At 26.5% G+C, this 57671-nt stretch carries 50 protein-coding genes, 1 other RNA gene and 1 riboswitch (2 of these 52 cut by a window edge); of the genes, 11 read left to right on the top strand and 40 right to left on the bottom strand.

The features are described 5' to 3' along the window. Positions 1 to 433: the 3' end of an amino acid permease gene (locus ABFX13_RS09495; protein WP_346045320.1), read on the top strand. The gene continues 1040 nt to the left of window position 1, outside the view; 433 of the gene's 1473 nt are visible here — the last part of the coding sequence; the start codon falls outside the window, past its left edge; the stop codon is at positions 431 to 433. A 146-nt stretch (positions 434 to 579) separates the two neighbouring features. Here ABFX13_RS09495 and ABFX13_RS09490 read toward each other — a convergent pair whose 3' ends face one another. Beyond that, positions 580 to 1251, bottom strand: a complete 672-nt coding sequence (locus ABFX13_RS09490) for a manganese catalase family protein (RefSeq protein ID WP_346045318.1) — start codon at positions 1249 to 1251, stop codon at positions 580 to 582. A gap of 198 nt (positions 1252 to 1449) precedes the next feature. On the opposite strand from ABFX13_RS09490, the gene ABFX13_RS09485 reads away from it, so the two are divergent. Continuing rightward, the gene (locus ABFX13_RS09485; RefSeq protein ID WP_346045316.1) at positions 1450 to 1998 is read left to right on the top strand and encodes a spore coat protein; all 549 of its coding nucleotides are present in this window, start codon (positions 1450 to 1452) and stop codon (positions 1996 to 1998) included. A 221-nt stretch (positions 1999 to 2219) separates the two neighbouring features. On the opposite strand, the gene ABFX13_RS09480 is transcribed toward ABFX13_RS09485, so the two are convergent. The 4 genes from ABFX13_RS09480 to ABFX13_RS09465 all read right to left on the bottom strand — a co-directional run bounded on the left by ABFX13_RS09480 (position 2220) and on the right by ABFX13_RS09465 (position 8033). Then, a complete protein-coding gene (locus tag ABFX13_RS09480; protein WP_346045314.1) occupies positions 2220 to 3695 on the bottom strand; it encodes a basic amino acid/polyamine antiporter in 1476 nt (491 codons plus the stop codon). A gap of 94 nt (positions 3696 to 3789) precedes the next feature. Then, on the bottom strand, positions 3790 to 4752 hold the full coding sequence (gene hdcA, locus ABFX13_RS09475; protein WP_187527384.1) for a histidine decarboxylase, pyruvoyl type: 963 nt from the start codon (positions 4750 to 4752) through the stop codon (positions 3790 to 3792). Between the two features lie 592 nt (positions 4753 to 5344). Then, positions 5345 to 6466: a DUF975 family protein gene (locus ABFX13_RS09470; protein ID WP_346045311.1), complete on the bottom strand. Its 1122-nt coding sequence runs from the start codon at positions 6464 to 6466 to the stop codon at positions 5345 to 5347. Between the two features lie 658 nt (positions 6467 to 7124). Beyond that, positions 7125 to 8033, bottom strand: a complete 909-nt coding sequence (locus tag ABFX13_RS09465; RefSeq protein WP_346045306.1) for an SDR family oxidoreductase — start codon at positions 8031 to 8033, stop codon at positions 7125 to 7127. A 245-nt stretch (positions 8034 to 8278) separates the two neighbouring features. Here ABFX13_RS09465 and ABFX13_RS09460 point away from each other — a divergent pair, with 245 nt between their 5' ends. Next, positions 8279 to 9169 carry a TetR/AcrR family transcriptional regulator gene (locus ABFX13_RS09460; protein WP_346045304.1) on the top strand — a complete coding sequence of 297 codons (891 nt, stop codon included), beginning with the start codon at positions 8279 to 8281 and terminating at the stop codon, positions 9167 to 9169. Beyond that, positions 9159 to 10580: an MDR family MFS transporter gene (locus ABFX13_RS09455; protein ID WP_346045300.1), complete on the top strand. Its 1422-nt coding sequence runs from the start codon at positions 9159 to 9161 to the stop codon at positions 10578 to 10580. Before ABFX13_RS09460 ends, ABFX13_RS09455 begins: the two co-directional genes overlap by 11 nt. A gap of 62 nt (positions 10581 to 10642) precedes the next feature. Here ABFX13_RS09455 and ABFX13_RS09450 read toward each other — a convergent pair whose 3' ends face one another. Continuing rightward, positions 10643 to 11569, bottom strand: coding sequence for a chemotaxis protein (locus ABFX13_RS09450; protein ID WP_187006325.1), 927 nt, complete (start codon positions 11567 to 11569; stop codon positions 10643 to 10645). 179 nt (positions 11570 to 11748) lie between these two features. Then, positions 11749 to 12939: a hypothetical protein gene (locus ABFX13_RS09445; RefSeq protein WP_346045298.1), complete on the bottom strand. Its 1191-nt coding sequence runs from the start codon at positions 12937 to 12939 to the stop codon at positions 11749 to 11751. Positions 12940 to 13150: 211 nt separating this feature from the next. Between ABFX13_RS09445 and ABFX13_RS09440 the strand changes: the two genes are divergently transcribed. Then, positions 13151 to 14008: a patatin-like phospholipase family protein gene (locus ABFX13_RS09440; RefSeq protein ID WP_346045296.1), complete on the top strand. Its 858-nt coding sequence runs from the start codon at positions 13151 to 13153 to the stop codon at positions 14006 to 14008. A 108-nt stretch (positions 14009 to 14116) separates the two neighbouring features. On the opposite strand, the gene ABFX13_RS09435 is transcribed toward ABFX13_RS09440, so the two are convergent. After that, positions 14117 to 16183 carry a methyl-accepting chemotaxis protein gene (locus ABFX13_RS09435; protein ID WP_346045294.1) on the bottom strand — a complete coding sequence of 689 codons (2067 nt, stop codon included), beginning with the start codon at positions 16181 to 16183 and terminating at the stop codon, positions 14117 to 14119. A gap of 235 nt (positions 16184 to 16418) precedes the next feature. Then, positions 16419 to 16495, bottom strand: a riboswitch (cyclic di-GMP riboswitch). Positions 16496 to 16707: 212 nt separating this feature from the next. Further along, complete coding sequence (locus tag ABFX13_RS09430; RefSeq protein WP_346045292.1) at positions 16708 to 18180, bottom strand: protein adenylyltransferase SelO; 1473 nt, start codon at positions 18178 to 18180, stop codon at positions 16708 to 16710. A gap of 326 nt (positions 18181 to 18506) precedes the next feature. Between ABFX13_RS09430 and ABFX13_RS09425 the strand changes: the two genes are divergently transcribed. From ABFX13_RS09425 to ABFX13_RS09415, 3 genes are all read left to right on the top strand, one after another. After that, entirely contained in the window at positions 18507 to 20426 is a 1920-nt protein-coding gene (locus tag ABFX13_RS09425; protein ID WP_346045290.1) for an OPT family oligopeptide transporter, read from the top strand. Continuing rightward, positions 20419 to 20757, top strand: coding sequence for a PqqD family protein (locus ABFX13_RS09420; RefSeq protein WP_428833874.1), 339 nt, complete (start codon positions 20419 to 20421; stop codon positions 20755 to 20757). Before ABFX13_RS09425 ends, ABFX13_RS09420 begins: the two co-directional genes overlap by 8 nt. Positions 20758 to 20935: 178 nt before the next feature. Further along, entirely contained in the window at positions 20936 to 21697 is a 762-nt protein-coding gene (locus ABFX13_RS09415) for a SagB/ThcOx family dehydrogenase (protein WP_346045288.1), read from the top strand. Positions 21698 to 21897: 200 nt separating this feature from the next. Here ABFX13_RS09415 and ABFX13_RS09410 read toward each other — a convergent pair whose 3' ends face one another. The 22 genes from ABFX13_RS09410 to ABFX13_RS09305 form a co-directional block, all read right to left on the bottom strand. Beyond that, the gene (locus tag ABFX13_RS09410) at positions 21898 to 24408 is read right to left on the bottom strand and encodes an ABC transporter permease (protein ID WP_428833873.1); all 2511 of its coding nucleotides are present in this window, start codon (positions 24406 to 24408) and stop codon (positions 21898 to 21900) included. After that, positions 24408 to 25088 (bottom strand): ATP-binding cassette domain-containing protein, encoded by a 681-nt coding sequence (locus tag ABFX13_RS09405; RefSeq protein ID WP_195923783.1) that lies wholly within the window; start codon positions 25086 to 25088, stop codon positions 24408 to 24410. Before ABFX13_RS09405 ends, ABFX13_RS09410 begins: the two co-directional genes overlap by 1 nt. A gap of 110 nt (positions 25089 to 25198) precedes the next feature. Then, the gene (locus ABFX13_RS09400; protein ID WP_346045285.1) at positions 25199 to 26230 is read right to left on the bottom strand and encodes a sensor histidine kinase; all 1032 of its coding nucleotides are present in this window, start codon (positions 26228 to 26230) and stop codon (positions 25199 to 25201) included. Then, positions 26223 to 26927, bottom strand: coding sequence for a response regulator transcription factor (locus ABFX13_RS09395; protein WP_346045283.1), 705 nt, complete (start codon positions 26925 to 26927; stop codon positions 26223 to 26225). The genes ABFX13_RS09400 and ABFX13_RS09395 overlap by 8 nt, the downstream gene beginning before the upstream one ends. A 321-nt stretch (positions 26928 to 27248) precedes the next feature. Further along, on the bottom strand, positions 27249 to 28409 hold the full coding sequence (locus ABFX13_RS09390) for an iron-containing alcohol dehydrogenase (protein ID WP_346045281.1): 1161 nt from the start codon (positions 28407 to 28409) through the stop codon (positions 27249 to 27251). A 237-nt stretch (positions 28410 to 28646) separates the two neighbouring features. After that, positions 28647 to 29657, bottom strand: coding sequence for a PocR ligand-binding domain-containing protein (locus ABFX13_RS09385; RefSeq protein WP_346045279.1), 1011 nt, complete (start codon positions 29655 to 29657; stop codon positions 28647 to 28649). 160 nt (positions 29658 to 29817) lie between these two features. Beyond that, on the bottom strand, positions 29818 to 30468 hold the full coding sequence (locus ABFX13_RS09380) for a helix-turn-helix transcriptional regulator (protein WP_346045277.1): 651 nt from the start codon (positions 30466 to 30468) through the stop codon (positions 29818 to 29820). Positions 30469 to 30500: 32 nt separating this feature from the next. Further along, entirely contained in the window at positions 30501 to 31685 is a 1185-nt protein-coding gene (locus ABFX13_RS09375; protein ID WP_346045275.1) for a M20 metallopeptidase family protein, read from the bottom strand. Positions 31686 to 32083: 398 nt separating this feature from the next. Then, on the bottom strand, positions 32084 to 33769 hold the full coding sequence (locus ABFX13_RS09370; RefSeq protein ID WP_346045273.1) for an ABC transporter ATP-binding protein: 1686 nt from the start codon (positions 33767 to 33769) through the stop codon (positions 32084 to 32086). Continuing rightward, positions 33762 to 35531 (bottom strand): ABC transporter ATP-binding protein/permease, encoded by a 1770-nt coding sequence (locus ABFX13_RS09365; RefSeq protein ID WP_346045271.1) that lies wholly within the window; start codon positions 35529 to 35531, stop codon positions 33762 to 33764. The genes ABFX13_RS09370 and ABFX13_RS09365 overlap by 8 nt, the downstream gene beginning before the upstream one ends. Before the next feature lie 20 nt (positions 35532 to 35551). Continuing rightward, entirely contained in the window at positions 35552 to 35866 is a 315-nt protein-coding gene (locus tag ABFX13_RS09360) for a hypothetical protein (RefSeq protein WP_346045269.1), read from the bottom strand. A 105-nt stretch (positions 35867 to 35971) separates the two neighbouring features. Next, entirely contained in the window at positions 35972 to 36361 is a 390-nt protein-coding gene (locus ABFX13_RS09355) for a YbaN family protein (RefSeq protein ID WP_346045263.1), read from the bottom strand. 252 nt (positions 36362 to 36613) lie between these two features. Next, entirely contained in the window at positions 36614 to 37024 is a 411-nt protein-coding gene (locus tag ABFX13_RS09350; protein ID WP_346045261.1) for a peptide deformylase, read from the bottom strand. A 249-nt stretch (positions 37025 to 37273) separates the two neighbouring features. Further along, positions 37274 to 37714, bottom strand: a complete 441-nt coding sequence (locus ABFX13_RS09345) for a DUF3221 domain-containing protein (protein ID WP_346045259.1) — start codon at positions 37712 to 37714, stop codon at positions 37274 to 37276. 99 nt (positions 37715 to 37813) lie between these two features. Beyond that, complete coding sequence (locus ABFX13_RS09340; RefSeq protein WP_346045257.1) at positions 37814 to 38479, bottom strand: hypothetical protein; 666 nt, start codon at positions 38477 to 38479, stop codon at positions 37814 to 37816. After that, positions 38469 to 38942 (bottom strand): RNA polymerase sigma factor, encoded by a 474-nt coding sequence (locus tag ABFX13_RS09335; protein ID WP_346045255.1) that lies wholly within the window; start codon positions 38940 to 38942, stop codon positions 38469 to 38471. The genes ABFX13_RS09340 and ABFX13_RS09335 overlap by 11 nt, the downstream gene beginning before the upstream one ends. Positions 38943 to 39315: 373 nt before the next feature. Further along, positions 39316 to 40686: a hypothetical protein gene (locus ABFX13_RS09330; protein WP_346045253.1), complete on the bottom strand. Its 1371-nt coding sequence runs from the start codon at positions 40684 to 40686 to the stop codon at positions 39316 to 39318. 124 nt (positions 40687 to 40810) lie between these two features. Then, positions 40811 to 42652 (bottom strand): CDP-glycerol glycerophosphotransferase family protein, encoded by a 1842-nt coding sequence (locus ABFX13_RS09325; RefSeq protein WP_346045251.1) that lies wholly within the window; start codon positions 42650 to 42652, stop codon positions 40811 to 40813. Positions 42653 to 42888: 236 nt separating this feature from the next. After that, on the bottom strand, positions 42889 to 43479 hold the full coding sequence (locus ABFX13_RS09320; protein WP_346045249.1) for a hypothetical protein: 591 nt from the start codon (positions 43477 to 43479) through the stop codon (positions 42889 to 42891). Positions 43480 to 43671: 192 nt separating this feature from the next. Further along, positions 43672 to 45000, bottom strand: a complete 1329-nt coding sequence (gene glpT / locus ABFX13_RS09315) for a glycerol-3-phosphate transporter (RefSeq protein ID WP_346045246.1) — start codon at positions 44998 to 45000, stop codon at positions 43672 to 43674. Positions 45001 to 45635: 635 nt separating this feature from the next. Then, positions 45636 to 47240, bottom strand: coding sequence for a VapE domain-containing protein (locus ABFX13_RS09310; RefSeq protein WP_346045244.1), 1605 nt, complete (start codon positions 47238 to 47240; stop codon positions 45636 to 45638). Between the two features lie 19 nt (positions 47241 to 47259). After that, positions 47260 to 47460: a helix-turn-helix domain-containing protein gene (locus ABFX13_RS09305; protein ID WP_346045242.1), complete on the bottom strand. Its 201-nt coding sequence runs from the start codon at positions 47458 to 47460 to the stop codon at positions 47260 to 47262. Positions 47461 to 48347: 887 nt separating this feature from the next. Between ABFX13_RS09305 and ABFX13_RS09300 the strand changes: the two genes are divergently transcribed. Beyond that, entirely contained in the window at positions 48348 to 48794 is a 447-nt protein-coding gene (locus ABFX13_RS09300; protein WP_346045240.1) for a hypothetical protein, read from the top strand. A 124-nt stretch (positions 48795 to 48918) separates the two neighbouring features. On the opposite strand, the gene ABFX13_RS09295 is transcribed toward ABFX13_RS09300, so the two are convergent. Continuing rightward, entirely contained in the window at positions 48919 to 49107 is a 189-nt protein-coding gene (locus tag ABFX13_RS09295; protein ID WP_346045238.1) for a hypothetical protein, read from the bottom strand. Positions 49108 to 49605: 498 nt separating this feature from the next. On the opposite strand from ABFX13_RS09295, the gene ABFX13_RS09290 reads away from it, so the two are divergent. Further along, complete coding sequence (locus tag ABFX13_RS09290) at positions 49606 to 50016, top strand: tyrosine-type recombinase/integrase (protein WP_346045235.1); 411 nt, start codon at positions 49606 to 49608, stop codon at positions 50014 to 50016. 100 nt (positions 50017 to 50116) lie between these two features. After that, complete coding sequence (locus tag ABFX13_RS09285; protein ID WP_346045233.1) at positions 50117 to 50524, top strand: tyrosine-type recombinase/integrase; 408 nt, start codon at positions 50117 to 50119, stop codon at positions 50522 to 50524. A 62-nt stretch (positions 50525 to 50586) separates the two neighbouring features. On the opposite strand, the gene ABFX13_RS09280 is transcribed toward ABFX13_RS09285, so the two are convergent. The 8 genes from ABFX13_RS09280 to eno form a co-directional block, all read right to left on the bottom strand. Then, positions 50587 to 51177 (bottom strand): hypothetical protein, encoded by a 591-nt coding sequence (locus ABFX13_RS09280; protein WP_346045231.1) that lies wholly within the window; start codon positions 51175 to 51177, stop codon positions 50587 to 50589. A 5-nt stretch (positions 51178 to 51182) separates the two neighbouring features. Next, positions 51183 to 51572 (bottom strand): hypothetical protein, encoded by a 390-nt coding sequence (locus tag ABFX13_RS09275; protein ID WP_346045229.1) that lies wholly within the window; start codon positions 51570 to 51572, stop codon positions 51183 to 51185. Next, complete coding sequence (locus tag ABFX13_RS09270) at positions 51565 to 52302, bottom strand: hypothetical protein (protein ID WP_346045227.1); 738 nt, start codon at positions 52300 to 52302, stop codon at positions 51565 to 51567. The genes ABFX13_RS09275 and ABFX13_RS09270 overlap by 8 nt, the downstream gene beginning before the upstream one ends. Positions 52303 to 52667: 365 nt before the next feature. Continuing rightward, positions 52668 to 53017: a transfer-messenger RNA gene (gene ssrA / locus ABFX13_RS09265) on the bottom strand. Between the two features lie 123 nt (positions 53018 to 53140). Beyond that, complete coding sequence (smpB, locus tag ABFX13_RS09260) at positions 53141 to 53596, bottom strand: SsrA-binding protein SmpB (protein ID WP_147546722.1); 456 nt, start codon at positions 53594 to 53596, stop codon at positions 53141 to 53143. Between the two features lie 421 nt (positions 53597 to 54017). Then, complete coding sequence (gene rnr / locus ABFX13_RS09255; RefSeq protein WP_346045224.1) at positions 54018 to 56165, bottom strand: ribonuclease R; 2148 nt, start codon at positions 56163 to 56165, stop codon at positions 54018 to 54020. Positions 56166 to 56374: 209 nt separating this feature from the next. Next, positions 56375 to 56596, bottom strand: coding sequence for a preprotein translocase subunit SecG (gene secG / locus ABFX13_RS09250; protein ID WP_147546726.1), 222 nt, complete (start codon positions 56594 to 56596; stop codon positions 56375 to 56377). Positions 56597 to 56858: 262 nt separating this feature from the next. Beyond that, positions 56859 to 57671, bottom strand: the 3' portion of a protein-coding gene (eno, locus tag ABFX13_RS09245; RefSeq protein WP_346045221.1) for a phosphopyruvate hydratase. The gene runs 480 nt beyond the window's last position; the window shows 813 of its 1293 coding nt (coding positions 481-1293); its start codon lies beyond the right edge, outside the window; it ends in the stop codon at positions 56859 to 56861.

The raw sequence follows: 57671 nt of genomic DNA, 5'->3' as shown, positions 1-57671 counted from the left end.
AACAGGTATATTTGCAGAAAGTACTGTTTATGTTTGGCTAGTTGCTGCATCTGGTCTTGCAGGGTTTATCGCATGGGTAGGTATAGCAGTTTGTCATTATAGATTCAGAAAAGCTTATATTCATCAAGGTCATGATTTAAAAGAATTAAAATATAAAGCTAAATTGTACCCTTTTGGACCTATCTTAGCACTTTTAATGTGTCTTATAATAATAATTGGTCAAGGTTATTCCTGTATAAAGCCATCAGGTATCGATTGGAAAGGTTTAGTGGCTTCTTATATAGGTATTCCTTTATTCTTCGCTTTATATATATATTATAAGATTAAACACAAAACTAAAGTTATTCCTTTAGATCAAGTAGATTTAACCTATGTTGAATCTAGAGAAAAGGCTTCTGAAATCATTGAAAAAGACATTCAAGAATTAAACTAAATCTATTTAAGAATAAAAAAAGATATTTTCATACTATTTAATGAAAATATCTTTTTTCTCTAATATGTGAATAAAGCTTCCATTGAGTACTACTTAATCCTCAATAAAAGTTTTAATTAAATTTATATTTTGACTTTAATTATATTTTATCTTCTTGTATTGTCAAAAGAAGGTGGTGTAGGAGTAGGTGGTGTATGTTGTGGTCCTGGTGTAGATAAATCAAAGTATAATTTTGAATCTTCAGTTATTCCGAAATCTCTATTTGAACCAGTATCTTTAATTTTATTTAAAGCTTCTCTAAACAAAGCATTATGTGCTTCTTCTCTATTTAATAGAAAATCTATAGTTTCTCTTACGTATTTATCTTCAATTTGACGGTATAAATATTCATATACAACTTTAGCTCTTTGTTCAGAAGCTATATTAGAAAGTAAGTCTGCCACTAAATCACCTGTTACAGTAACATAATCTGCTGTCCAAGAATACCCAGAAGAATTTATTAAAAATGGTGATAACCCTGATAAAACATGGCTTTCAATTTCTCCTGATTTAACTTCATTATAATTAACATCATGTCCATTTAGTAAATTTATAGTTTGAGCTACCATTTCCATATGACTAAGTTCTTCAGCTGCTATATCAAGAAATAAATCTTTTATTTCAGGGTCTTTAATTCTAAAACTTTGAGATAAATACTGCATTGCAGCTTTTAATTCTCCATTTGCTCCTCCTAATTGTTCTTGCATTAAAACTGCATATTGAGGATTAGGTTTTTCTACTTTTACTTCTTTTAATAAAGCTTTGTCGTGTTTAAACAAAGTTAACACCTCCACAAATTTTCTTCAAAATTATAATTCCCATAATTTTTACTTATATTCTAGTTATTTAAATTAAATGTACATACTTCCATATATATATAATCAACTCAAATAATGAAATATTTTCCACGAATCTTTTTAATTTTATATTTAATAATAATAACGGAAATAAATTTTATATTATTTAGGAGGTCTCTTATGCAATTAACACCAGCAGAATTACATAATTTACATGAATTAATTTTAAGTTGTGTAAATAGTATAACTAATATGGCTATGTATAAAAATCAAGTTACAGACCAAGAACTTAAGTCTATGATAGAAACACATTTTCCAGTTCATATACAAGACTATAATATGAAAGTTAAATTTGTAAAAGAGTCAAGTGCTCCTAATGAAAATTTAAACGTACCTGAGTTAAAATCTACTTTACAAGATTTTACTAATGCTCCTGTTCCAACAATACCAGTTACTCCTAGAACAGATATTCAAAATTTAAATGATAGAGAAATAGCTACAGGATATTTACTAACTTTAAAAAGAGCAGGAAGAGAATATGCTTGGAGTTCAATGGAAGCAAGCAATCCTCAATTAAGAGAGTTTTTAAAAGATGCATTTACTATGAGTTGTAATCATGCTTATGAAGTAAGTCAATGGATGGTGAAAAATGGATTCTATCCTTTATGTCCAGCACCACAAACTGAAATAGATAAAGTAGCTTCTATATATAATGAAGTGAATCAATAAATTTAATTTTATTAAAATGTAATAAAAAAGACGTATTAGATATAAATTGAATACGTCTTTTTTTATTTAATAATATAACTATATTTAAAATTTTAATATCGATGATAGTTGTAATAGCTGATAAACTTATTAAAAAAATTTTTAAATACTTCTTCTCTAAAATAAAAAAATAGAGAGATTAACTTTAATTAACCTCCCTATATTAACATGATAATTTTAAATTACATAAATACAAATAAGTATATTAACCCGATCACTCCAAGCACTATTAGCCCTATAGCAACATATTCTTCTATCTTAGTAAATTCAGGTTTGTTAGGCTCTGTTTCTTTTCTTGCTTTTTTAAATACTGGGATACCTATTGCATAAATAACAAGTGATATTAATAAATATTCAAGTCCAGCTGCATAAAGTAACCATATTCCGTATATAGTCCCTAATATAGAAGTAACAAATGCATATTTACGACTTGCAAATATTTTTTTAGGATAAGTATCCTCTTTTGATGATATTTTATATAAATATAAAGTTGAAGCTATATAACAAGGTAGAGCCATGACACTTGTTATACTTAGCATCATATTCCAAGCATTTCCTGTAAAATGTACACATATTAATATTATTTGCATTACAATTGTAGATGCAAGTAAGGAAAATGCAGGTGCTTCATTTTTATTTTCTTTAGTAAATATTTTAGGGAATGTTCCATTTTTAGCTGCTGCAAATGGAAGTTCTGAAAGCATAACTGTCCATATAAGCCATGAACTTAATATGGCTATAATAACACCAACATTCATTATTATACTACCCCATTTACCAATTACAGTCATCAATACAGCTGCTGTTGATGGTGGAGCCATTTTTGATACAGTTCCTTGGGGAACTACACCAAGTGGTAATAATGAAAGTGCTGTGTATAATAAAAGACATATTAAAAATCCTAAAAATGTTGCTTTCCCAACATCTTTTTGAGATTTAGCCCTTCCTGATACAACAACTGCACCTTCTATACCCGTAAATACCCATAAAGTTACAAGCATAGTACTCTTAACCTGAGGTAATAATCCTCCTAAAGAACTATCATGAACTGATGCTACAGTTTTTAATCCCCAGAAATCAGTAAAAAATAGTGAAGCTTTAAATGATATAGCTATTACTAATAAGAATATAGCTAATGGAACTAATTTCCCAATTGTCCCTATAATGTTTAAAAATGAAGCTTGTTTAACTCCAGATAAAACTGCAAAATATATAATCCAAAGTACTATTGATCCACATATAATTGATAACCAGTTATTCCCACCTGTAAAATATGATGGAAAAAAGTAGTTAAGGGAGTCCATCAATAATACTGCATATCCTACATTGGCAAAAGAATTACAAATCCAATATCCCCATGCCATTAAAAAACCTGTAAATTTACCAAACCCTAGCTCTCCATATGCATAAATACCAGTTGTTACATCTGGTTTTGCAGCTGCAAGTACTCTAAATGTGTTTGCAATAAACCACATACCGATACCTGTTATAATCCATGCAATTAAAATTGCCCCTGCAGATGCATGTTGAGCCATATTTTGTGGTAGGTTGTAAACCCCACCACCTAGCATAGCACTTATTACTACGCCTGCTAAAGCAACTACACCAAGCTTTTTAGTGCTATTATCATCAGTTTTGCTACTGCTTTTATCACTCATAATAGCCCTCCTAAATTTCATTTAATTTTATGAAACATATTAGCTTTAAGTGCATTTTGCCATTTAAACATTTAACAAAATGTACTTAAAAATTTTATTTTTGAGTACACTCTGTTAATGGCTTAAAATTCATTTCATCTAACCATTCATTAAGTGTTAATGTATTTAAGCTAGGGAATCCACTTTCAGGTACTGCATCTCTTGCAAGAGTTACATAAGGTGCACAAGTTAATGCATTTCCTATTTCCCCTGGTTTCATTATTGTATAAGCAAATCCAACATAAGTTCTATCAAAAACTACATGTGAATCTCTACCGCACTCTTTAACCGACCAAGCTACTGCTTTTCTATGTTTTTCTAAGAATTTTCTTAAATCTTCTTCATTATCATTTTTTGTCCAAAGTCCAGCATCTTCTATAAATAAATCCGCACAATTATCTCTATCGTTTGATAATGAAATTGCTATAAATGACCAAACTCCGTAAGCTTCTCCATCTTTTAATGGTCTATCTTCTTTTGGTCTATAAGATGTAACACTTTTATTTGCACATATTACATGAGCTCCTGGAGCTGTTGTAAAACGTCTATTTTTTTCTGTACCAAATAATTCAATACCTGCTTCTAATAGAGGTTTTGCATCATATACTTTAAGTGGTGTTCCGTCATATTGTTCTACATAAAACAATGGTTCTTCTTTTTCATCTGCTATTGCTTCATGAGTCGCTAAATCATATCCCCATACTTGACCTGCTATACCACAGAAAGATGAAGCAGTAAGCATATTTATTTGTCCGACATAAGCATCATTTATCTCTGCTCTATCATATGAAACTATACCATCTAATAAAAAGTCATCTGTTTTTTTTACTGTACCAACAGAAACTGTAAGTACTGAAACATATCCGTTACCATAAGAACCTGGCATTCCGTATCCATCACAATAACGATTGTATGGACTTATAGCTGTCTTATCAACTTTTGGTGCCCTTACCTTTCTTACTTTCTTGGGACCTACACCTATAGTCCTATTCCTTTGTTCTTCAAGATTTTTATTCATCTCAAACACCTCCTTAAGTTTTTGTACATTTATTATATGTACATTTATCTTTATACCCTTAACTAAAAAAAGCTAACAGAAAACGTTTATTTCTATATATTTAGAAATATTGAAAATTTGCATTAGCTATTATGTTGATTAATTTTTTCAATTTATTAAGTTTTATTAATTTACTTAATAAATCTAAAATAAATAAAAATAAGGACTAAGTTATTAACTTAATCCTTCTAAATCAATTATATTGGCCTATTTTACCATTCAATTTCTTCTTTAGCTTTTTTTAATCGTATTAGCTCTTTATCAGAAAACCATCTTTTATCATTTTCATCAAATCCTCTTTTAGATACTCTACTCATATTATAATTCATCACCAATTATATACATATCTTAAGTTTTATATTCATTATATTCTTTTACAAAATTATATGATAAGTCTATTATTTAACTATTTATTTTTTATATACATTAAACTTATACCATTCATTCTGTATATTTTATTAAAATAAAAAGACTCTATATTCAAAATTAATCTTAATGCTTTGAATATAGAGTCTTTTTCTATATAAATATATATTCTTAAATTTTATCAATTCTATTTTAAAATATTTCCTTTTATATCATATCTTCCTAAAATTGTATTATGATTATCTGCTTTTTCTTTTGAATCATACGGCTCACAACTTATACCTAGAACTTTATCACCATCAGTTATTATATATAAAACTGTTGAATCTGTATTATTATATTTTTTTAAATTTAATGGATGATTTTTTACTATTACAGTATATTTAGTTAAATAATCCTCATTATTTATATTGAAAGTCTTACGTTCCTTATCTGTTATGTAATAATCAGTTTCTTCATCTGAACTTATAAGTTTTAAATTATTTTCATTTAATATATTTTTAATTAATTTTGGTGTTGCTAATTCACTTTTTATACTTTCTTCTAATACTGTATATCCACATAGTAATATACCGATTAAAATTCCTATAAATAAACTTTTATTTTTTGATTTTTTATAATTATTTAATTTATCTTTTTTTATGTATTTATAAAAATTAGCATATGACATTTGCATGTACGGACCAACCCAAATATATGCTATCCCAAATGTAAATGCTACTAAAAGTATCCATCCAATAAAACTTAATGTAAATATTAAGTAATCCAATATATGTCCTTTTATCATATCTATTGATTTTTTGATTGAATCTAAAATACTAATATCCTTTTTATCTGCAATTATAAATTCTGTTTGAGAAAATATAGCAAAGAAGAATATACTTGCTATTCCTGTTATGATAGACATAATGGATATAGCTACAAAGCTACTATCTAATAAAATTATTGGAACTAATGCAAGAGGTATTGTAAGTATAAAAGCTATAACATATTGAATTAGCATAGAACCATATGCTTGATATAATCTATCAAATCCTTTTAATATATCTTTAACTTTTATCTTCTCTCCTTTAATACAATCCAAAGATATAATATTTAATCCTATTACTAAAGGTGTTTCTATAAGAATTATAATACTATTTATTAAAATATTGATTTTATAAGATGTTACTATATATTCACTTAAGATTTGAGGGATTATAGCTATTAATCCAACTATTATAGTGGCGATAGTCATCTCCTTTTTATTTATATTTAGTTGTTTTCTCGCATCTTCTTTTATCTTTACCCTGGTTTCACTATCTATCATTTTATATCCTCCTGTTAAAACATTTTATTAATTGTCATTTTTATAACAATTCCATATAAAATATTATAATTTTACTTTTATCACTAAGTATTTATTCTTTAGTAAGATAATTTCACTTTATTTGTTTTAATGTAAGGTAAAATATCCCCACATTATATAGAAAATATTACCATATAACTTATACATTGACAATTGTATATCATTATATAAAATATGATTTTTAATCTAGATAAAGCTTTATAGAAATTTTCATTCTTTGCAATAAAAAATAAGCTCTGAATCTTCAGACCTTATCTTTTAAGTTCTAATACATTTCTTTCTTCTCTATCATAAAAGTATTTATTATTTACATATTTATTTACAATTTTAATTATGATTTCATTATTTTTATTATTTGTGATAAATTTATTATTATCTAAAAGTTATGATATCATCTTCTTTTACAACTATAAGACTTCCTGAATTTATAATTAAAATCCTGCTACCTGTTAAAATATAATAAAATTTATATCAAAAAACCAAGGTTATTTAAAATTGATATAAACATAAAATTTGATTTACAAATCTTACTCATTTATTCATCATTATTCCTAAAGTTTAATTTTGTTTTTTAATTTTTTCTAAGTTAATTTTTAGACCTAATTGTATATAATTTTATTTAAGAACCTACTATAGTTCCACCATTAGGGTGAAGAACTTGCCCCGACATATATCTAGAATCATCACTTGCTAAAAATACATAGCTAGTAGCAACTTCAAATGGTTGCCCGGCTCTATTCATAGGAACTTTACTCGTTCCACTACCAAAAGTTTCTACCTGCTCAGCAAAAAAAGAAGATGGAATTAATGGAGTCCAAATTGGCCCTGGCGCAACTCCATTCACTCTTATACCTTTATCTACTAATGATTGAGAAAGTGATCTAGTAAAAGCTAGTATTGCTCCTTTAGTTGCACTGTAATCTATAAGTAATGGCTCTCCTTGATATGCTGTAATAGAAGTTGTGTTAATTATAGATGACCCTTTTTTCAAATGTGGAAGAACTGCTTTTGTCATATAAAAGAAAGGATATACATTGGTTTTAAAAGTAGTATCTAATTGTTCTGATGTAATATCTAGTATACTATTTTGAACAAACTGTACAGCATGATTATTAACTAATATATCAATTTTTCCAAAACATTCTATAGTCTTTTCAACAACTAATTTAGACATTTCTTCATCTCTTAAATCTCCAGGTACTAATAGACATTTTCTTCCTAAGCATTCTATATAAGCTTTAGTTTCATTTGCATCTTTATCTTCACAAAGATATGAAATAACAACATCTGCACCTTCTTTAGCAAATGCATAAGCTACAGCCCTTCCTATTCCGCTATCTCCTCCAGTAATAATTGCAACTTTATCTTGTAATTTATTACTTCCTTTATAAGATGGATTATCTGATATAGGTCTTGGCATCATAATATACTCAAGTCCAGGTTGGCAATTTTGATGTTGAGGTGGAAATGATACTTTTACTTCTTCACACTTTTCCTTTTTAGTTATACTTTTATAAACTGGATACATAAAACACCATCCTTAATTATTAATTTATAAATTTAAACTTAACACAATATAAATTGTATTAATTAAGGATATTATTGGTGACATAAAAGATATATTTTTTAATATTAATATATTTTTATAAATATTTTATGTTTTTCAATACCTGTCTAAAAATTGACATAGATAAAAAAATAAAATATAATTTCATTATAATACTCAATAGTATCATATAGTACTTAATAGTACTTATAATAAAGAGGTGAATTATGAATAATAAAAAAGAAGTTATCATGCAAGTTGCACAAAAATATTTTAATGACCACGGTGTTAGGTACACATCAATAGATGATATTGTTAAAGAATGTAAAATATCTAAATCTACATTTTATAAATACTTTCCAACAAAAGAAGATTTGATTTTAGAAATTTTGAATTACTTAAATAAAAACTTTTCTAATTCATCTATCTTGATAGATACAGATGATACAAAATCCCCTAATGAAAAGTTAAAAGAAAAAATAAAACTTGTATTAGATTATTTAAAATATAATCAATCTTTTAATTCTAATATTTTAGGAGAATTTTCAGAGATTAAAGAAGTACCTGTATTAAAAATAAAAAGAAAAATAAAATCTAATATGATAAACTCCTACCAAACTCCTTTAATATTAGTTTATGGTGAAGATATAAAACCTTTTATATGGGAGTTAATATTTATTGTTGATAGTATAGTACATGAATTTAACCTTGTTATGAAAATAAATAAAAGAACTTTTAGTGTAGACTATATATTTGAATTTATAACTAAGCAAATAAATTTAAATATAGAAAATCTAAAACAAAACAAAAGTATTATAAATAAAAATATATTCTATTCTATAGATGAAATTGGTGAAAGTAATTATAAAGACTCTATAAAAGATGTATTTTTAAATGTAGTATATTCTATAAAAGATTGCATTAAATTAAACGAAAATGAAAAATTATCTAAAGCAATAATAAAAATAGAAGAAGAATTTAATTTAGGTAATTATAATTCATTAACTATGGATGCTATGATAGCATACTTAGAAAAACAAGAATCTTTAAAAGAATATACAAAAAAATTAAACAGATTAATAGCAAAATTAGGAGATGACATAAGAAGTGGAGAATAAAAAAGCAAGAAATTTAATAGTTTTAGTACTAATGTTGGGGTCTTTCTTAACAGGACTTGCCCAAACTGTACTAACTTCAGCACTACCAAGCATTATGCATGACTTTTCTGTAACTGCAGATACAGCTCAGTGGTTAACATCAGTTTATATGCTAGTTTTAGGTGTAATGATTCCTGCAACAGCATATTTAATAAGTAATTTTCCCACTAGAAAATTATATATTAGTGCTATGTCACTATTTTTTATAGGATGTGCAATATCTATATTTACTAAAAACTTTTCATTATTGATTTTATCTAGAATTTCTCAAGCTATGGGTGCAGGAATAATTATGCAATTAGTTCAAGTTTCAATGATAAGCCTATACCCTAAAGAGGAAAGAGGTACTGCTATGGGTATATATGGTTTTGTAATTGGAGTTGCTCCAGCAATTGGTCCAACAGCATCTGGATATGTGATTGATAACTTTGGATGGAGAATTTTATTTTATATATTAGGATTTATTGCAATATTAGATATTGTATTTGCATACTTTACCTTAAAAAATGTTACAGAAACTAAAAAATCTAAACTTGAATTCATATCATTAATATTATCAACGTTCGGATTTGGAGGATTGTTAATCGGAGTTTCAAATGTGGGAGCTTATAGCATATCAAATCCTATAACATATATACCAATAACAGTTGGAATTATATCACTTATATTATTTACAATAAGACAATTTAAGGCAAAATCACCTCTTTTAAATCTAAAGGTACTTAAAAGTAAGCAACTTGTAATATCAATTATAATACTAATGATTTTATATGCATCATTTACATCTGCAACTATGATTTTATCCTTATATATACAGTCAACACGAAAAATGTCAGCTATGATTCCAGGATTAGTTATGCTTCCAGGTTCAATACTTATGTCTTTATTAAGCCCAATATCAGGACGTATACTTGATAAACATGGAGTAAGAATCTTAGCTATTTCAGGGTTTGTATGCTTAGCAATAGGAACATTTTCATTTTCAAATCTAAGTGAAACAACATCGATATTAATGTTAACTATTATGTATTCATTTAGAATGCTAGGAATAACACTTTTATTAATGCCAATTACAACTTGGGGCCTTAATTCACTTAAGCCATCAGAAATTGCAGATGGTAGTGCTATTGGTTCAACACTTAGACAAGTTTCAGGAGCAATAGGTTCATCTATATTTATATCTATAATGACAAGTTTTACAAATCATAGTTTAAGTAATTCTAAAGTAATTTCAGATATAGCTGGTATGGATGCAGCCTTTAGATCTGCAACTATATTGGTATTAGTTGGATTAGTAATATCATTAATATATGTAAAAGATAAAAAAACAAAATCTAAAAAAATAGATAATGAAAATTTAATATTAGAGTAAAATAAAAAAGGATATACACTCACAATATATAAATGTGGATGTATATCTCTTTTTTATTATTTTTATTTTTCCGTTAATCTATCAATAATACTCACAAGATTTGCTATTTCAGGTTTAGTTATTTGTTCATCTGCACCAAGTGCTTTACCTTTAACATGTATTTCTTCACTTATTAAAGAAGAGAATAAAATTACTGGTATTTGCTTAAGAACACTATCTTCTTTAACAAGTTTTGTTAATCTATGTCCATCCATTAATGGCATTTCAATATCCGATACTATACAAGAAACATGTGCTTCAATTGGATCACCTGAAGTTTTTGCTTCTAATAAATAATCCCATGCCTCTTGTCCATTATCTGCTTTAACAGTATTTACATATCCTGCTTTATGTAGACACTCAGTGATTAATTTTGAAAGTAACATTGAGTCTTCTACTATTAAAATAGTTTTATCGCTATTTTTACGCTCACCTAATTTTTGTATAGATTCAAATTGAATGCTAGATTCAGGGCTGATTTCTGCAACAATTTTTTCAAAATCTAAAATAGTTATAAGCTTATCTTTATATTTCGCAATACCTGTTGCAACACCTTCATCTCCTCCATAAATAACTCTATCTGGTTTATTTATGGCTTCCCATGAAACTCTGTGAATACCAACTACTGCATCAACATGAAATGCAATGTTTAACTTATTAAAGTGAGTAACGATAAATATATCCTTACTTGAGTCATTACCTTTAGGAATATTTAAGTATTTTCCTAAATCTATTACAGTTATAATTTCATCTCTTGATTTAAATACTCCTTCTACATCATCATGTGCATTTGGCATTTTTTTAATCTCTTGTGCCATCATGATTTCACGAACTTTTGCTACATTTATACCAAATGATTCACCTGAAATTGTAAATTCCATAATTTCAAGTTCATTAGTTCCGGATTCCAAAAGTATTTTTGTTTGACTTGTATTTTCTGAAAATCCCATACTCAACCTCCTATATAAAAAATAATTCTCAAAATAGTATTACTCATGCTTATATACGGATTTTATTTGTAATTCTGGAGGTTTCTTTGTAATTAGTTATCTTTATACATATTTGTTTACTTGCTAATATTTGTAAATCATAATAAGTAAATTATATGTGTTAATTTAATATATATTATTTAAATTATATATAAAATAATAATTATTATTACTATAACCATTAATATTCCAGTTAAGTTATCCACTATTGCTCCTGGATTTAGATATACATATGGATTTATATTAAATAACTTGTTATTTTCTTTTTCATTTTCTTTTCTTATTGCTTCTATTGCTAGCATCTTAAATTTTAATTGCACTGGCGATATTATACCTTCTTGAAATATTTCTTCCAGATTATTAGTCTCTTTTGATATTACTTGTTGTTTTTCTTCATCTGTTTTACAGTTTTTTATTTGTTCTTTTAAAACTTTAACTTCTTCTTTTGATTGTTGTGCTATTTGTTTTATTTCAGGATACTTATCAGTTATAAGTTTTTGTTCCTTGTATGTTAATTTTTCTCCTTTTATTATTTTCGTAGCTATTACTTCTACTTTTTTATCTTCTAAATTAATTTTTTGAGAGAACTTTTCAACTTCTTTTACTGCTGCCATTTTTATTTTTACTTGTACTTTTGGTAATAATCCTTTTTTATCCATTACTTTTATATTAGTAATTTCTTTTGATATTACTTGTTGTCTTTCTTCTTCTGTTTTACAATTTTTTATTTGTTCTTTTAAAACTTTAACTTCTTCTTTTAATTGTTGTGCTAATTGTTTTACCTCAGGATATTTTTCAGTTATAAATTTTTGTTCATCAGAAGTTAATTTTTCTCCTTTGATTATTTTTGTAGCTATTATTTCTGATTTTTTGCTTTCTAAATTAATTTTTTGAGAGAACTTTTCAACTTCTTTTACTGCTACCATTTTTATTTTTACTTGTACTTCTGATAATAATCCTTTCTTATCAATTACTTTTATATTTTTTATTGCTTTTGATATTACTTGTTGTCTTTCTTCTTCTGTTTTGCAGTTTTTTATTTCTTCTTTTAAATCTTTAATTTCTTTTTTTGATTGTTGTGCTAATTGTTTTATATCTGGATATTTTTCAGTTATAAGACGTTGTTCTTTTGGAGTTAGAGGTTCTCCTTTAATCATTTTTATAGCTATTAATTCTACATTTTTTAACTCTTCTTTAATTTTTAGAAAAAAATCTTTAACATCTATGTCTTCAACCTTACTTTGTGTAGGTATTTCTTCATTGTTAGGTTTTGTAGGTAGTTTTATGTATGGATTCATATTATATGAATTTTTATTTATATTATTAATCATCTCTTATTTGCTCCTCAAGTGAAGTATATATTATTATTCACGCTACTATATATTATCCTTATAGTAATTATACGGTTTAGTAGGTTATCTTTTAAGCTTTTAGCCTAATCCTTAAAACTAGACAATATAAATACCTTGGACTATAATGGTTATAAAACCATAACTATTAATTTTAAATTATATGCATACTTAAAGTGAAGAGAGGATAATTATGAGTAAAATAGGATTAATATTAGAAGGTGGCGGTATGAGGGGAATATATACTGCTGGAGTGTTAGATTTTCTTATAGAAAAAAATATAGAGGTAGATATAACAATTGGAGTGTCAGCTGGAAGCTGTCATGCTTCTTCTTATATATCGAAACAATATAAAAGAGCTTTCAATGCTACTATCGACTATATAAATGATAAAAAATATTTAAGCTTTGGTAATTTAATTAAAACAGGCTCAATATTTGGTATGGATTTTATATTTAATACAATTCCTAATGAACTAAATATTTATGATTATGATGCTTTTAGCAAATCTAAAACTAAATTTGTAGTAGTTACTACAAATTGCGAAACAGGCAAACCTGAATATTTTGAACTTACAGATTTAAATAAAGAAATTATTTATATGCAAGCATCTTGTTCTATACCTGTGTTTGCAAATATAGTTGAAATTGATAATTATAAGTTAGTTGATGGTGGAGTTACTGATTCAATCCCTATAGAATATGCCTTAAATCAAGGTTACAAAAAAAATATAGTTGTTTTAACTAGAGATATAACTTATAGAAAGGGAAAACAAAAATTTATTTCTATTGTAAAAAGAAAATATAAAAAATATCCTAAACTTGTTAAAGCTATTGAATCTAGACATATTAACTATAATAAAAGTCTTGATTTAGTAAATAAATTATCTCAAAGTGGCGACGTTCTTGTAATTAGACCGAAAAAACCTGTTAAAGTTAGTCAAATAGAAAAAAATGTTGATAAGCTTACTGCATTATATAAAGATGGTTATAATGATGCAAAAGAACTATCTGATAAAATTCTAGATTTTATAAATAAAGCTGGAAACTAAAAAAGCCAGATAAAGATCTTATAGTGAATACAATATTTATATGTATTTCTTATAAGATTTTTATCTAGCAATATATTTTTTTATATTAAATTAATTAAAGATTTTTATCTAAAATTCTTCATTGTCAAATATCATCTTGCCATCAAAGTATTTAGCTCGTTCATCTTTTAAATTAAATTTCTCAAGAAGTTCTTTTAACATTTGTGCCTGACTTGATAACTCTTCACTTGCAGCAGCACTTTCTTCAGCAGTTGCTGAATTAGTTTGTACAACTACAGATATTTGTTCAACTCCAGTATTTATTTGGTTGATATTTTGTGCTTGTTCATTACTTGCATCTGCAATTTCTTGTATCACTTCTGCTGACTTTTTAGCCCCATCAACAACTTCTTCAAGAGATTTTGCTGTTTCTGAAACGATTACAGTTCCATTTTCTATTGCTTTAAGTGATTTTTCAATTAACTCAGCTGTATCTTTTGCACTTTGTGCAGATTTTGCAGCAAGATTTCTAACTTCATCAGCAACAACAGCAAATCCTTTACCAGCTTCTCCTGCACGTGCTGCTTCTACAGCTGCATTAAGTGCTAAAATATTTGTTTGGAATGCTATATCATCAATATTTTTTATTATATTTCCAATTTCATTTGATGTATTGCTAATTTCGTCCATTGCAGCAATCATTTCTTGCATTTGCTCTTTTCCTTTATCTGTTGCAATACTTGAATTTACAGATATTTCTTTTGCTCTCTCAGCATTTTGTGCAGTTTCTTTTATTTGCACTGAAATTTCATTTATAGTTGCTGAAAGTTCTTGAATTGAACTTGCTTGTTCTGTAGCACCTTGAGAAAGTACTTGAGCACCTTCTGCTAACTGATTTGAACCGATTGCAACTTGTTCTCCAGAAGTATTTATTTGTTCTAAAGTACTGTTTAAATCATCTACTATTTTATTTACAGCTATTAACATTGGTTCAAAATCATTTACAAATAGATCACTTAATTTATCATCGTCTACGTCAATATCTAAATTACCATTACTAATTTCAGTTAATATATTTGTAAGTGTATTTATCATTTCTCTAAAATCAGCAACTATTTTACCTGTAGCATCTGCTACTAAACCTATTTCATCATCTGCGTCTATAATTGGTGTTTCTGAATTTAAATCACCTTCAGCTAATTTTTTCAATCTTTCACTGCATTGTTTTAATGGATTTCCTATTTTATTAGCAAATCTTATCGCTGCAATAAATGCTGCAATTGTAAATAATATAGCTAATATAATTGTGATTATAATTGAAGTATACATTTGTCCAAGGAAATCATTTTTATTTACCATTATACCTATACCCCAATTATTACTATTTTTTACTGGAGCATAACTTAAAATCCAACTTTCTCCTTTTAACTCAACATCAGTATATCCTGTATTTCCTGAAATAAGTTTTTTATCAGCTTCTGCAAAAGGTTGTAAGTTTGAATTAGTTTGTGCAGCTTTTATAGTATTTTCCTTACCAATAAGACTAGTATCTCTATGAGCTATTGTTGTTCCTTCATTATCTAAAAGATAAGAATAACTATTTTTACTTATTTTTATGTTATTAACAATTTCATTTAAGAAATCTTTATCTGCATCAAAAGTTACAACCCCTACTATTTTACTACCTTGTACTCCATTTTCCCAAATAGGTGCTGAAACTACAAGTGTAAGATTTCCTGTTACTTTACTAACAACAGGGCTACCCATGTATGCTTTTCCTTGCATAGAAATTTTAAAATAATCTCTACTAGAATAATCATTTCCACTAAATAAATCTTTACCATTTGCATCTATAATTTGACCTAATGATAATCCATATAATTTTTCTTGTCTAGTTATTATGTTTTTCTTTTCCTCTACACTTATCTTAGGATCTGAAATTTCTTTTATAATACCTGTTTGAATTGCTGCATTTTTTAGGTTTGTAATTTTTTGAGCAACGGTTTCCGCTGCTTCTTTAGTTGTTTCTACTACTGTATTTGATAAAATAGTATTAGATGTTTTATAGTTTAAATAACTTGTAATTGCCCCTAAACATAAACAACAAATAACTGAAAAACATACAATTATTAAAGTAAGTTTAGTTTTTATACTTTTTATTCCGTCTTTACTTTTTTGTCTTAATTTAAATTTCATTTTTTTATCTCCCGTTATTTTATCTTTGTACGTTAATCTTTTATCATGAAACCCACTAAAATTAACACTTTAAGACTTAGTTATACTTAGACTAATTATAAAGCTACTTATGTTTTTGTGATTATCCATAATAAACCTCCTTCATAAAGTATTATAATTTTTTAATCCATTTACATAAGATAAAAATAAAAGAGCATCAACATGGACCCGTCAACACTCTTCTTTTCAATACAATTTATGCAACTGGCTGACTTAAAAAAAGTCCCTATAGCTTTGCGTCGCCGAATCACTCCGGGTTTGCTAATTAAATTAAGTTTTATTTTATATTTAAATCCACATTCATCTTAGCATAAATGGGGTTTTTTGTAAATATTTTAAAGTTTTTGTATGTTTTTCAGGAATTTTTAACGATAAATCATTATAAAATTATAAGAAAAGCTAAGTTTATAATAATATAAAAAGGTATTGATTGATTATCAATACCTTTTCTCTTATTTTAATAAATTAAATTATTTATATTAACTTTATGTTCCACAAAAAGTTCTATAAGGACAACTTGAAGGTTTTGGTAACTGTGAATACTCCTCTTGATCTTTTGAGTGATCATATGGTCTTGAAATTACATCAAGAAGCTTCATCATTACACTAAAGTCACCTTTATCACCAGCTGCTATTGCTTCCTCTACTCTATGATTTCTTGGAATTACTGCTGGATTAGAATTTTTCATCAATTGATGAACTTGTTCTTTTGATTGCGGTTGCCTTTTAAGTCTTTCTTGCCACATATTATACCAATTATCAAATTCTTTACTACTAAACATACCTTTATCTTTATTTTTATCAAAGGTTAAATTAATAAAAGTATTAGTGAAATCTTCATTATGTTTTTCCATCATACTAAGTAAATCTTCAATTATAGTTTTATCTTGTAGTTCTTCATTAAATAGTCCAAGTTTTTTTCTCATATTAGATAACCAATTTAAATAATATGATTCATAAAAATTAGAAATAGCATCTTGTGCTATTTTTATAGCTTCTTCTTGATTTTCATGTAATAAAGGCAATAATGTTTCAGCAAATCTACATAAATTCCATTCAGCCATAATAGGTTGATTTTTATAAGCATATCGACCTTTAGTGTCAATTGAACTAAATACGGTATTTGCATTATAATTATCCATAAAAGCACAAGGACCATAATCAATAGTTTCTCCACTAATCGTCATATTATCAGTATTCATAACCCCATGAATAAATCCAACAGTTTGCCATTTCGCAACAAGACTAGCATGAGCTTTTATTACTTCCTTGAGTAAATTTAGATATTTATTATCATCATCTTTTATGTGTGAATAATGTCTTTTTATTGTATAATCAGCTAATATTTTTACTTCATCTACTCCTTTAAATCTTGCTGCATATTCAAATGTCCCAAATCTAATATGGCTAGAAGCTACACGAGTTAAAATTGACCCTTCTTTTATGCTTTCACGAATTACAGATTCACCAGTTTTAACTACTGCTAAACTACGAGTAGTTGGTATACCAAGACCATACATAGCTTCACTTATTATATATTCACGAAGCATAGGTCCAAGAACTGCTCTTCCATCTCCTCCTCGGGAATATGGAGTTTTACCAGAACCTTTAAGTTGAATATCATATCTATCTTTTGACGGTGTTATTTGCTCACCTATTAATAATGATCTTCCATCTCCTAGCATTGTAAAGTGTCCAAATTGATGACCTGCATAAGCTTGAGCAATAAAAGCCCCTTCTTCTATAGTTTCATTACCTGCAAGTATTGACACTCCATCATGACTTTTTAGAGCATCACTATTTAATCCTAGAGATTTAGCTAAACTTTCATTTAAAATAACTAATTTTGGTGAGCTAACTTTATTTAAATTAATTTTGCTATAAAATGCTTTGGGCAAGGTAATATAGCTATTATCTAAGTTCCATCCCATCTTTATAATTTCTTTTTTATTAGTCATTTTTTCTCCTTATATATTCCATAATTTTAGTGTGATGTTTCTACTCTTATTTAATATACCCTTGTTAACAATATAAAATAAGTTTGTTTTTATTAAAAAACTTATTTATATTTAATTAAGTTGCCAATTTTTTTATATAAAATCTTGACCTTATTCTACTTATTAAATTTTAATTTTTTCTTTTAATTTTTACATTGCTGTAAAGCCTGTTATTTTCTTGTTTTTTATAATCATTTTTTATCTTTATTACTATTTAAATTTTAAAATAGGACATCCTGCTTCGGTGCTACAATATAAATATCTAAATAAAAAAGGGGGATATCTAGATGAATAAAAAATTGCCTAAAGGTGCATATGGGGGAGTATCTGGCAAAGATTATGTTCCTTATATAACCGATAAATCAAAAACAGGTGGCAATATAGCAGTACTTATTATAGGTCTTGTATTGGCATCAGTATTTGCAGCTTCTACTGCATATTCAGGTATGAAAGCAGGACTTACAGTTGCTGCCGGTATTCCTGGTGCAATAATAGGTTCAGCTTTTGTAAGTATGTTTGCAAAGCATAAAGGTATACTTGGTAAAAACTTAATTCAAGGTATGTCAAGTGGTGGAGAATCAGTTGCTAGTGGACTTATATTTGTATTACCTTCTGTTATTTTAATTGGTAGTCAAATTTCATTCATTGAAGGAGTTGCAGTTGGTGTTGGTGGTGTTTTATTTGGTATTGGTGTAGCATCACTTGTTCATAATTATTTAATAATTGAAGAACATGGTAAACTTGTTTATCCTGAATCAATGGCTATATCTGAAACATTGGTTGCTTCAGATAGTGGTGGAGATTCTATAAAGTATATGGGTATTGGCTTTGGTATTGGTGGAATCATAACTGTTTTAACTAGTTCATTTTTAAATTTAACAAATAATGTAATTAGCTTTATAGGTAGTAAAAGTTACAAATGGAAATTTGATATGGAGGTTAATCCTCTTTTATTAGGAATTGGATTTATTGTTGGTATTGAAATTGCTTTAACAATGTTTGCTGGTTCTGTGTTATCAGTATTTGGTATTACTCCTTTAATAGGATACTTTACTGATTTAGCTAAAGATGGTGTTATGGTATGGAATGACCCTTCAATGCCAATAAATGAAATGACTGTTCAAGCAATATCTAGTAGTTATGTTAAATACATAGGTGCTGGTATGATGCTTTGCGGTGGAATAATAGGTGCTATAAAACTTATCCCAACTATAATAGCTTCAGTAAAAGAAACAGCTAAAGCAAGAGCTACTGCTACTAAAGGTGATGGTTCTTCTGCTCAAATATTAATATTATTAGGTGGAATGGTTGTTGGATTTATAGCTTCATTTATAGTTTCTAATAGTTTTATGATGGCTATAGTAGGTGCTATATTATCATTAGTATTATCTTTATTATTTGTTATAGTTGCTGGACGTTTAACAGGAACTATAGGAACATCTAATTTACCTGTATCTGGTATGACTATCGCATCTTTAGTTATAGTTACATTAGTATTTGTTCTAATGGGATGGAAATCACCAACTGATAATAAATCTTTACTTTTACTTGGTTCATTCATAGTTGTTTCTATCGCAATAGCTGGTGGATACAGTCAATCTCAAAAAGTAACTTATATCATAGGTGGTAGCAAAAATGAAATGCAACGCTATTTTACATTAGCAAGTATTGTTGGTGTTGTAGTTGTTGTTGGAACTATGATATTATTATCAGACCAACTTAGAATAACTGGTGATAACCCACCATTTGCACTACCTCAAGCTAACTTAATGTCAACATTAACATCAGGTATAATGTCAGGTGAATTACCTTGGGTTATGATTATAGTTGGAGTATTTATGGCAGTTGTTTTATACTTATTAAATTTACCTATAATGACTATCGCTATAGGATTTTATTTACCAGTTGCGACAACTTCTATAATATTAGTTGGAGCATTAATTCGTGTATTAGTTGAAAAAACTGCTAAAAATGATAAAGAAAAAGAAGTTAAAATTTCTAATGGTATAAGTTTATCTTCTGGTTTAGTTGCTGGTGGATCTATACTAGGACTTATAGGAATAATATGTCAAGTTACAGGATTAGTTGGAGGAAATACACCTAGTGGCTTTGCCGCAGGTAATGAAATGGCAATAATCTTATTAGCTGTTTTAGTAATACTGACTACTATACCTATTGTTAAATCTAAGGTGAAAAATAATGAATAATAATGATATTTTAAATTTAGTTTTCAAAGTTTCTAGTAATGTTGATTATGAAGTTCATAATGATTTAGTTACTATAATTGAAAAGCAAGATCATTTTATACAAAAATTTTTTAGGAAGTTAAAGTTTAAAATTCCTATGTATAAAAAGATTGAACTTGATAAATACAGTAGTTTTGTGTTTTTACAAATAGATGGTAAAAAAACTGTTGAGGACATAGGTTGTAGTTTAGAAAATACTTACGGTGAGGATTCTCATCCTCTTTATGAAAGATTATTAGTTTTTTTAAATCATATCGAGGTTAATTGTAAGTATATTGAAAAGATAAGTTAATGAGTTATTAAATGAATATTAAAATTTAAGGGATTATAACTATAATGTTATAATCCCTTTTTTAGGTTTTTAATAATAAATACTTAAAATACTTTTATAACTATACCTTCTTATAGCCTATTTGTATAGTATGATATAATGAATATAAAAAATTATACATTTTAATAAGGAGACATCTATGGATAAAATTGCACAAAACAGAGAATTTTTTAAAGCTGATTTCGAAATATTAAAGCAGATAAAAACTGATAAACAAAAAGGAATACCTGCTCCAACTTTTCAAAAAGAGTATGATTCAAATTCTGATTTAATAGAATTACCGCCTTTAAGCAAAGACATTTTAGTTAAACCTAACGTATTAGATTGTATAAATGATAGAAGAAGTATAAGAAAGTATAGTGATGAAAAAATAAATTTATCTGAACTTTCATACTTGCTTTGGGCTACTCAAGGAATACAAACTGTAAAAGATAAATCAAGCGCATTAAGAACAGTACCTTCTGCTGGTTGTACTCATCCTTTTGAAACATATTTAATAATAAATAATGTTGAAGAATTAGAGTGTGGAGTTTATAGATATTTACCACTAGAGCATAAACTTATGTTTATGAAAACTTTAAATAATATAGATGATGAAATAGATAAAGCAACTCCTAACCAGCCTTTTGTTCAAAATTTTGTTTCTAAAAGTGCTGTTGTATTTGCTTGGAGCTGTATTCCATATAGAAGTGAACATAAATTTAGTATAACTGCTCATAAAAAAATACTTATAGATATTGGTCATGTTTGTCAAAATCTTTATATAGCATCAGAATCTCTTAACTACGGTACTTGTGCTATTGGAATTTATGATCAAGATATAATTGATAATATGCTAGATTTAGATGGAGAAAATGAATTTGTAATTTATATGGCTTGTGTAGGAAAAAAACTAAAATAAAGTTATTTAAAATTTAATATAAATACAATGATTTGTATTGTTTAAATAAAAATCTCAAAAACATCTTATAAGGCATTTTTGAGATTTTTTACTTTAATTTATTTCTAATCCCATTTTCATCTATAATGTAAGTAGTTTTAACAACTCCAAATCCTACTTTTACATATAATTTCTTTTCTTGACATACATCATAAGCTTATTTAGCTATTTCTAAGAGTTTCTATAATTACTTCATTGTTAACTTTTTCAAAACAAATACTTGGAACAAAAATAGATATTAATAGTAGTATAGGTAGTGATAATATTACAGGCATAATTCTAAAACTATAACTAAATATACTCATTCCACCTGTAATTGTATTAACCAATAAATAAGTAAGTGGCAATCCTATTATAACTACTGCACCTATTGTTATTACTACATAATATATTCCTTCAAGTATAAGCATCTTTTTAATTTGATTTCTTGTCATACCTATACTATTTAACATATCCAGTTCATTCTTTCTAGATATGATATTTGTTGATACTACATTAATAAAGTTTAGTATTCCTATAATACCTACTATGGCACTTAGTCCATAACCTACTATTTCATAAATTTTTATAGTTGATTTAAATTCATTTATATAAGTTTGTTTTGATCTATAATCAAGCAATGGATTAGCTTTTATTAAAGATTTAATATTATTTTCTACTTCTTGTTCTTTACCATCTTTAACATTAAACATAGCCGTAATTATTGAATTATTTTTTGTTGTAGTTTTAAATTCTTCTGATGGCAAATACCCTGTAAAACATGGAAATCCAATTCCTCTATTTAAGTATGCTGGTTCGTTAGTCATTATTGCCATTACTGTGTACTCTTTACTTTTACCATTTTCAAAAGGTATCGTTACCTTATCCCCAACCTTTACCAAATTTCCAAGCATAAAGTTTGTATTTGCTATTATATAATCGCCAGATGCAAATTTTTCTTCATCTAATTTACCTTCAGATATATAATTTTTTAAAAGCTTATATATACCTCTATCCACTCCATAGTATTCACTTGAAATCTTTTTTTCTTCTAATATTTCATCTATTGATTCATTTATCTCTTCATTTCCTTCTTTATGCTTAGCATCTAAAGCTTTTTTTATCTTGTCAGTTAAAGGTATCTTAGTTTGTTTATAATACATTTTATCAATAGAGTTAACTCCATTTAATTTTTCAAGGTCTTTAATTACATCTTCAGTAAGGGCATTTATAGCATTTGGGTCAAATTCCATTCTATAAAAACTCGTATCTCCTATTGTAAAATCTGTTCCTATAGATCTTCTCAAGAATTTATCTATATCAATACCTGATGCCATTGTATATACTGTATTTAAAAGTATTATACTTAATGATAAAGATGCTATTACTATAAATGTTTTTTTCTTATTTCTAAAAATATTAGATAAAGCCATGTTATTTAATTTTGCACCACTTGAAGTTTTCTTTATTTTGCGTTTTATGTTTTCATTTACTCCAGTGTATCTTATGGCTTCTACTGGCGATACTTTTGATGCTATTTTAGCTGGTTTATATACACTTATTAATACTGTTATTATTGAAAATACTGTTGCAAATATAAATATAATAGGATTTGATGATAGCTTAGTATGAGTTACATTTACTGTTTTCATTATAAGTGGAGTTATCATAGAACCTATAGCATATCCTAATATTAAACCTATTGGTATTGCTATTAAACATAGTCTTAATGCTTGTTTTATTATTATCTTTTTAATTTGTTTTTTAGTTGTTCCTATGGTTTTTAATTGACCGTAAAACTTTATATCCCTAACTATTGATATATAGAATATGTTATATATTATTAAATATCCTGTAAACATTATAAGAAGTATTAATCCAATTGCTCCAAATACTGTGCCTAAATCTAAAGTCTTACCTCCCATATACGCCCAATTTACTCCACAACCTATTTCATTTTCATTATATCCACTATCTTTTATTACTTTTTGTAGTTTCTTTTCTATGTTCATAGAATTAGAAAAATTCACATCTAATATTATAAGTCCTACAAAATCATTATCTTTTTTAGATTTTTCTTGATCTATATTGCCTAATACATCTTTTATGAAATTTTTTGAAACATATGCAGAACTTGCACTTACTACTTTGTCACCTTCAAATATACCACTTACTTTAAATTCATTAGTATATTCTTTATCATCTATTTTATAAGTTAATTTTATATTTTGATTAAGGTCATAAGGAAGACCTAATAAGTCTAAAGTTAAAGTATCTAATAATATTTCATTTTTCTTAGTTGGAATATCTCCCTTTATAGGTGTTGAAAAAGTTGTTTTTATATAATTTTTATCCCCATATTTTATTTCAACCTGTCTTTTTGCAAGTTCTTTATTTTCAGCTATTGCTAGAGGCACTGCTATTCCTTTATATTTTATAAGCTTATTGTCTTTTATTTTATTGTATTGTTCTACTGTTAAATCTTTAAATCTACCGTGAGTACTTCCTCCTACCATACGCATAGTACTGTATTCATTAGATTTTAACATTCCCATGCCTATTGTAAATAAACTAGTAAAAAGTAAGGTTGTAAGTACTATAGCTATTATAGCAATTTTGTTTCTACTTTTATTTGCTTTAAAACTTTTCCTTGAAAGATTGTTTATAACTAGTGTATTTGTATTTTTTATCATTACTTCTCCACCACCTTAGAAACAATCTTTCCATCTTCTATTCTTATAATTTTATCTCCCATTTGAGCTATTTCTTCATTGTGAGTTATCATAACTATTGTCTGACTAAATTTTTTACTCATTATTTTTAAAAGTCCCATTACATCTTGACTAGTTTTACTATCTAAATTTCCTGTTGGCTCATCTGCAAGTATTATAGATGGTTTACTAGCAAGTGCTCTTGCTATTGCTACTCTTTGTTGTTGTCCTCCCGAAAGATTATTTGGTAAATTATATATTTTATTTTCTAAACCTAAAGATTTTATAACTAAATCTACATGTTTATTATCTATTTTATTTCCATCAAGCTCTATTGGAAGTACTATATTTTCATATACATTTAGTATTGGTATTAAGTTAAATTGTTGAAATACAAATCCTATTTCTCTTCGTCTAAATATAGTTAATTCATCATCACTTAACTTTGATATGTCTTTATTAGCAATTTTAACTTCTCCATTAGTGGGTCTATCAAGACCTCCTATCATATTAAGCAATGTACTTTTACCACTTCCTGATGTACCTACTATACAAACAAATTCACCTTCATTTATTTCAAGATTTATACCATCTAGTGCTTTTACCAAGTTTTCATCTTTTCCATAATATTTTTTTAAATTTTTAACTTCAACTACTTTCATATCTTCCTCCCTAACTTTTTATTAAATGTAATTTATTTCCTATACCTTTAATATATAAATAAATTGTTACAAACTAGTGTCTCAAATATAACAGCTTTGACACATTTGATTTATGCTGGTAAGAATATTGAAAAAGTTGAGCCTTGATTTATTTTTGATGAAACTTTTATATAACCACCTTGATGTGATATTATTTGTCTTGTTAAATATAAACCTATACCTACCCCCTCATATTGATTTGTATTTTTACATCTATAAAATCTTTTAAATATATTGTTAATTTCTGATTCTTCTATTCCAATTCCATTATCTGTTATATCTATTCTTTTGAAAAGTTCATAAGAAGTTATATTTATGCTTATACTTCCATTTTCATTTGTGTATTTTATTGAATTTTCTAATATGTTTACAATTGCTTCTATTGTCCATTTATTATCATAATACCCCTGTGCACTTTTATCTCCATCTACACTTATACTTATTTGTTTTTTGTCTGCATTTTTGTAGACTTCTTTTATCGATGAGCTTATTGTATCTATTAATTTAGTTTTATTTTTAGTAGGTTTTATTATTCCATTTTCAAGCCGAGACATTTTTATTAGTGATTGTATCAAGAAGTTTAGTCTGTTTGATTGATTATTTATATCTAGAAGTATATCTTTTGTATACTCATCTAAATTTTCATTTTCAAGTATAAGTTCACTGTATAACATAATGTTTGCAATAGGTGTTTTAGTTTGATGAGATATATCAGCTACTAAGGATTTTATGCTATTTCTTTCTTTTTCTATAGCTTTTTTGTTGCTTTCATATATTTTTATGTATTTTAATAGTTTGTGCTCTAGTGAAGATAGTATTGTTTCATCATATCTATTTATTATTTCTTCTTTATCTATAGCTTTTGATATCATATTATCAAGTAAATTTACTGTAGATTGTACTTTAAGCTTTATTGTATAAATAAATGATAATCCTATAATGACTATAGATAATAAAAACATTATACTCACTAGTTTTAATATTTTTAAATCAATTATATCTATAAAGTATATGAATACTGAAAATAGTGTACATATACTTATGAATAAAGTTGAATATATAATATATATTGTGTTAAAGGAATGATTTTTTTGTTTACTCATTTTTATCACCTTCTGAGAAAATATATCCTATTCCGTATACTGTTTTTATATATTTAGGTTTTGATTTATTATCTTCTATTTTTTCTCTTAATCTTTTTATATTCACTGTAAGGGCATTTTCCTCTACAAACTCACTATCATTGTCCCATACATTATCTATTAATTGTTCACGAGTTAACACTCGTCCTTTATTTGTTATTAGCATTTTTAATAGCTTTTGTTCTGTTTTACTTAAATTTATTTTATTATTATCTTTAGTAAATTCCATTTTATCAAAGTCTAAAATTATATTATCTACAGTTATTTTATTATTTGTATTTGTATTTTTATTTTCTAATCGTCTTAAAGCTACCATAACTCTTGCACGTAAAACCATTAAGCTAAATGGTTTTGTTATATAATCATCTGCACCTAATTCTAATCCTGTTACTATGTCCAATTCCATATCACAAGCAGTTAGAAATATTATGGGTATTGTTGATTTTTCTCTTATTTCTTTACAAAAATCAAATCCATTTCCATCAGGAAGATTTACATCTAGTATTATTAAATCTACTTTTTCTTTTTTTAAGATGTTTCTTGAATCTTCTAATGTAAATGCCTGTTTTATGTTTATGTCATTTTGCCTAAGTGTTAACATTATGCCTTTGTTTAGAGTTATATCGTCTTCTATTATTAAAATAGTTTTATTCCCCATTAATTCCCTCCATTAATTCCCATACTCTTTTATGCTAAATACATTATTGTATATTTTTAAATTTATTCAATTAAATAGTAGCTATGTACTTATATAAAGTCAATAAATGTATTATTTTCACCTATCAAGTACTTAAAATATTAATTTGCTTAGTCCAATTCTTGAAGAAAATATTTTACAAACTTTAAAAATAAAAAAGTTGAGTCAAAGTATTATAAATAAATACTTAGACTCAACTCTTATATTGTTAACTAACACCCTCTCGTGTTTCACTACATCCTCTTTTTAAGTATTAAGTTTTTAAGAGATGGGATATTTTTATTAATATGCTGCTTTAAATATATTTATTATATCTTGTTTGTTACCTTTTCTTGGATTACTAAATGCATTTCCATCTTTAAGAGCCATTTCAGCCATATATTCGAAATCTTCTTCTTTTATTCCCTTTTCTTTTAATGAAGTTGGTATTCCTATATCTTTAGATAATCTAAACATTGCATCTATTGCTTTTTCAGCTGCTTCATGAACTGATAAACCATCTATATTTTCTCCCATAAATTCAGCTATATCAGCAAATTTTTGTGGATTAGATATTATATTATACTTACAAACATGAGGTAATAACATTGCATTAGCAACACCATGTGGCATATCGTATAATCCACCTAATTGATGAGCCATAGCGTGAACATAACCTAAGTTAGCATTGTTAAATGCCATACCAGCTAATAATGATGCATAAGCCATATTTGTTCTCGCTTCTAAATTTTCACCCATAGCAACTGCTTGTCTTAAGTTATTAGCTATTAATTTTATTGCTTGTATAGCAGATGCATCTGTTACAGGGTTAGCATCTTTAGATACATAAGCTTCTACTGCATGAGTTAATGCATCCATTCCTGTAGCTGCAGTAAGTCCAGCTGGTTTTCCAACCATTAATTCTGGGTCATTGAAAGATACTAATGGTAAGTTTCTCCAACTAACTATAACATATTTGACCTTAGTTTTTGTATTAGTTATAACGCAGTGTCTAGTAACTTCGCTTCCAGTTCCTGCTGTTGTATTTACTGCTAATATTGGTGGTAATGCATTAGTTAATGTTTCTATACCTGCATATTCATATAAATCCCCTTTATGAGTTGCAGCTATACCTATACCTTTACCACAGTCATGAGAAGATCCTCCACCTACTGTAACTATCATATCACAATTTTCGTCTTTGTATATTTTTAAACCATCAGCTACATTTGTATCTTTTGGATTTGGTTCAGTTCCATCGTATATAACAACTTCAATACCTTCTTGTGTTAAATATTTTATTGTTTGTTCAACTGCTCCATTTTTTTGAGTTCTTAAGAATTTATCTGTAACTATTAAGACTTTTTTTCCACCTAACATTTTAGCTCTTTCACCAATAACTTTTAAACATCCTGGTCCCATAAAGTTAACACTTGGTACTAGATAATCATACATTCTGCCCATTTCATATTCCTCCAATTTATGTCCGTTAGTCTTGATTTAAATCTACATCAAAATCTTTTGAGTTTTAAATTTGTATTTTATTTTGATTTTAGGTTTTCGTTTTCCTTGTTATAATTTTAACCCTTTTCCTTGTCAAATACATCTTAATATCTTAGCTTTTTATGTAAATTTTTAGCCTATTTTTATTTTAAAAATACGACTTTTTTGACCTTCACTATTTTTTACATAAAAAAAGTCCTATTTTTTAAATAAGACTAGTTTTTTATACATATCTCTGAATTTTTTTGGAGTTGTTCCTTCTAATTTTTTAAATATCCTTATGAAGTAACCACAATCTTCAAAGCCTAAATCTAAGGAAATACTATTTATTGCTTTATCAGTATTTATTAACAACTGTTTTGCTTTTGCTATCTTTTTCATATTTAAATATTCAATAAAATTTATTCCTGTTTCCTTTTTAAATAATTTGCTAAAATAGCATTGACTTAAGTTACATACAGAAGATATTTTTTTTAAAGTTATATTTTCATAAATATTATTATTAATATATTCAATAGCTTTCATGATTGGAGATTCTTCATTATTATATTTATTAATCATGAAATTAACATCTTTAGTTTCATCTACTTTTTTTATATCTATACATTTACTACTATTTTTATCTTCATTTTGTTCATTATAATATTCATTGTTAATTTCATTTAAGGACATCTTAAGTACTGCTTCTTCTGCTATATAATTGCTTATATGAAACATCATCTGTGCTATTGATTTTATCTTATTAAAACTTAAAATAGGTAATTTACTATATTCTATCTCAAGTTCTTTTTTTAATCTATTATCCAAATTTTTAAAGGTATTGTCTACCTTTACAATTTCTTCTAATTCAAATTTGTCATTTTCATCTACCAAAATCTGACCTGCCATCATAGCTCCTAAATATTGACCCATAACTATTATAGGTACAGCAAAATCTACTAATCCTTTATGGCATTTATATATATAAGCTTCTTTAATTCTAGCAGATTCTACTCCTCCTCTAGAATCACACTTTTCACATAAAGCTGAATACTCATTTATTTCTCTAACCATACAGCAAAATTTTGTAGAATTACTATGACTTGTTATTGGCTTGCCCTTATAATCCACCATTATTATTGCTATATCTGTAGCTTTAGCTATATCATCTTGTATTTTTTGAAATGATTCTATATTTATTATTTCTTCTAATAATATTGCATCCCTCAATATAACACATCCTTTTTTAATATTTATGTTGTGTTGCATTTTCATTATATTGTGCTGTATATATTTTTTCAATCATTAAAATACAAATATATCCAATAAAATTTGTGCTAAATTTATATTTGCGAATGTGTTAATTTATTATAATTATTTAAAAATACAATTAAATAAATTTTATTTTATTTTTATTTTCAATATAGCTAATTATAGGCCCATCATAACTTTTGCTACACATTATAGCATTAGATATTTTATTAATTAAAATAATCATATACTTTTCTCTATAGCAATATAAACATAAACCTTCTTTTCTTAGTACATAAGAGATTGGATATACTTCAAACTTATTACCGTTTACTTCTAATTGTATAAAAGACTTATTATCTAAAGATTTATCAATTTCTTTGCATATTTTATTTTTAGTGTCAAACTCTTCTTCATATAAATCTATTATAAATCGTTGTCTAAGATTACTTAAAATTTTAGAACATCTATCATTATCTACGAACTTAAATTTTTCAATCAAAAAAGATTCACTTATATCCTTACTTATTTTTTCACCTATATATAATGCAAATATTAAAGATTCATAATCACTATATTTTAGTATATACTTTGATATTATATAGTTTTTATCAATCTCTACTCCTCCGTTTACACCTCTATATATAGTTATAGGTATTCCTAGTATTGATAACTTATCTAAATCCCTTCTTATTGTTTTAGTAGATACATTAAAAATTTCAGATAACTCCTTAATTGTAACTTTAGAATTACACCTTAATAGATAAAATAAAATATCTAATAATCTCATTAATACTTCCTTTCAATCTACTAATTATATATTTACTTATTATTTTTTAACCACATTATTGCACTATAAGCATAAATAGCTGCTCCTGTAGGTAATATATCTTCATTAAATACAACCTTCTCATTATGCATTGGTTCTCCAAATAAAGTATTCTCTTGTTTTGAACCTGCACCTAGCATAACATATAAGCTTGGAACTTCATATGAATAAGAAGCAAAATCTTCTGATCCCATTCCTCCAGATTCAAATAATATAACTGATTGTTCTCCTACTAAATCTTTCATATAATTAGTAATTTCATGAGCTAAATTATTATCGTTAGTTAATGGTGGTACTGAAGATAACTCTATTAACTCAGCTTCGCCTCTAAACATTTTAGCAGTAGATATAACTATATCATTTATTCTGTTAAATATAAATTCTCCCACTTCTTTGTCTAAACTTCTGATAGTACCTTCCATAACAACCTCTCCTGGTATTATGTTTGGTGCATCTCCTCCAACAAATTTACCTATCGTCACAACAGCCGGCTTAGTAGCTGATATTTCTCTACTTATTATTTCTTGTAAAGATAAATAAATGTGAGCAGCTATATTTATCGGATCTACTCCTGTTTCAGGCATAGCTCCATGACATCCAGATCCTTTTACAACAATTCTAAATCTATTACATCCTGCTATGCTAGTTCCTAACCCACATAATATTATATTTGAAGGTGTACCAGAATGTACATGCATTGCCATAGCTGCATCAACTTTAGGATTTTCAAGGACACCTGCTTGTATCATCTTCTTGGCACCTGTAAATCCTTCTTCATCTGGTTGGAATACTAATTTAATAGTACCTTCTATTTGATCTTGATTTTGTTTTAGTAGCTTAGCTGCACCTAAAAGCATTGCTGTATGCATATCATGACCACATGAATGCATACATCCATTAGTTGATTTAAAGTCACATTCAGCATCTTCCTTCATTGGTAATGCATCCATATCTGCTCTTAATAAAAAAGTTTTTCCTGGTTTATCTCCTTTAATTGTGGCTACTATACCACTTTCACATATTTCCTTAGGATCATATCCGAATTTTCTTAATTTATCTATCACATAAGTTTTTGTTTTAGGTAATTTAGATCCAACCTCAGGATTACTATGAATAGTTCTTCTATAAACTATCATATCTTCTTTTATTAACTTAGCTTGTTCTATAAATTTATTCATAACTCTACCTTCTTTATTTTTAGATTTTAATTTATTCTTTTACATATTTGATATATTAATTCATCAATTGAATTAAGTATTTATTTCTTACCCCTTTTAATATATATATTAAACTTATTGATATTTATATAAGCTATATTTAGATAATAGTAAATAATGTTGACACATATTGTCTACATTATAATATTTTTAATATTTTATAATTTTATTGAAATTTGTTATTTTTTATATTTTTATCAATATAGTTAATAAACCTACACTCAATATATTTCATTTCAAATCTTCTATTTATAAGATTTATATGTCTAAAATAAAATTTACATAAAAAAAGATATTGATTTTAATCAATATCTTTTAAAGTTATACTCACAATTTTCTAATTAATCGAGATTATGCTTTTAATAGTTAAACTTAAGCGTATTATCTTTTACATAAACTTTTTTATCACATATAGATGTACTTGATTTTCTATGTGATACCATTATTATTGTCTTATCATCTGATTCTTCTTTTATACTTCTTAATATTTGAGCTTCATTAAGAGTATCTAAATTGCTAGTTGGTTCATCAAGAATTAAAACTTGTGGATTATGTAAAAATGCTCTTGCTATACCTAATCTTTGTCTTTCTCCTGATGAAAGGTTTGAACCTATTTCTCCAACATTAGTTTCATATCCCTTTGGTAGGGTTTCTATAAACTCATGTATAGATGCTTTTTTACAAGCACTTATTATTTCTTCACGAGTCGCATCTTTTTTCCCAATCTTTAGGTTATTTTCAATTGTATCATTAAATAAAAACGTCTCTTGACTTACTAATGATTGTGATTTTCTTAAAGACTTTGTTGGAATAGTTTTTATATTTTTATTGTCTATTTCAATACTTCCCTTATCTACATCCCAAAATCTCATCATAAGTTTTAAAAGTGTACTCTTTCCACATCCACTTTCACCAATTATTGCAATCTTATCACCTTTTTTAATGTTAAGATTTACATCTTTAAGTAGTACTTCTTCTCTATCTAAATACTTAAATTCTAAATTATTTATATTTGTATTATTCATTTCTAAATCTTCATTTCCAGCTACTTCACAAACAGCAGGTACTTCATCTAGTATATCAAATAATCTTTGTGCACAAGCAAATGTATGCATTAAGTTGTTTGATAAGTTACTTAGTGCTACAGTAGGACCAAATGAACTAGAAAGTAAAACCAAAGCTACTACTAATTGTCCTAGGTTTATAGATTGAGATTTGTATAATGTAACACCTGCATAAAGTGTTGTAAGTATTGCTATCATTATAGTTATATCAGTTAAAGCTCTTATTAAGCCTTCATGACTTTTTATGACCTTCATCTTTTCATTTAATTTATTACTGTTTTCGTTTATTGAGTTTAATCTATTGTTTCCTTGCCCAAATAATAGTATTTCTTTTATCCCTTTTAATGAATCTAACAGGAAACTATTAGTTTTTCCAAATTCATTTCTATAATCAAATCCTGCTTCACTTCCCAACTTAGAAGATAAAACCGGTATTATATATCCTACTATTATATAGAAAACTACTCCTATTATCCCAAAGTATGGATTTATATTATATAAAAATACTGCTATTATAGCTGATGTAATTATAGCTATTGCTATTGGTGCTATAGTATGAGCATAAAATACTTCAAGTAACTCGATGTCACTTGTTATAACTGATATTAAATTTCCTTTCTCCTTACTTTCAAGCTTGGCAGGAGCTAATTTTCTTAAAGCTTTATATACCTTATCTCTAAGTATAGCAAGTATTTTAAATGCTATATAATGACCTGAATATTGCTCTATATATCTTAGTATTCCTCTAATCACTCCACATACAATTATTATTTTTACACAAGTTTGTAAAGTATATCCCATATCCAAACCTATAATATTTCCCATAGCTACTGCTCCAAAAGTAGTTATAGCTATAGCGGCTAAAAATCCTAATACTCCAAAACTTATTGTTATCATCATTACAGGCACTAATGGCTTTAATATTTTTATAAGTCTAAGCATTATCTTTCCACCAGATAACCTCTTTCTTTCCTTATTCACTTATAGCCACCTCCCTAGTTACATCTTCTTTATATATATCTTCTAATTTCTCTTGATTTGTGTATAAATTAGCATACACTGAATTATTCTTCATTAAATTATCATGATTTCCACTCTCAACTATATACCCTTTTTCTAGTACATATATTTTATCTGCATTCTTTATATTAGCTAATCTATGTGATATGACTACTACTGTTTTTTCTTTAGATAGTGCATATATTGTTTCAAGTATTGAATCTTCACTTTCAACATCTACATTTGATGTAGCTTCATCAAATATATAAACTTCTGGGTTTGTAAGTATCATTCTGGCTAAAGCTAATCTCTGCTTTTGACCTCCAGATAAGAATGATCCATTTTCTCCAACTGGAGTTTGTAATTTTTTCTCTAATCCCATTACAAATTCATATAAATTTGCTTTTTTAAGAGCACTGTATAATTCTTCTTCAGTCGCATATTCATTACCCATTCTTAGGTTTTCTTCTATTGTAGAATTAAATATATATGAGCTGTGACTTATAAAACTAACCTTTTTTCTTAATTCATCAAATGGTATATTATTTAGATTTATTCCATTTAATAAAATCTCGCCTTTATCAACTTTATTTAATTTTAAAAGTAAATTAGTTATTGTACTTTTTCCACATCCACTTTCTCCTACTAAAGCAACCATAGACTTGTTTTTTATATCTACATTAACATTATGTAAAACTTTTCTTTCATTATCATAGCTAAAATCAACATTCTTTATTGATATAGAAATATTCTCTAACTTTTCTTTATCCTTATCAGATAATTCTTTTTCAGCTTCAACCTTAGTATCAAGTAAATCAAAAATCTTATCAGCTGCAGCTAGTCCATTCATAGCTACATGGAAAAATGATCCTAAAAGTCTCATTGGTATAAAAAATTCTGATGATAATAGTATTATTACAACTGTAGATCCTATTGTAATGTTCCCATTGTAAAATTCAGTAACAGCTATTAATATACCTATTGCTGAACCCCCAAATGCTATTAAGTCCATTATTGTTATAGAATTTAATTGCATTGATAAAACTTTCATTGTTATATTTCTAAAAGTCTCTGCTTCTTTATTCATCTCTTGATTTTTTTCTTCATCTAAATCAAATATTTTTAAAATTGTAAGACCTTGAAGATTTTCTAGGAAAGAATCTCCTAAATTAGTGTATATCCCCCAATATTTACTTAAAAGTTTTTTGGCAAATTTCATTACAGCTGCTATTGATATGGGTATTAGTGGCACACATATTAAAAGTACTATTGCTGCTTTAAAACTTATAGGTGCAATAACTAAAAATAAAGTAAGTGGTGCTAATAAGCTGTAAAATAATTGAGGTAAGTATCTACCAAAATAAATTTCAAGTGCTTCTACTCCATCTACTGCTATTTGAACAATTGAAGAAGTTGATATTGTATCATTGTAATTCACACCTAATTTTAATAATTTCTTATAAATACTTTCTCTAATAGATGTTCTTACATTTGCTGATGAATAATAAGAAAATCTTCCTGACATATAATTGCATACAAATCTTATTAATATTAATGAACCTAAGTAAAGTACATAAACTCCTGTATTAAAGTTTAAATCATTATTATGTAATTTATCTATTATATTCCCTACAAATAGTACTATTCCTATATTACATATTATAGATATCCAGTTCATTAAAACTGTAAGATATACATATTTTTGAGATTCTTTACTAAGCGAAAGCAATCTTTTGTTTATCATAAATAATTCCTCCTTTTATATTAACTGATTATGTGAAATGCAAGTGCTCCTGCAAAACCTATAACTGATACTAAATGTAAACATTTATATTTTTTTCTTACCTTGTTAGTTCCAGATAATATTATTAAGATACTAGCTATACCTACTGGTAAGATTGTAATTTCCTTATCTTTAACAAAATCTACTAATGAATAAATAATCATTGCTATTGCACTTATGATGCCTGTTGCAAAATGTAACTTTAAACTTAATTTGTTGTTTATAAACTTAAAATATTTAAAAAAACTAGTTATTATAGCTAATAAAAAAAATATTGATCCTAATCTGTGTAACATTTAAATCTCCCTCTAAATTCTTTCTTATTTTAAAATCCCAATCATGCACATGATTATTATTATCAGTGTCTATTTATAACTAACCTATCTGATATTACTTAATCTCTACTCGTTAATGGCATAAGGTTTTATTGTTTTTATTTTAAATATAAAATAATATAGCTTAATGCAAATTAGTCCTAATAAAAACAATCTCATATGTAAGTTATCTATTAATATAATTGGTATTGCTAACATTATGTTTACAAATAATAATATTATTACCTTTTGTTTCATTGTCATAGCTTTTTCATTTACAAAGCTTTCTAGGTGCTTTTTATACATCTTAGTTGATTTAAACCATCTATCAAATTTTTCAGAACCTCTAACAAAACAAAAGGATGCTAATAATAAAAATGGTGTTGTAGGAAGTATTGGTAGTATTACTCCTATTGCCCCTATGGCAAATGATAATAATCCTACTATTACATATATATACCTTTTAATTTTATTCATTTTTTATTTTCTCCTTATTCTCCAAACTATAATTAGCTTATCATAATCAATAATCAGTTTCAATACATTCTGTATAATATTTGATAATAATTATCGTTATTTTTTATTTAATTATTTGTAATTCAGTTCAATAAATATAAAAACCATATTGACTGTTCTATCAATATGGTTTCTATGGATTTCAATGTTATACATAAATCATTGAATCAATCCTCATTATTTTTTATTTTAACTCATACACAGTATTATCTATTAGATTATTATACCTTCGAAATGATCTACTTCATGCTGGATAATCTGAGCAGTAAATCCTGTAAATATTTGTTTATGTTTTTTGAAATTTATATCTAAATATTCTACCTCTATTGTTTCATATCTTGTTGTTTTTCTAAAACCTTCTAAAGATAAACAGCTTTCTTCTGCTTCATAAGGCTTTTCTTTTTTTAATATAACTGGATTTACCATAGGAACTATGATTTTACCTACGCTAAATACCAATATACGTTTTTTTATTCCTATCATATTTGCTGCCATGCCTACACAATGATCTAGGTTTGCTCTTAATGTATCGATTAAATCATTAATAACTTCTACATCCTCTTTAGTTGCAGGTTCTGATTTTTGTTCTAAAAATAATACATCCTTTACAATATTTCTTATCATTTTTGTCCAACCTTTCTAATTTCTTTATCTAAGTTAATATCAGTTTATAATCTTATTGTATACTTTAAAATTATACCTAACTATTATTATAATTAATATCTTTAATATATCAGTTTATTAGATAATCTACCACAGGATTATTATAAGTTATTATTATCACTTCAATTTTATTTGATTTCAGATTTAGCAAAAAAATTGAGCAAAAATACTTATAATAAGCACTTTTACTCAACTAGATTTTTTAATGATTTAATTTTTTTCATCAATAATATTAATACTATATGCATTAGCTGTTACAGGATAAGATCTTCCTTCTGGACCTTGGAATACAACTTCTATCTTTTGTCCTATTTTTAAATCTGAAACCTTAAGATTCGAGCTTGAATTACCTTTTTTAATTATAGTATCTTTACCTACAAGAACATCTGCTATGTCATAGCTAGTATCTTTTTCTAAGTTTCCTTCTACTCTTACAGATGTTACTTCTTTATCTATGCCTATACCCTTAATTATTCCTCTGATTGCAATATCATTGACATCAACATCTCCATTAACTCCTGATATATCCTCATGCTCTCCATTTGAATTTACATCATTTTTAGCTATCGATGATTTATTATTTGCAAATACAAGAATTCCACTTACTGAAATTAATCCAACTGTTAATAATGCTATAATTTGCTTTTTCATAATACATTCCTCCCACTTATTATTTTTTATTTGTTTGTTGTCCATTCATATATAAATACAATTTAAAATTATAAATTGTTGCAGTAAATTTTATTTTTATTAATTTTTATTAAAATCTTTTATATTTTTTAATTCTTCATCTATAATTTTTATCATTTCAGATGATACAGTATAATATTTTTCATTTATACAAGCAATTTTTAAGTCTAAATTAATTTCTATTGAACTTGTTAAACCATCTTTCGTTATAAAACTTAAAGTTATAATCTTTCCTGTGTCTTTAAAATTGTCGTAACTTTCAGGGTTAAAATCTTTTTCTTTAGCATTTTGTAAAAGTTTTAATAAATTATTTATAGATTTTTCATTTGTTATTTCTTTAAATACATTAGTATTTTCATTATTTTTAATTTCTACTTTTTCAGTGTTATCTTTTAAAATTTCAAATTCAAAATTGTTAAATTCATTATTTTCGATAATTGCTCTACTTCGTGAAATTGATTTATTTAAAGGTTCATTTGCCCTTGATAGATTTTGCATATTATCTACCTTATTTTCATTATATAAAAACAATCCACATATAAGTACTAAACTTGCAGCTAAAGTAGATAATGATTTTTTATGATTTAAATATATGACATTAAACTTATTTTTTTGTTTTTCTTTATTAGTATTTAATTCCTTATATACATTTTCATAAATACGAGATTTCATTGACTCATCTACTTTTATTTTATCAAATACTTTTTTTATCTCATTATCCTTCATTGATATAATCACTCCCTAAACTAATTTTTAGTAATTTTCTTCCTCTATGTAGGTTTGAACGTACAGTAGATGGCTTCATATCTAGTATTTGAGCAATCTCTTCTGTACTATATCCTTCATAGTAAAAAAGATAAATACTCATTTTATATTTATGAGGTAATTCTAATATTTCTTGTAAAATATCATAATCTTTTTCTTCTTGATAAAAATGAGATAAATCCTCTGAGCATACTATTTTCTTAAACCAGGAACTTTTTAAGATATTTTTACATATATTAGTTGCTGTTTTTATGAACCAATTTTTCTCATGTTTCATGTTTTCAAATTCTGGATTATACTTTAGATATCTAATAAAAGTATCTTGTGTGGCTTCTTCTGCATCATCTATTTTTTTAAGATACAGTACACATATTTTAAATACTGTATCAACTTGCCGATTATATACTTCTTCAAAATCAACCATATTAAAACCTCCTTGTAACTATAAATACAACTTAAATTAATGTATTGTTGCAATTATTTTTTAATTTATTAAATATTTTTATTTCTCTTTTCGATATGTTAATTCTTGAATTACCTCCAAACTCAGATAGTAAACTTTATAAATATGAATTTAAAAATTGTTCTATTTAAAATTACATACATATAAATAAAAGGTATTGACCAATTAGTCAATACCTTTTTTGTGTATCTCAATGTTTTAGACAAATCACAGGAATAATACCCTACGTTAATTAAACAATCGAAAATATATATTTTTACCCTATGTTTATATCAAGTTCTTTACATAACAATATTTAATAATTTTAAAATTATGCTATTAGCTATATTGTTTTTTAATTTAAAATTTTATCTAACTCATGTGTTATCTTAATGGCTCCTGATTCTCCCATGTGATCAAAATCTATAAAATCATCTTCTTCAAATATATCCATTTTTGAAAAATCAATTAATTTAACTTCATATTTTTCTTTTATACCATCTATAATTTTATAAAATTCGTCTTCATATGTTTTATTTATAAACTTGCTATAATATTTAGTAGTTGGAAATACAACTATTACCGGCTCTACACCTTTATCTTTTAAAAAGCTTATAAACTCATTAAATATACAATTATATTCTTTTTTAGTTTCAGTATATTTAGATAAGTCATTATGTTGATTAGCTCTAGATTCACCTAATCTATATTTTTCATCTTCACTAATACTACTTAACTTAACTCCTTGTAAAATACTAATCATTTCTCTACTTTGATTTTTATTGAAATATCCATTATTTTCTCTATATATTAAATCTATAAAATGATTATGTAGGAATTCTAAATTGAATACATAATCTATTAAATCATTATTTAAAACTTTTCTTAGGTTTAAAAGTTCTATAGTATCCACTTTTTCTGAGTTGTGTTTATCTTTTAATATAGGATAATATAGACATTTAACCATATTAACAGAATATTCACTTTTACATTTAGATAAATCATGATTTACTAGATAATATCCAGCTCCTATAATACATCTTTTTATATTTTCATTATTATTTATAGCTTCTTTTGCTAGTTTATAAGAATAGTATAAATCTTGACTAGATATAGATAAATTTACCGATTTATTTGATAAAAGTTTTACATCTATACCTGTTAATGGATAAGAGTTACCTACCACTAACGTATCTATATTTTCATATTTACACTTTTCTAGAGTTTTTGATAAATAATTATAATCATAATTTGCAGAATATATGTTTTCACTTACTTCAAATATAGAATTCATTAACTTATCGTAATATAACACATCATTAAAATATAAGTTAAAATCTAAATCACTATCTATAGTTTCTTCACTTACTATCAATATGTTAATTTGATCATTCTTTAGTTCATTATTTAAACGTATGTACTCATTAATGTTATCTATATATATAGGTTTAACATTTATACATCTTTCTATTATATTATATTTATCTCTTCCGCAAAAATATAAATTAACTTCTATATTATTAATATCTTTTTTAAAATTAGATAAGACTTTGATTAAATTATCTATTCTATTTTTTTGATTTACACATAAGTCTATACTTTCACTATTGAAATTCTCTATTATATTTACTACTGTATCTGCTAATTTATTAAATGACTCTAAGTACTCATAATAAAGATTATTTTGTATAAAATCAGCTATAGAATTGATAACCTCTATTTCCATATCTGTACTAATATTATCTTCATTTAATATACTTATAATCCTATCAATGCTTTTTTTCCATTTATATATTTATATAAATTATATTTATTATTCATATTTCCTATTATCTCCCCCTACATTTTTGTTATAAATTACTTAATAAACGATCTATGCTATCCCATACTCTAATACTTGATTTATCATCTTTATGATAATAAAAAATATCTCTAATAGTGTTACGTTCTTTTTTATAATAATTATTATCATTAATACATTTAATTATTTCTTCAGATAACCTTTCTTGTTCCTGTACCTTAGGTCCAGCTGCCCAAAAATCATAAGGTTGTAAAATTATTCCTCTTTCTTCTTCATATATTTCCATATCTGTATTTACAAATATAGTAGGCCTATCCATAAATAGGAAATCTCCATATATACTTGAATAATCAGTAATTAAAATATCAGCTGCATTTAAAACTTCATATAAATCTAAATCTTTATCTTCTAAATCTTTATTAGATATAAATATCATATTATCTAAATTTCTATTTTTTACTTTATTTGTAATGCTTCTTTCTTCTCCGTGATGAACCTTTGATATGCAAATTATATTATTATCTATTAAAAATTGATTAAATTTTTCATAATCAAAGTTTTTTATTTTTATAGCATCATTAAGTTCAGTTGACCCATTTGCTACTCCTGAATTCTCATGTACATAAAATGTTGGCATATTAAATATAACTTTTTTATTTTCTAAAGATATTCCTAATAATTTTTCTAAATTTCTTTTTCCATCAGATAGCATAACAAGATCCGTTCTAGGATTTCCTGTTATTTCATATTTGTCTTCTGGTACAGCAGCAAATGCACTTGTTAATAGCATACACATTTTAGATGGAGTATATATTTTATCTATATCTTTATATTCTTCTGGTGTAAATGCGAATCCCTTATTTTTCTTCTCCATTAATCCGCATCCTTTAAAGCCTACCTCTCCATGACCTACCTCTATATTATAAGTAAGTTTTGGATAAATATTGCAAAATGTATTAAATCCTGAAATAGTTACAGATGATATAAGAGGTACTTTAATGATATTTTCTATTTTAAAAACATCATTTCCTTTGATAATATTTAGCTTATACTTATCTTTATATTGTTCTGGCATATACTTTATTAATGCATATACATTTGAGTCTGCTGCATTAAATCTATTTAATGTTACTGTTCTTTTATAATCTTCATTTCTTAACCCTGTCATAGTTTCATTATCTATATCAATAAGTTTAAATTTTCCCTCATGAGAAAGTAATACACAACATTTATTTACTCCCTTTGATGCTATGTTTCTTATTATATTTGTATAGTTCATATCATAAGGAACTATGAAATCAAAATCTGAATAATTATAATTGCATATAAAATCATCTATATCTACAATTTCTTCATTTGTAATAACATAACCATCTTTTACATACGCCCAGTTGCATGTTATATTATTTTTATATAAACTTTGTATATACTCTTTGTTTATATTGTTAAAATGACCAGCTACATACATTATTAAACTAGCATTATCTTTTTCTATGTAAACATTAGTTTTAGCTTCATTTAATACTTCTATATAATTTTTTGATGTTTTTTCGTATTGATATAAATTATTTATATCATTTATATAATTTATATCATCAATATATCTTAACGATATACTTGCATTTAAAACCGATTTTAATTTTTCTCCTGTAATCATATATGTATATATTAAATTGAAATATGCATCTATATAGTCACACTTAATATCAGTTGAAGTTTTATAACAACTTATTGCTGCTTCATATTCTTTTATTTGTGAACACAAAATACCTCTTAAATTCCAATACTTGGCATTGTTTAAGTATTGTTTCTCATTTTGAATTATGCATTCATAAGCATTTTCTATATCATTTTTTTTAATTAAATCTTCTATCTTATTTATAATTTCCATATAATTAATTCTCCATCGTATAATAATTTGTATAAATTAGGCTTTATGTTTAACCTTTAAATATATTGCATTTCCATCTCTTAAAATCTAATTTATACCTAATATATACGGTCTCTTTTCTAATATTTTAATTTTTTTATATAAATTTATTTTTTGAAAAATCTAAGTAATAAATAATAAGAGGTATCTCAAGTATTACATAAGTATATTACTTGGATACCTCTTATTAAATTAATCTAAAATGCGCATTCTATAAGATTGATATTTCTATACTCTACAGACATTGGTACAAATCTAATTCTACCAGATTCACAAGCTATTCTAAATCCTTGAATGCTCCTTCTATCAGCTCTATCTACTGCCATAAAGAAATTAGAAGGGCTAAAACCTCTCCTCATTACTATTCTAACTATTGCCATCCTCTTACAGTTATTTATAGTAAATTGACCACCACCAGGTGATATAAAAGGAGTAGGATCCCCACCAGGTAATGTAAAAGAAGTAGCAGCTTGCACACCACTAGGTGATGTAGAAGGTTGATTGTTATCTTTTTCTAAATAGTCATCATCATAATAATCGTCATAATCATCATGATCATTATAGTCATCATCATCATTATCATCATAATCTATAATAGGCATAGAAGGCTCAAATAAGCTAGCAACTTCTAAGTATTCATTTTTAATATCTGCATCAGGATATGCATTTTGTAACTCTCTAAGATATAAAGCTACAAACTTATAATAATTATCCCAATAATCTTTCCAATAATTTCTTTCCATTGTTGATTCTCCTTTTTCTGATATAAATATTGTTCTATATATCATATGTAAATATTGGAGAATAGTTCTTATTTATGCTAAGTAATTTATTTTAAAAATTCCATATATACTATTTACTTCTAATCTAAAAATTAAAAATAAATATAGTATAAACTAATAAAAATTGTAAAATTATATATACAATTCCTAAAATAAATAGAAATTATTGTTTATTTATTATATGTAATATATCTTTCGTTAAGCATTAGCTTTCTCTTTTGTATTATGAGTATTCCAAGTAAATGATAAAAATACTATTGCTAAGATTGAAGATATTATTAACATTATAAATCCTCCATCCCAATTAAATTTATCAACTACCATACCCATTGCAACCTCAGCTAAAACCTGTCCTCCCATATACCCAAATAAACCTGTAAATCCTGCTGCAGTACCAGCTGCTTTTTTAGGTACAAGGTCTAGTGCACTTACTCCTATTAACATAACAGGTCCATAAATTAATGCTCCTATTGATGCTAATGCACAATTTATAGCAAGAGGACTTGTACTTTTCCAATACACCATTGTTGCTATAGCTACTCCAACCATACATATTATACCCATTGGAGCACGTCTACCATTGAATATATGGTCACTAATCCATCCAACTATAATAGTTCCAGGTATAGCTGCATATTCAAATAGTGCAAATGCTATAGAAGAATCTTTTGGGTTGAAATTTCTAACTTCTTGAAGATATGTAGGAACCCAATTTATAACACCATATCTAACCAAATATACAAAAACGTTTGCCAAAGCTATACACCATAAAAATTTATTATTTAATACATACTTAAATAAAATTTCCTTAGCACTAAGTTCTTCTTCAGCATCTTTAACTTCCATCTCATACTCTGGATAATCATTTTTAAATTCTTCAATTGGGGGTAATCCAACAGATTGTGGAGTATCTCTTGCGAATATAGTATATACTACTCCACCTACAATTGCTATTATTGCTGGTAAATAGAAAATACCTTTCCATGTTCCAAATAATGATACCCCAATTAATGCAATTGTAGCTATAAATCCTCCACCTATATTATGTGCAGTATTCCAAATAGACATTTTTACACCACGCTCACTATCTGAAAACCAGTGAGTCATTATCCTACCACATGGAGGCCATCCCATTCCTTGAAACCATCCATTTAATAACATTAAAATAAACATAAAAGCAATATTATTTGCATTTGGTAAAAATAAATTTACTATACCAGATAATATAAGACCTATTGCTAAGAAATATCTTGGGTTAGATCTATCTGATACATTTCCCATTACAAATTTACTAATACCATAGGATAATCCTAAAGCTGATGCAACAAGTCCTATCTCAACTTTTGTAAATCCCTGTTGTATAAGATAGACCTTTGATAAGGCAAAATTACTTCTTACAAAATAGTATAAAAGATATCCTACATAAATACTTATAAATATCTGGATACGATATCTTTTATACGTTGGCGCTATTTCTTCTTCTGGTAACCTTTTCACAAATGGTGCTGGCTTTAAAATTTTTAACATCAAAGACCCTCCTTTTACGCTAAAAAAAAGCCAAGCTAAGCCTCTATTAGTAATGTTAACTAATATTTTTAAGGCTTGTGCTTGACTCCAATTCTCTAACGCACGTTGTATTGTATTTTCGCTAAATTTTTTGTCTCTTATATAAAGATTAGCATATGATACTTCACTTTTCAACATTTTTCAACAAATAAACCTATTAACACTTCTACTAAATTTATTTCATTGTCAATATAAACTTTATAGCTATTTTTTTATTTTGTATATTATTTAGATAAATTTTACCTAAAATTAAAGTTTTATCTATTTATTCATATTTAATATATACAAATTCCTTTTTTAATTTTTTAGTTTTTAACTTAAATTTATTTATATTTAATTTTATTAAGTACAGCAAGTACACAATAAATAAGTCTAACTATAATAATATATTTTTATCAAAATACTCTTATAGTTTATTTAATCTAGTGTCTATGGTGGGTATAATTCTTAAACCCGTTGTTTTTTCTATATTTTAACATAGTTCATTAAAAATAAACTTAGTGTACCTTTATGTACTTTTAGTGTACTTTCCAAAGTATTTTCAAATAAAGTTTTAACTTAATATATAAAAGGTACAGCATTTACTGTACCTAAAATCAACTAATGGACATTATGTATTTGTATGGTGGCGTGTTATAACCTCTTTTATTACCAACTTTTTTATACTTAGCACCATAACTTTCTAGTGTAGCTCTTAAACCTTTACTAGATTTTAAACGCAGTCTATTTGCTATTTCAGTAGACGACTTCCAATTCCACATAATTTTATCAGCATCCCAATCAAACTCCATATTAATGCCTAGTTCCAATTGATTCATAACCTTAAAATCAGCATTGCTAGTATTTAACCTTTCTATTTGACTTTGATTTAAATAGGTAGTTTCCATATTTTCTTCTTTTAAATACATTACTTCTCCCCATAATTTATCTATATCAATTTTATCTATCAAATCAAAATCTATCTTTTCAATAGGAATTACCCAATACCTTCTGTTTCCTGATTCATCTTTTAAGAATTCTTCATTATTCACCGTTGCATAAAAAGATGTTTTTCTTGGATATTTAATAGGTACTAATCCATAAGGTCTTCTAAACTCATCCATTTGCTCAGTTATAAAAGCTTTTAACTTTGCTAAGTCTTTTTTAAGAGTTGAATCTAACTCACCTAGTTCACATACCCAATATTTTATACATTGATAAACTTTATCCTTATCACTTGGGTCTAGCTCTAGTCCTGTTTTAACATACATAGGTATTAGCTTTCTTATTAATCTTGTTTTACCTATACCTTGCTTTCCTTGTAATGTTAATATTCCTTCTATGTTAGTATTTCCATCATTAAATACAATGTTAGCTGTGTTTAATAACCACTTTCTTATTAATAACTTTTTTAACTCTTGGTCATAATCCCTTCTAGTTATAAGTGCATCACATAACATTTGTATGTATTTGCTTTCTCCATCAAATTCCATATAGCAATTTCTTAGATAATCTACTACTGGATTGTATGAATTGTTGTAAGCTATACGATGTATGAAAGATTGTATTGTATTTAGACTTAGAGAAAATCCATATTTATTGCAAAGTGAATGTATATCTACTAACTGACTTTCTATATTAGCTCCTTCTAATCCAGTTATTTCAATATCTTTAACTATTTCGTTGTAAACTACATTTATATTATTATGTTTTAATAGTACATCTAAGTTGTCCCATATTTTTTGAGGTCTATTTTTAGAATCTAAATAAGGAAAGTTTATATGATAGTTTTGACTTATTTCTTTTTCTTGCTTACAGCTTAGTTCAAATGCTTTGTCTAAGTTTTTTTCTTTTATAGCTTCTTTTACTTGCTTGTTGTAATATTCGTTTATTTTAGTTTTGTTTACTGAATTTAGTCTGATAGTTCTTTTTGTAGGTAATGTTAGTGGTCTGTTTAATATTTGGTAGGCTTTTTTTAAAGCTTCTATAAAGTTTATTTGTTCTACTCTTTTTATAAAATCAATTATATCTCCACCTACCCCACATCCAAAGCATTTGTAAAAAGCTCCATTTCCTTTGTCTGCTATTTGAAGGCTTGGTGATTTGTCGTTGTGAAATGGACATTTCATTTTATTTTTTCTTAATTGGCTTGGATAGTAGTAGTTTATTACTGTTTCTAAATCTCTAATATTTTTTATTTCCTCTATATATTGTTTATACATTTTATCCCCCCTTATTCTTTTATATTGTTATATCTTTTACTTCTATATCTAAGGCTTTAGCTATTTTGTAGATTGTTTCTATTCTTGGTGTTCCTGTTTGGTTTATTAGTCTTGATACTGTTGATTTTCCTAGGTTGCTTTTGTTTGCTAGTTTTGTTATTGAGTAGCCTTTTTTTAGCATGTGTAGTTTTATTAGTTTTGTGTTGGGTTTATAGTTCATCATTTCCTCCTATTTTGTTTCGTTTTGTCTTATGAGGTCATGATAGCACTTGTGGATGTAAATTTTCAAATAAAGTATTTGAGAAAAATATTTGAAGAAATTATTTTACTAATTTTAAATTTAAATTGAGAGTAAAATAACCTAAAAGATATTAGCTAATTGCTAATATCTTTTAGGCTATTTAATGTTGGAGATGAGAGTAGTCTAGTGTGCTATTTTTAATAGTTTTTTCATTCTTATATAATATAGTATTTACAATATATATAGCTAAATTTATTATTTAAACTAACCATATTTTTATAATATTAAATTTTAGTTGTGTTATTTCGTTCTAAACTTATTTAAATCCATTTTAAAAATTCTAGGTATAAAATTACCCTGCTAATCTATTCCAAACCTCCTTTAATCTAAAATACAAGGTCATAACTATTTATAAGACTTTATATTTTAGATAAATAAAAAATAAGCTCAAATAGTTTAACTATCTAAACTTCTTAAAATCTAGAATTTTATACTTTCCTAAATGCAATATATTGATGTTCACTTGTCTAGTAAGTATTAATAATCGCAAATAAGTCTCTCCCCTATTTCATTCAATTAATAAATGTTTACTCTTATATATAAATAGATTTCTGGAGTACTACATATAAAACAACATAACTACTCTAAATAAGAATAGTAATTTCAATACTATAACTAAATTAGCAATAGATTCGTCGTTTTGAAACTATTTGTGTGTTTTGTAAAACTTCTATTGTAAAAAGAAATAATTATATTAATATTACATACATGCCATATTGCTTAGCTCAATATATTCTAGTTTATATCAGTCGTATTTTTCCTTAATTTGATGTATAATACAATCGACAATAAAAAGGGGGTATCCTATGAGTAATAATACAAAACTACAATATATACTAAGTGAATCTGAGTCAGAACTTCATAAAAATATAGGTCTTTATAAAAGCATTTATAAGTTCTATAATGATCAAAATCTATCAGTTCATGAAATTGATCTACTAATTATTAACACGGAAAATAATTTATATAAAAAAAATAATAATATTTGTATTTTTTCTAACTTTTTCACCGCTATAATGCTATCAATTATTACCGCTATTGTAACTAACAGTTTTGCTATATATTTTAATAATAAAAATCTACCTAATATATTTGTAGGTAATAGTTTTTTAATCTTCTTTTTAATGCTTTCTTTTATTCTATTTTTATTTATAAAGCAAGCATCTAAAGACTATCAAGAATCTCATTCAGATAAAATTATTTATGCTATAGAGCTAAAAGCTCTCAATGATTTAAAAGTTAATACTCAGTAGGCTATACTATAATATAAAATCATTAAAAATGATTATAAAATTATTTAAATAAAAAAGACATACTGAATTCAGTATATCTTTTTTATTTAATTCTATTCAATTATATAGCCTTTTCGACTGAGTTTCACAGTCTCATCAGTAGATTAAATCTATAAGGCTGAGATGGCGTCTTAGCACTTTGTATTGTTATTATAATTCCTATAACAGAGTATATCCAAAATCCAGTTTCAAGTAAGTTGTCATACATCGGCATCACTCCTTTTAAAATAAAACATCTTATAAGTTTTAATATCATAAGAATCCAGCCTGTCATCATCAGCATTAAGAATGCCAACCTCAATGGACACTCGGTTAAAAGTGTTTCGACTATATTAATTATAATATGTACCTTTTTATTTGTCCACAATACGCTATTCAATCTATAGTCATAAATAAAATATAAGAATGTACATCATTATAATTATATAGAATACTTTAGATAGTAAAACTAACTTACACATATTGGTATTAGTTGCTTTTTCTGTTTATCATTTTTGAATTAAATATTCATTTTGTAAATTGCTTATGTAATACATAAAAAAATGCAATCTTATATGCGAAGAATACACCCTTTTTCAATAAAATATTCGTCTAAAGGTTGAAGAGCTTTCATATCTTCTAGTAGATATGAAAATGATAAGCTAATTAGAAAACAATTCTATGGAAAGACTCAAAAAGAGGTTAAATCCAAACCTGAAGAATGTAAAAAACAACTTAGTCTAGGCGCTTTACCTAGCGATGATAAATTAACTTTGAACAATGGTATTGTATTTTGATATTTGATTACAGAATAAAAGATTTAAAACCTAAATCATTTAAAAAATATGAAGTTATATATAGAAATTATATAAAAGATACTAAATTAGGAAGGCTTAAATTAAAGGACTTAAGGGCTACTCATTTGCAAAAGTACTATAATTACTTAATAGACAATAATAAAAATCCTACATCTACTATTAAAAGTTTAAATACTAGACTTAAACCCTGCTTGGCCGAAGCTGAAAAACAAGAATATACTCAAAAAAATTATTATAAATTAGTTACATTACCTAAAGATAATACTACTCGAGAAATAAAAATGTTAACTCCAAAGCAACAAAAAAGTCTTATAGCTGCTTTAGTTGGCCATGAATTAGAAATATTATTCTTAACTGCTTTTAGACTTGGTGAAATATTAGGGTGATATAGATTTTAATACTGGTAATCTAACTATCAATAGAACATTACAAAGTGTTACTGAAATAGATAGAAACGGTAATAGAGAATCAAAAGTAATTGAGTAAATGCCAAAGACTAAAAATTCAATAAGAACTATTCTAATCCCTAAAAATATATTAATTAAACTTAAGGAGCATAAAGTCCAACAATCTAAAAATAAATTACAACTTGGCGAGTTATATGCCAATAACGATTATATATTCTGTGATAACTTAGGCTATCCTTTGGATGATAAAAGACCTACCCGTAACTTAAAGAGTATATTAACTAAGTTGAATATCGAACCTTTAAAGTTTCATAGATTAAGACATACTTATGCTACTAGATTATTTGAAGCTAATGTCCCACCTAAGACTGTTCAGGTGCTTATTGGACATTATGATATTAGTATAACTATGGATATATATACTCATGTTATGGAAAATACTAAATTGGAAGCTGTTGATAAATTAAATGATATATTTAATTTATAACCCAAGTATATAATTTAATAAAAAAGGAATCCTATCATTTACAATAGATTCCTTTTAATTTCCTATTTTGAATTTTTATCTACATCACCTATTCTTCTAGCATTAACCTCAGCGTCCTCTGGTCTAAGAAGATATATTGTTAACTTGCATATAAATAAATAATATCCATATGCATTCAAAGATTTAAATTTAGTTACTTTATTATCTTCAATACTTTTAACTATAAGCTCCCGTTTATATGTATTTGCGAGACTAAAATCAACAACTGAATCATCTAAATTATTATCTGGCAAATATAAATATCCATATGCTCTGTTAGATATTACAGATTGTCTATCTTTTTTTAAGTTGTGTATAGGTATAAATGGTGCTATCAATATATTTTCATCTCTGTCACAGTCACATGTATTATTTAAAATTAAACCTCTACCTCTATAAACCTGAAGCTTTCCAGTATCTTTATTTACATTATAAAATGGGATGTTATCTAATATATCTCCTTGCGTAAGTATTTCAAAGTTATTATCCATAGTAGTATGAAATTTTTTATTACCTGTTCTAAATTGCTCAAGAGCAGACTTTATACCTTCTTTTGTATAGGGACTTATACTCGGTATAACCTCACTTGTAAAATCAATAAATTCTTGTATCATAATTTTTAGAAAAGTTGTATATCCGTATCTTCAAATAAATTATTTACTATGCTATTATACTCTTCCTGTCCCGCTTTAGATAAATAGGTCATTTCCCCAAATAAGTTTGTTATATCACTAATGCTTTTATCATATGAATTTTTTAAAATATATCTTTGATTTTGATCATCATATATACCAAATTTTTCATCACTGATGCTTGTGCTTTCTTGCAAGTTTGTTTTTTTGAAGTTGTTTCTATTATAAGAAAAATGCTTATTAGAACCTAACGAATATTCACTACATTGATAATATCTACTACTATTTGGCATCATTGATGTATCAATAGATACTACTGATACCATAGAAGCTATTAAACCTGCTGTAACTATTGGTTTATTTAAATAATTATTCACTTAATATCAACTCCTTCTTTTCTATTATATTATTAATATTTTGATTTATATTATATTTTATGCTTTTTATTATGTGATCAATTGTATCTTTTGTACATATATGATCTTCATTATGATTATATCCATACTTGTCATTCATATCTATATCTATAGACATATAATGACTAATCTCCTTTACATCTGGTTTAACCTTATTCTCACTTATAACTCCCTCAAATGTTCTTATATTATATATATTAAAGTTTAAATAATATGTGTCATCTAATAAATATGCCATTTTTTCAGACATATTGTATAATTTATTATTACTTTTAACATTTAAAAAATTATTGCTTAAAAAACCTATCGGGTCTTCTATGTCATCTATAATTACCCTTGATATTATACCTGAAAATAAGAATTTACCATCCGAATACTTAGAGAATACGTCAATTAATTTACTTATTCTCTCTTTAATATAATCAAAACACCTATCTATATCTCGATTATAAATATCATCAAATTCTATATTTAAATTAATATTTATAGAAGATATACTAAGTTCACTATGCCCATTTTGAGATTTAGCTATAATTCTAGGTATTTCCTCTGGTGCATCATCTGGTATAGGAATTATATTAAATGGCGTGATAAAATATTCCTTTAGTTCTTGTTCTATATCATAGGCAAACCTTCTTATATTGTCTACCTTAGGCATATATAAATTAAATCCTATATTATCAATTTTCATAATTAACCTCCTGTATAACTTCCGTTTACTATACCTTAATTATAACATTTAAAAAGTCTATATTCTACATATTTATATTCTACATAGTATTATATCCATATTTAATACCTTCAAAGCATTTTCTATATGGTTTATTTACATAGTTAGTTTATATGTTGTTTTCCTTGTTGATAAATTATATGAATTTAATTTATAATAAGTTAAGTTGATCATATATATCTAATAATTTTATAGACTTCACATTAATTTTATATTTTTTATTACTATGGTTGTGTTACTATTGTGTTTTTTTATAATAAAAAAGGAATTGCTTAATTTTTTAAATTAAGCAATTCCAATCTGTATAGCTTTTACAAAGCATTTATTGGTGGAGACGAGGGGAGTCGAACCCCTGTCCGCAAGTCTTTTCCTCGCTGCATCTACGTGTGTAGCCATCTGATTTAAATCTCGTCGCACACATCGCCCAGTGGCAAGCTATGTGATTGACCAGTCCCGATTAGTCCACTCTCGGTCGAGACACCCCGAAAGTAGTTCCCTGCATAGATGACATCCAGGCCTAGCCGGCAGGAGGGCTTAGGCGGGACGAGCAGTCATTAAGCTGCTAAAGCGTAATTATCGTTTGCGTTTATTTTAAATTCCCCAGTTTTTACGTGACCCAGAGTAACACGACACGCAGCCTCAAGTTCCAAACCCACGTCGAAACCATTACGCCCCCGTGGTAGTTTTATAGTCCTTAAGACTTTTTCGCAAACTTTTTTTCACCATTTATTATTAAGTTGTTATCTATATAATAAAACTTTTTAAAAACAAAAGCAATATTATCTCATTGGAATTAATACTAGTATCTACCAGATAATTCTCTTTCAATACGTCTATTAGCATCTTTTTTAGCTAAGTCTTGACGTTTATCATATAATTTCTTACCTTTTGCTAAAGCAAGCTCTACTTTTACTTTACCATTTTTAAGATAAACACTTAAAGGAATTAAAGAATATCCTTTTATAGTAGTAGCCCCTATAAGCTTTCTAATTTCATGCTTATGAAGTAATAATTTTCTAACTCTAAGAGGATCAACATTAAAAATGTTACCTTGCTCGTATGGACTTATATGAACTTGTTTTAAAAATACTTCTGAATTATCAACAGAAGCATAACCATCAGTCAAGTTAAGCTTTCCTTGTCTAATAGACTTAACCTCAGTACCTTTTAACTCGATACCACACTCATAAGTCTCTTCTATAAAATACTCATGTCTAGCTTTTCTATTAGTAGCTAAAACCTTAACACCTGCCATACAATTCACCTCTTATCTTTATCCTTCATTAATCACCTTAAAATATACCATATATAACCATACTAGTCAATACTTACAAAATACTAGTAAAATCATATATATAACTATATTTAATACTATTATATGTAATAACTTCAATATCTATTACACATAATCAATATATTATTATATTAATACCCAAATAAACTCTTTAACAACATATAACTTAAATATTATTGAAAAATAATTTTTTAATAATTTAAATTTCTTATATTTTAAAATCTTTTTTATAAATCTTTTGCTCTTTATCGTCTCTTTTTCCTTAAAGTTAAGTTACAAAAAACGAGGGTTTGATTAGTTGTTGACGAAACACTTAAAGACCGCTCTTTTTAGGTCTTTGTGTGAAGGAAACAACTAATCAACCCCCGCCATCAGTAACTAACTACTCATCTATATCATTTTCAACTTTACCTAATAATGCAAAGTCAATTTCTTTAAAGTCAACATTAACCTTATCAACTCTTATCTTAACAACATCACCGATTTTATACATTTTCTTAGTTCTCTCACCTAAAATAGTAAAAGTATTTTCATCAAATATATAATAATCATCACTCATATCAGCAAGTCTAACTAAACCTTCAACAGTATTATCAAGCTCTATAAACATACCAAAAGAAGTTACACTAGAAACTATACCGATAAACTCTTCTCCAACCTTATCTTCCATATATCTAGCTTTATAAATATCCTTAACATCTCTTTCAGCAAGTTCAGCTTCTCTTTCTCTTTCAGAAGATTGAGTTGAAGCATAATCAACTATTTGAGTTAATTGATCTTGTCTTTTTTGACTTATCTTTCCATTTAAGAACTCTTTTATAATTCTATGGATTTGTAAGTCTGGATATCTTCTTATTGGAGAAGTAAAGTGAGAGTAATATTGTGCAGCTAATCCAAAGTGACCTATACACTCTGGAGAATATCTAGCTTGTTTTAAAGAACGTAGCATAATAGTACTTATAGCCTTCTCCTCAGTAGTTCCATGTATATTTTCTATAATCTTTTGTAATTCCTTAGGATGAACACTTTCTAAGTCACCTTTTATAACATATCCAAAAGTAGATATAAACTTATTTAAAGTTTCTATCTTTTCATGCGCTGGGGTTTCATGGATTCTGTAAACAAAAGGCATGTTTAACCAGAAGAAGTGCTCTGCAACAGTTTCATTTGTAACTAACATGAACTCTTCTATTATTCTATTTGATATTCTTCTTTCATATTGTTTTATATCTACAACATCCCCATCACCATTTAAAATTATCTTAGCTTCTGGGAAATCAAAATCTATTGCTCCACGCTTTTCTCTTCTTTGCATTAATATTCTTGCTAACTTTTCAGCATTATAAAAATCATCTACAAGCTTAGCAAATGTTTTTTTAAGCTTTTCATCATCTTTTTCAAGAATATCAGAAACCTCTGTATAAGTCATTCTAGCTTTAGAGTTTATAATAGTTTCTTTTATATCGTGTTTAACAACCTCACCTTTACTGTTTATTTCCATAAACACAGATAATGTAAGCTTATCTTCAAAAGGATTTAAACTACATACTCCATTAGATAAAGTCTTAGGTAACATAGGTATAACCTTATCAACTAAATACACAGAAGTAGCTCTTTTTAAAGCTTCTTTATCTAATTTACTTTTTTCTTTTACATAATGAGTAACATCAGCTATATGAACTCCTAGCTTGTAGTTTCCATTATCTAAAACTTCTATAGATACAGCGTCATCTAAGTCTTTAGCATCTTCACCATCTATAGTAAATATATTCATATCTCTTATATCTAATCTTCTATCTATTTCTTCTTGTGGTATTTCAATAGCTACCTTCTCAGCTTCATCTAATACTTTCTTAGGAAACTCTTCAGGTAATCCATGCTCTCTTATTACAGAAGCAATCTCAACGTATCTCTCACCTTTTTGTCCTAATACTTCTATTATCTTACCTTCTGGCTTTCTATCTTCCATTGGCCACTTTGTTATTCTACAAACAACTTTGTCATTTGATTTTGCACCATTGAAAAACTTCTTAGGAACAAATATATCCTTATTAAATTTTTTATTATCAGGCACTACAAACCCGAAGTTTTTACTATCTTGGAAAGTTCCTACAACATCTGTTATAGCTCTTTCTATTACCTTAATTATTCTACCTTCTGCTCTTTTTTCGTCCGTTGCTGGTGTTGTTATTTCCGCTATTACTCTGTCATTATGCATTGCACCGTTTAAGCTATCAGCAGGTATAAATAAATCTTGAGTGTATTCTTCATCAGATTCTACAAATCCAAATCCTTTTTTATGAGATACTAATTTACCCACGAAAAGTCCCATCTTATTTGGAGATGTATACTTTCCTTTTTTAGTAAGTATCAAATACCCATCTTCTACCAATTCGTCTAAAAAATTATAAAACATTGGTATTTCTGTGTGATGTATATCAAATATCATTGCTAACTCTTCTTTTTTTAGAGGATTGTATGCTGCTTCTGATATAAGTCCCAACAATTTTTGTTTTAGCTCTTCACCCATTGTTTTTCCTCCTCATTTTTATATTTGTTATTTAATTTATTCTATGCGTTTAATAAATATTTTTCCCAATTTATTTATATAAATTACATATATATTAACTATTCCTAAATTATATCACTAATTGGTTTATTTTGTAATTTTTTGTTTTTTTAAATAAAAAACAATTACGATTTTCGTAATTGTCATCTTTTTAAACAAATTTAATTTTATTATTTAACTAAAAGTAAAGCTATTGCATTTAAGAAAAATAATACTGATGTTATTTTTGTAACTCTTGATAAAAAAGCTTCTTTTCCTTTTGGCTTAAAATAGCTTTGTGTTCCTTCTCCACCGAATTCAGTAGGTACAGCATTTTTGCTATCTTGAGGCATTATACTTATTACTAAAACGATAGATAAAACTATTTGTAATCCCATTAAAACATTAGCCATGGTTATCCTCCTACGTTTATAATCTCTAATTATAACATAATTTTAGTGTAGCACAATAAAATACTACATTCAAGTTGTTAAGCCTATCTTCTTTATATTATATACGTAATATTATCAAAATTTTTCAGTTTATAAAGTTATATATTAATTTTTTATCCTATAATGAATTATTTACATAAAGAAGTATTTTATTCTACTTAGTATAAAAATAAAGAGCCTTAGAAAAATCTAAGGCTCCTTTTATATAAAATAATTTATATTATTATTTTTTTAAGTTATAGAAAGATTTTAAACCACAGTATCTAGCAGGTTCACCTATCATTTCTTCTATTCTTAATAATTGGTTGTATTTAGCAACTCTATCAGTTCTTGATGGAGCACCAGTTTTTATTTGACCAGCATTTACTGCTACTGCTAAGTCAGCTATTGTAGTATCTTCAGTTTCTCCTGATCTATGAGATATAACAGCAGTGTATCCAGCTCTTTTTGCCATTTCTATAGCATCTAAAGTTTCAGTTAAAGTACCTATTTGGTTAACTTTTACTAATATAGAGTTAGCAACACCAGCTTCTATTCCTCTTTCTAATCTTTCAGTATTAGTAACAAATAAGTCGTCTCCAACTAATTGTAATTTGTTTCCTAATCTTTCAGTTAATACTTTCCATCCATCCCAGTCTTCTTCGTCTAATCCGTCTTCTATTGTTATTATTGGGAAGTTGTTAGCCCAATCTTCATATAATTCAACCATTTGCTCTGAAGTTAATTCTTTACCTTCTCCAGCTAAAACGTATTTTTTAGTTTCTTTGTTATACATTTCAGAAGCAGCAACGTCAAGTCCTAACATAACGTCTTTTCCTGGCTCATATCCAGCTTTTGATATAGCTTCAACTATTAATTCTAATGCAGCTCTGTTTGAATCTAAGTTTGGAGCAAATCCTCCCTCATCACCAACACCACAAGCTAATCCTTTTTCTCCTAAAACTTTCTTTAAAGAGTGGAATACTTCTGCACCCATTCTTAAAGCTTCTCTGAAAGATTTAGCTCCTACTGGTAATATCATAAATTCTTGAACGTC

Source organism: Paraclostridium tenue (genome assembly GCF_039521565.1).
In the GTDB taxonomy this organism is placed as follows: domain Bacteria; phylum Bacillota; class Clostridia; order Peptostreptococcales; family Peptostreptococcaceae; genus Paraclostridium; species Paraclostridium tenue.
The sequence above is the reverse complement of the archived record's forward strand: the minus strand, read 5'-3'. Positions and strand labels throughout refer to the sequence as shown.

Excerpts from the sequence above, each read along its gene's own strand:
- ABFX13_RS09485 (WP_346045316.1), top strand. The coding sequence starts at position 1,450 with ATGCAATTAACACCAGCAGAATTACATAATTTACATGAATTAATTTTA.
- ABFX13_RS09480 (WP_346045314.1), bottom strand. The coding sequence starts at position 3,695 with ATGAGTGATAAAAGCAGTAGCAAAACTGATGATAATAGCACTAAAAAG.
- hdcA (WP_187527384.1), bottom strand. The coding sequence starts at position 4,752 with ATGAATAAAAATCTTGAAGAACAAAGGAATAGGACTATAGGTGTAGGT.
- ABFX13_RS09470 (WP_346045311.1), bottom strand. The coding sequence starts at position 6,466 with ATGATAGATAGTGAAACCAGGGTAAAGATAAAAGAAGATGCGAGAAAA.
- ABFX13_RS09465 (WP_346045306.1), bottom strand. The coding sequence starts at position 8,033 with ATGTATCCAGTTTATAAAAGTATAACTAAAAAGGAAAAGTGTGAAGAA.
- ABFX13_RS09460 (WP_346045304.1), top strand. The coding sequence starts at position 8,279 with ATGAATAATAAAAAAGAAGTTATCATGCAAGTTGCACAAAAATATTTT.
- ABFX13_RS09450 (WP_187006325.1), bottom strand. The coding sequence starts at position 11,569 with ATGGGATTTTCAGAAAATACAAGTCAAACAAAAATACTTTTGGAATCC.
- ABFX13_RS09445 (WP_346045298.1), bottom strand. The coding sequence starts at position 12,939 with ATGATTAATAATATAAATAAAAATTCATATAATATGAATCCATACATA.
- ABFX13_RS09440 (WP_346045296.1), top strand. The coding sequence starts at position 13,151 with ATGAGTAAAATAGGATTAATATTAGAAGGTGGCGGTATGAGGGGAATA.
- ABFX13_RS09435 (WP_346045294.1), bottom strand. The coding sequence starts at position 16,183 with ATGAAATTTAAATTAAGACAAAAAAGTAAAGACGGAATAAAAAGTATA.
- ABFX13_RS09430 (WP_346045292.1), bottom strand. The coding sequence starts at position 18,180 with ATGACTAATAAAAAAGAAATTATAAAGATGGGATGGAACTTAGATAAT.
- ABFX13_RS09425 (WP_346045290.1), top strand. The coding sequence starts at position 18,507 with ATGAATAAAAAATTGCCTAAAGGTGCATATGGGGGAGTATCTGGCAAA.
- ABFX13_RS09420 (WP_428833874.1), top strand. The coding sequence starts at position 20,419 with ATGAATAATAATGATATTTTAAATTTAGTTTTCAAAGTTTCTAGTAAT.
- ABFX13_RS09415 (WP_346045288.1), top strand. The coding sequence starts at position 20,936 with ATGGATAAAATTGCACAAAACAGAGAATTTTTTAAAGCTGATTTCGAA.
- ABFX13_RS09410 (WP_428833873.1), bottom strand. The coding sequence starts at position 24,408 with ATGATAAAAAATACAAATACACTAGTTATAAACAATCTTTCAAGGAAA.
- ABFX13_RS09405 (WP_195923783.1), bottom strand. The coding sequence starts at position 25,088 with ATGAAAGTAGTTGAAGTTAAAAATTTAAAAAAATATTATGGAAAAGAT.
- ABFX13_RS09400 (WP_346045285.1), bottom strand. The coding sequence starts at position 26,230 with ATGAGTAAACAAAAAAATCATTCCTTTAACACAATATATATTATATAT.
- ABFX13_RS09395 (WP_346045283.1), bottom strand. The coding sequence starts at position 26,927 with ATGGGGAATAAAACTATTTTAATAATAGAAGACGATATAACTCTAAAC.
- ABFX13_RS09390 (WP_346045281.1), bottom strand. The coding sequence starts at position 28,409 with ATGGGCAGAATGTATGATTATCTAGTACCAAGTGTTAACTTTATGGGA.
- ABFX13_RS09380 (WP_346045277.1), bottom strand. The coding sequence starts at position 30,468 with ATGAGATTATTAGATATTTTATTTTATCTATTAAGGTGTAATTCTAAA.
- ABFX13_RS09375 (WP_346045275.1), bottom strand. The coding sequence starts at position 31,685 with ATGAATAAATTTATAGAACAAGCTAAGTTAATAAAAGAAGATATGATA.
- ABFX13_RS09365 (WP_346045271.1), bottom strand. The coding sequence starts at position 35,531 with ATGATAAACAAAAGATTGCTTTCGCTTAGTAAAGAATCTCAAAAATAT.
- ABFX13_RS09360 (WP_346045269.1), bottom strand. The coding sequence starts at position 35,866 with ATGTTACACAGATTAGGATCAATATTTTTTTTATTAGCTATAATAACT.
- ABFX13_RS09355 (WP_346045263.1), bottom strand. The coding sequence starts at position 36,361 with ATGAATAAAATTAAAAGGTATATATATGTAATAGTAGGATTATTATCA.
- ABFX13_RS09350 (WP_346045261.1), bottom strand. The coding sequence starts at position 37,024 with ATGATAAGAAATATTGTAAAGGATGTATTATTTTTAGAACAAAAATCA.
- ABFX13_RS09345 (WP_346045259.1), bottom strand. The coding sequence starts at position 37,714 with ATGAAAAAGCAAATTATAGCATTATTAACAGTTGGATTAATTTCAGTA.
- ABFX13_RS09340 (WP_346045257.1), bottom strand. The coding sequence starts at position 38,479 with ATGAAGGATAATGAGATAAAAAAAGTATTTGATAAAATAAAAGTAGAT.
- ABFX13_RS09335 (WP_346045255.1), bottom strand. The coding sequence starts at position 38,942 with ATGGTTGATTTTGAAGAAGTATATAATCGGCAAGTTGATACAGTATTT.
- ABFX13_RS09330 (WP_346045253.1), bottom strand. The coding sequence starts at position 40,686 with ATGGAAATAGAGGTTATCAATTCTATAGCTGATTTTATACAAAATAAT.
- ABFX13_RS09325 (WP_346045251.1), bottom strand. The coding sequence starts at position 42,652 with ATGGAAATTATAAATAAGATAGAAGATTTAATTAAAAAAAATGATATA.
- ABFX13_RS09320 (WP_346045249.1), bottom strand. The coding sequence starts at position 43,479 with ATGATATATAGAACAATATTTATATCAGAAAAAGGAGAATCAACAATG.
- glpT (WP_346045246.1), bottom strand. The coding sequence starts at position 45,000 with ATGTTAAAAATTTTAAAGCCAGCACCATTTGTGAAAAGGTTACCAGAA.
- ABFX13_RS09310 (WP_346045244.1), bottom strand. The coding sequence starts at position 47,240 with ATGTATAAACAATATATAGAGGAAATAAAAAATATTAGAGATTTAGAA.
- ABFX13_RS09305 (WP_346045242.1), bottom strand. The coding sequence starts at position 47,460 with ATGAACTATAAACCCAACACAAAACTAATAAAACTACACATGCTAAAA.
- ABFX13_RS09300 (WP_346045240.1), top strand. The coding sequence starts at position 48,348 with ATGAGTAATAATACAAAACTACAATATATACTAAGTGAATCTGAGTCA.
- ABFX13_RS09295 (WP_346045238.1), bottom strand. The coding sequence starts at position 49,107 with ATGACAGGCTGGATTCTTATGATATTAAAACTTATAAGATGTTTTATT.
- ABFX13_RS09285 (WP_346045233.1), top strand. The coding sequence starts at position 50,117 with ATGCCAAAGACTAAAAATTCAATAAGAACTATTCTAATCCCTAAAAAT.
- ABFX13_RS09280 (WP_346045231.1), bottom strand. The coding sequence starts at position 51,177 with ATGATACAAGAATTTATTGATTTTACAAGTGAGGTTATACCGAGTATA.
- ABFX13_RS09270 (WP_346045227.1), bottom strand. The coding sequence starts at position 52,302 with ATGAAAATTGATAATATAGGATTTAATTTATATATGCCTAAGGTAGAC.
- smpB (WP_147546722.1), bottom strand. The coding sequence starts at position 53,596 with ATGGCAGGTGTTAAGGTTTTAGCTACTAATAGAAAAGCTAGACATGAG.
- rnr (WP_346045224.1), bottom strand. The coding sequence starts at position 56,165 with ATGGGTGAAGAGCTAAAACAAAAATTGTTGGGACTTATATCAGAAGCA.
- secG (WP_147546726.1), bottom strand. The coding sequence starts at position 56,596 with ATGGCTAATGTTTTAATGGGATTACAAATAGTTTTATCTATCGTTTTA.